This window comes from Marcopretia estuarina LEGE 06307, from assembly GCF_056633115.1.
The window spans coordinates 1-55375 of the sequence record NZ_JBSJOY010000003.1; the positions used below are offsets into that span (position 1 = coordinate 1).

General features: G+C 68.2%; 54 protein-coding genes and 2 tRNA genes (1 of these 56 cut by a window edge). 30 read left to right on the top strand and 26 right to left on the bottom strand.

Translation table 11 applies throughout. From position 1 onward, the window contains the following. Positions 1-108 (bottom strand): sigma-70 factor domain-containing protein (locus ACWJI3_RS07540; RefSeq protein ID WP_480203581.1); only part of this gene is annotated, 108 nt, incomplete at its 3' end. Positions 109-336: 228 nt separating this feature from the next. On the opposite strand from ACWJI3_RS07540, the gene ACWJI3_RS07545 reads away from it, so the two are divergent. Both ACWJI3_RS07545 and ACWJI3_RS07550 read left to right on the top strand, forming a co-directional pair. Beyond that, entirely contained in the window at positions 337-1074 is a 738-nt protein-coding gene (locus ACWJI3_RS07545; RefSeq protein WP_094510405.1) for a pseudouridine synthase, read from the top strand. Positions 1075-1090: 16 nt separating this feature from the next. Beyond that, positions 1091-2062, top strand: a complete 972-nt coding sequence (locus ACWJI3_RS07550; protein WP_480203380.1) for a helix-turn-helix domain-containing protein — start codon at positions 1091-1093, stop codon at positions 2060-2062. On the opposite strand, the gene malQ is transcribed toward ACWJI3_RS07550, so the two are convergent. After that, positions 1975-3573 carry a 4-alpha-glucanotransferase gene (malQ, locus tag ACWJI3_RS07555; RefSeq protein WP_480203381.1) on the bottom strand — a complete coding sequence of 533 codons (1599 nt, stop codon included), beginning with the start codon at positions 3571-3573 and terminating at the stop codon, positions 1975-1977. The genes ACWJI3_RS07550 and malQ overlap by 88 nt on opposite strands. Continuing rightward, positions 3570-4772: a Coenzyme F420 hydrogenase/dehydrogenase, beta subunit C-terminal domain gene (locus ACWJI3_RS07560; protein WP_094510403.1), complete on the bottom strand. Its 1203-nt coding sequence runs from the start codon at positions 4770-4772 to the stop codon at positions 3570-3572. Before ACWJI3_RS07560 ends, malQ begins: the two co-directional genes overlap by 4 nt. A 164-nt stretch (positions 4773-4936) precedes the next feature. Between ACWJI3_RS07560 and ACWJI3_RS07565 the strand changes: the two genes are divergently transcribed. Beyond that, complete coding sequence (locus ACWJI3_RS07565) at positions 4937-5902, top strand: LCP family protein (RefSeq protein ID WP_480203382.1); 966 nt, start codon at positions 4937-4939, stop codon at positions 5900-5902. A gap of 38 nt (positions 5903-5940) precedes the next feature. Here ACWJI3_RS07565 and ACWJI3_RS07570 read toward each other — a convergent pair whose 3' ends face one another. Beyond that, positions 5941-6477 carry a hypothetical protein gene (locus ACWJI3_RS07570; protein WP_480203383.1) on the bottom strand — a complete coding sequence of 179 codons (537 nt, stop codon included), beginning with the start codon at positions 6475-6477 and terminating at the stop codon, positions 5941-5943. 105 nt (positions 6478-6582) lie between these two features. On the opposite strand from ACWJI3_RS07570, the gene ACWJI3_RS07575 reads away from it, so the two are divergent. Then, positions 6583-7578, top strand: a complete 996-nt coding sequence (locus ACWJI3_RS07575; protein ID WP_094510475.1) for a ribose-phosphate pyrophosphokinase — start codon at positions 6583-6585, stop codon at positions 7576-7578. 50 nt (positions 7579-7628) lie between these two features. Beyond that, positions 7629-8843: a glycoside hydrolase family 10-like protein gene (locus ACWJI3_RS07580; RefSeq protein ID WP_480203582.1), complete on the top strand. Its 1215-nt coding sequence runs from the start codon at positions 7629-7631 to the stop codon at positions 8841-8843. A gap of 6 nt (positions 8844-8849) precedes the next feature. Here the strand turns inward: ACWJI3_RS07580 and pepN are convergent, their stop codons facing one another. The 3 genes from pepN to ACWJI3_RS07595 form a co-directional block, all read right to left on the bottom strand. Next, positions 8850-11534, bottom strand: coding sequence for an aminopeptidase N (gene pepN, locus ACWJI3_RS07585; protein ID WP_480203384.1), 2685 nt, complete (start codon positions 11532-11534; stop codon positions 8850-8852). 54 nt (positions 11535-11588) lie between these two features. Continuing rightward, positions 11589-12059 (bottom strand): hypothetical protein, encoded by a 471-nt coding sequence (locus ACWJI3_RS07590; protein ID WP_480203385.1) that lies wholly within the window; start codon positions 12057-12059, stop codon positions 11589-11591. 150 nt (positions 12060-12209) lie between these two features. After that, positions 12210-12641 (bottom strand): cAMP phosphodiesterase, encoded by a 432-nt coding sequence (locus ACWJI3_RS07595; protein WP_233132727.1) that lies wholly within the window; start codon positions 12639-12641, stop codon positions 12210-12212. Between the two features lie 239 nt (positions 12642-12880). On the opposite strand from ACWJI3_RS07595, the gene ACWJI3_RS07600 reads away from it, so the two are divergent. Continuing rightward, positions 12881-14074, top strand: coding sequence for a histidine kinase (locus tag ACWJI3_RS07600; protein ID WP_369802970.1), 1194 nt, complete (start codon positions 12881-12883; stop codon positions 14072-14074). A 74-nt stretch (positions 14075-14148) separates the two neighbouring features. Further along, positions 14149-14221: transfer RNA gene (locus ACWJI3_RS07605), tRNA-Glu, on the top strand. A gap of 385 nt (positions 14222-14606) precedes the next feature. Here ACWJI3_RS07605 and ACWJI3_RS07610 read toward each other — a convergent pair. Beyond that, a complete protein-coding gene (locus ACWJI3_RS07610) occupies positions 14607-15077 on the bottom strand; it encodes an SRPBCC family protein (protein ID WP_255099709.1) in 471 nt (156 codons plus the stop codon). 263 nt (positions 15078-15340) lie between these two features. Here ACWJI3_RS07610 and petH point away from each other — a divergent pair, with 263 nt between their 5' ends. The 6 genes from petH to ACWJI3_RS07640 all read left to right on the top strand — a co-directional run bounded on the left by petH (position 15341) and on the right by ACWJI3_RS07640 (position 22041). Then, the gene (petH, locus tag ACWJI3_RS07615; RefSeq protein ID WP_094510395.1) at positions 15341-16516 is read left to right on the top strand and encodes a ferredoxin--NADP reductase; all 1176 of its coding nucleotides are present in this window, start codon (positions 15341-15343) and stop codon (positions 16514-16516) included. Positions 16517-16652: 136 nt separating this feature from the next. Then, entirely contained in the window at positions 16653-18176 is a 1524-nt protein-coding gene (gene zwf, locus ACWJI3_RS07620; protein ID WP_094510394.1) for a glucose-6-phosphate dehydrogenase, read from the top strand. A 57-nt stretch (positions 18177-18233) separates the two neighbouring features. Next, a complete protein-coding gene (locus ACWJI3_RS07625; protein WP_094510393.1) occupies positions 18234-19523 on the top strand; it encodes a glucose-6-phosphate dehydrogenase assembly protein OpcA in 1290 nt (429 codons plus the stop codon). 36 nt (positions 19524-19559) lie between these two features. Next, positions 19560-21044 carry a cobyrinic acid a,c-diamide synthase CobB gene (locus tag ACWJI3_RS07630; RefSeq protein ID WP_480203386.1) on the top strand — a complete coding sequence of 495 codons (1485 nt, stop codon included), beginning with the start codon at positions 19560-19562 and terminating at the stop codon, positions 21042-21044. Positions 21045-21046: 2 nt separating this feature from the next. Further along, complete coding sequence (locus ACWJI3_RS07635; protein WP_233132726.1) at positions 21047-21295, top strand: acylphosphatase; 249 nt, start codon at positions 21047-21049, stop codon at positions 21293-21295. Positions 21296-21348: 53 nt separating this feature from the next. Continuing rightward, the gene (locus ACWJI3_RS07640) at positions 21349-22041 is read left to right on the top strand and encodes a GAP family protein (RefSeq protein ID WP_255099712.1); all 693 of its coding nucleotides are present in this window, start codon (positions 21349-21351) and stop codon (positions 22039-22041) included. Between the two features lie 10 nt (positions 22042-22051). On the opposite strand, the gene ACWJI3_RS07645 is transcribed toward ACWJI3_RS07640, so the two are convergent. From ACWJI3_RS07645 to folD, 4 genes are read right to left on the bottom strand one after another with little or no spacing between them, the layout of a single operon-like run. Further along, positions 22052-23533, bottom strand: coding sequence for an AAA family ATPase (locus ACWJI3_RS07645; protein ID WP_094510390.1), 1482 nt, complete (start codon positions 23531-23533; stop codon positions 22052-22054). Next, the gene (locus tag ACWJI3_RS07650; RefSeq protein ID WP_094510389.1) at positions 23530-24048 is read right to left on the bottom strand and encodes a divergent PAP2 family protein; all 519 of its coding nucleotides are present in this window, start codon (positions 24046-24048) and stop codon (positions 23530-23532) included. The genes ACWJI3_RS07645 and ACWJI3_RS07650 overlap by 4 nt, the downstream gene beginning before the upstream one ends. Beyond that, on the bottom strand, positions 24045-24947 hold the full coding sequence (gene crtE, locus ACWJI3_RS07655) for a geranylgeranyl diphosphate synthase CrtE (protein ID WP_480203387.1): 903 nt from the start codon (positions 24945-24947) through the stop codon (positions 24045-24047). The genes ACWJI3_RS07650 and crtE overlap by 4 nt, the downstream gene beginning before the upstream one ends. A gap of 52 nt (positions 24948-24999) precedes the next feature. Further along, entirely contained in the window at positions 25000-25941 is a 942-nt protein-coding gene (gene folD, locus ACWJI3_RS07660; protein WP_480203388.1) for a bifunctional methylenetetrahydrofolate dehydrogenase/methenyltetrahydrofolate cyclohydrolase FolD, read from the bottom strand. 62 nt (positions 25942-26003) lie between these two features. Between folD and ACWJI3_RS07665 the strand changes: the two genes are divergently transcribed. Continuing rightward, on the top strand, positions 26004-28112 hold the full coding sequence (locus ACWJI3_RS07665; RefSeq protein ID WP_480203389.1) for an HDIG domain-containing metalloprotein: 2109 nt from the start codon (positions 26004-26006) through the stop codon (positions 28110-28112). Here ACWJI3_RS07665 and ACWJI3_RS07670 read toward each other — a convergent pair. Beyond that, positions 28027-28368, bottom strand: a complete 342-nt coding sequence (locus ACWJI3_RS07670; protein ID WP_480203390.1) for a SemiSWEET family sugar transporter — start codon at positions 28366-28368, stop codon at positions 28027-28029. The genes ACWJI3_RS07665 and ACWJI3_RS07670 overlap by 86 nt on opposite strands. A gap of 82 nt (positions 28369-28450) precedes the next feature. Here ACWJI3_RS07670 and ACWJI3_RS07675 point away from each other — a divergent pair, with 82 nt between their 5' ends. Both ACWJI3_RS07675 and ACWJI3_RS07680 read left to right on the top strand, forming a co-directional pair. Continuing rightward, entirely contained in the window at positions 28451-29677 is a 1227-nt protein-coding gene (locus tag ACWJI3_RS07675; RefSeq protein WP_480203391.1) for a sirohydrochlorin chelatase, read from the top strand. A 358-nt stretch (positions 29678-30035) separates the two neighbouring features. Continuing rightward, on the top strand, positions 30036-30326 hold the full coding sequence (locus tag ACWJI3_RS07680) for a DUF2811 domain-containing protein (RefSeq protein ID WP_094510386.1): 291 nt from the start codon (positions 30036-30038) through the stop codon (positions 30324-30326). A 739-nt stretch (positions 30327-31065) separates the two neighbouring features. Here the strand turns inward: ACWJI3_RS07680 and ACWJI3_RS07685 are convergent. The 6 genes from ACWJI3_RS07685 to ACWJI3_RS07710 form a co-directional block, all read right to left on the bottom strand. Continuing rightward, complete coding sequence (locus ACWJI3_RS07685) at positions 31066-32748, bottom strand: GMC oxidoreductase (protein ID WP_480203392.1); 1683 nt, start codon at positions 32746-32748, stop codon at positions 31066-31068. Between the two features lie 141 nt (positions 32749-32889). Continuing rightward, a tRNA-Met gene (locus ACWJI3_RS07690) sits at positions 32890-32966 on the bottom strand. 65 nt (positions 32967-33031) lie between these two features. After that, on the bottom strand, positions 33032-34015 hold the full coding sequence (locus ACWJI3_RS07695) for an asparaginase (protein WP_259729256.1): 984 nt from the start codon (positions 34013-34015) through the stop codon (positions 33032-33034). Between the two features lie 41 nt (positions 34016-34056). Continuing rightward, positions 34057-34560: a CGLD27 family protein gene (locus tag ACWJI3_RS07700; protein WP_480203393.1), complete on the bottom strand. Its 504-nt coding sequence runs from the start codon at positions 34558-34560 to the stop codon at positions 34057-34059. 16 nt (positions 34561-34576) lie between these two features. After that, positions 34577-34945, bottom strand: a complete 369-nt coding sequence (rsfS, locus tag ACWJI3_RS07705) for a ribosome silencing factor (RefSeq protein ID WP_094510382.1) — start codon at positions 34943-34945, stop codon at positions 34577-34579. Further along, on the bottom strand, positions 34938-35573 hold the full coding sequence (locus ACWJI3_RS07710) for a DUF3318 domain-containing protein (RefSeq protein ID WP_094510381.1): 636 nt from the start codon (positions 35571-35573) through the stop codon (positions 34938-34940). The genes rsfS and ACWJI3_RS07710 overlap by 8 nt, the downstream gene beginning before the upstream one ends. A 112-nt stretch (positions 35574-35685) precedes the next feature. On the opposite strand from ACWJI3_RS07710, the gene carB reads away from it, so the two are divergent. Both carB and ACWJI3_RS07720 read left to right on the top strand, forming a co-directional pair. After that, positions 35686-38991 carry a carbamoyl-phosphate synthase large subunit gene (gene carB, locus ACWJI3_RS07715; protein ID WP_480203394.1) on the top strand — a complete coding sequence of 1102 codons (3306 nt, stop codon included), beginning with the start codon at positions 35686-35688 and terminating at the stop codon, positions 38989-38991. Between the two features lie 32 nt (positions 38992-39023). After that, positions 39024-39716 (top strand): DUF3386 domain-containing protein, encoded by a 693-nt coding sequence (locus tag ACWJI3_RS07720; RefSeq protein ID WP_094510379.1) that lies wholly within the window; start codon positions 39024-39026, stop codon positions 39714-39716. 104 nt (positions 39717-39820) lie between these two features. On the opposite strand, the gene ACWJI3_RS07725 is transcribed toward ACWJI3_RS07720, so the two are convergent. From ACWJI3_RS07725 to ACWJI3_RS07735, 3 genes are all read right to left on the bottom strand, one after another. Further along, positions 39821-40051 (bottom strand): DUF6447 family protein, encoded by a 231-nt coding sequence (locus tag ACWJI3_RS07725; protein WP_094510378.1) that lies wholly within the window; start codon positions 40049-40051, stop codon positions 39821-39823. Between the two features lie 26 nt (positions 40052-40077). Next, positions 40078-40377: a hypothetical protein gene (locus tag ACWJI3_RS07730; protein ID WP_094510377.1), complete on the bottom strand. Its 300-nt coding sequence runs from the start codon at positions 40375-40377 to the stop codon at positions 40078-40080. 129 nt (positions 40378-40506) lie between these two features. Beyond that, entirely contained in the window at positions 40507-42246 is a 1740-nt protein-coding gene (locus ACWJI3_RS07735) for an ABC transporter ATP-binding protein (RefSeq protein WP_480203395.1), read from the bottom strand. A 38-nt stretch (positions 42247-42284) separates the two neighbouring features. On the opposite strand from ACWJI3_RS07735, the gene ACWJI3_RS07740 reads away from it, so the two are divergent. Both ACWJI3_RS07740 and tpiA read left to right on the top strand, forming a co-directional pair. Beyond that, positions 42285-42470: an RNA-binding S4 domain-containing protein gene (locus tag ACWJI3_RS07740; protein ID WP_255099725.1), complete on the top strand. Its 186-nt coding sequence runs from the start codon at positions 42285-42287 to the stop codon at positions 42468-42470. Positions 42471-42499: 29 nt separating this feature from the next. Next, positions 42500-43240, top strand: coding sequence for a triose-phosphate isomerase (gene tpiA, locus ACWJI3_RS07745; protein ID WP_094510374.1), 741 nt, complete (start codon positions 42500-42502; stop codon positions 43238-43240). A 246-nt stretch (positions 43241-43486) separates the two neighbouring features. Here the strand turns inward: tpiA and ACWJI3_RS07750 are convergent, their stop codons facing one another. Beyond that, positions 43487-43762, bottom strand: a complete 276-nt coding sequence (locus tag ACWJI3_RS07750) for a DUF3136 domain-containing protein (protein WP_094510373.1) — start codon at positions 43760-43762, stop codon at positions 43487-43489. 556 nt (positions 43763-44318) lie between these two features. Between ACWJI3_RS07750 and ACWJI3_RS07755 the strand changes: the two genes are divergently transcribed. From ACWJI3_RS07755 to folP, 3 genes are read left to right on the top strand one after another with little or no spacing between them, the layout of a single operon-like run. After that, on the top strand, positions 44319-44516 hold the full coding sequence (locus tag ACWJI3_RS07755; RefSeq protein WP_480203396.1) for a hypothetical protein: 198 nt from the start codon (positions 44319-44321) through the stop codon (positions 44514-44516). Next, positions 44513-45151: a methyltransferase domain-containing protein gene (locus ACWJI3_RS07760; RefSeq protein ID WP_480203397.1), complete on the top strand. Its 639-nt coding sequence runs from the start codon at positions 44513-44515 to the stop codon at positions 45149-45151. The genes ACWJI3_RS07755 and ACWJI3_RS07760 overlap by 4 nt, the downstream gene beginning before the upstream one ends. 8 nt (positions 45152-45159) lie before the next feature. Next, a complete protein-coding gene (gene folP / locus ACWJI3_RS07765) occupies positions 45160-46026 on the top strand; it encodes a dihydropteroate synthase (protein ID WP_480203398.1) in 867 nt (288 codons plus the stop codon). Here the strand turns inward: folP and ACWJI3_RS07770 are convergent. Further along, positions 46010-46219, bottom strand: a complete 210-nt coding sequence (locus tag ACWJI3_RS07770) for a hypothetical protein (RefSeq protein ID WP_255099728.1) — start codon at positions 46217-46219, stop codon at positions 46010-46012. The genes folP and ACWJI3_RS07770 overlap by 17 nt on opposite strands. Before the next feature lie 25 nt (positions 46220-46244). Beyond that, complete coding sequence (locus tag ACWJI3_RS07775) at positions 46245-50267, bottom strand: magnesium chelatase subunit H (protein WP_480203399.1); 4023 nt, start codon at positions 50265-50267, stop codon at positions 46245-46247. Between the two features lie 147 nt (positions 50268-50414). Here ACWJI3_RS07775 and dapB point away from each other — a divergent pair, with 147 nt between their 5' ends. The 5 genes from dapB to ACWJI3_RS07800 all read left to right on the top strand — a co-directional run bounded on the left by dapB (position 50415) and on the right by ACWJI3_RS07800 (position 53921). Beyond that, complete coding sequence (dapB, locus tag ACWJI3_RS07780; RefSeq protein ID WP_369802969.1) at positions 50415-51293, top strand: 4-hydroxy-tetrahydrodipicolinate reductase; 879 nt, start codon at positions 50415-50417, stop codon at positions 51291-51293. 4 nt (positions 51294-51297) lie between these two features. Next, complete coding sequence (locus tag ACWJI3_RS07785; protein ID WP_094510368.1) at positions 51298-51942, top strand: hypothetical protein; 645 nt, start codon at positions 51298-51300, stop codon at positions 51940-51942. Positions 51943-52096: 154 nt separating this feature from the next. After that, positions 52097-52369, top strand: a complete 273-nt coding sequence (locus ACWJI3_RS07790; RefSeq protein ID WP_094510367.1) for a high light inducible protein — start codon at positions 52097-52099, stop codon at positions 52367-52369. Positions 52370-52450: 81 nt separating this feature from the next. After that, positions 52451-53674 (top strand): FAD-dependent monooxygenase, encoded by a 1224-nt coding sequence (locus ACWJI3_RS07795; RefSeq protein ID WP_480203400.1) that lies wholly within the window; start codon positions 52451-52453, stop codon positions 53672-53674. Positions 53675-53708: 34 nt separating this feature from the next. After that, complete coding sequence (locus ACWJI3_RS07800) at positions 53709-53921, top strand: DUF2949 domain-containing protein (RefSeq protein WP_094510365.1); 213 nt, start codon at positions 53709-53711, stop codon at positions 53919-53921. A 26-nt stretch (positions 53922-53947) separates the two neighbouring features. Here the strand turns inward: ACWJI3_RS07800 and ACWJI3_RS07805 are convergent, their stop codons facing one another. Beyond that, entirely contained in the window at positions 53948-54505 is a 558-nt protein-coding gene (locus ACWJI3_RS07805; protein ID WP_255099730.1) for an adenine phosphoribosyltransferase, read from the bottom strand. A gap of 48 nt (positions 54506-54553) precedes the next feature. Here ACWJI3_RS07805 and ACWJI3_RS07810 point away from each other — a divergent pair, with 48 nt between their 5' ends. Together ACWJI3_RS07810 and ACWJI3_RS07815 are read left to right on the top strand one after the other, a co-directional pair. Further along, a complete protein-coding gene (locus tag ACWJI3_RS07810) occupies positions 54554-55099 on the top strand; it encodes a DUF3038 domain-containing protein (RefSeq protein WP_094510363.1) in 546 nt (181 codons plus the stop codon). Further along, positions 55096-55375 carry the 5' end (the start) of a DUF4335 domain-containing protein gene (locus tag ACWJI3_RS07815; protein WP_094510362.1) on the top strand. It continues 356 nt past the right edge of the window, so 280 of the gene's 636 nt are visible here — the first part of the coding sequence; it begins with the start codon at positions 55096-55098; its stop codon lies beyond the right edge, outside the window. Before ACWJI3_RS07810 ends, ACWJI3_RS07815 begins: the two co-directional genes overlap by 4 nt.

Consider the following 55375-nt stretch of genomic DNA (forward strand, 5'->3'; position numbering starts at 1 on the left):
GCTCAGCAACGGCACGCGGCCGATGTCCCGCAGATACGAGCGCACCAGGTCGCCGCTCGCCATGGAGGCACTGGAAGCATCAACCGTGGCCAAGGGCGGGGAAGGCATGGTGGCGTTTCGCAGGGTTAGGAAACGTTTGTGTTTCGTAATTTACCACCATGGATCGGTCGCACACCATCCCCGCACCTGCTAGCTACGCACCAGCCCAACGCCTGCTGGCGGCGTGCCAGCCCGGCCTCAGTTGGCGGGGCGGCGAGCGGCCGCCGACGCGGGAGAGAATGCGGCTGTGCCCGCCCCGGCCGGCGCCTGCCGCCGGGCCCTCCGCTGCCGGATGCCATGCCAAGGGAGCGACTCCAAAAGCTGCTGGCCGCCGCCGGCGTCTGCTCCCGGCGGCGGGCCGAGGATCTGCTGCTGCAGGGGCGCGTGCGGGTGAACGGCAGGGTGGCCGGTCTGGGCGATCAGGCCGATGCCAGCACCGATCTGGTGGAGCTCGACGGTCAGCCACTGCGTCCTGCCGTAACCCGTCAGACGCTGTTGCTGCACAAACCTCCTGGTGTGGTGAGCAGTTGCCATGACCCGCAGGGCAGGCCCACGGTGCTGGATCTGCTGCCAGCGGCCCTCACCGAGGGCACCGGCCTGCACCCGGTGGGCCGGCTCGACATCGACAGCCGCGGCGCCCTGCTGCTCACCAACGACGGTGCCCTCACCCTGCGGCTGACCCATCCCCGCCATGGCCACGGCAAGACCTATCGAGTGCTGGTGCAGGGCCACCCGAGCGAGGCCGCGCTGGCCCAATGGCGCCGGGGCGTGGCGCTCGATGGTGAGGCCGCCCTGCCGGTGCAGCTGCGCCGGCTGCGCCAATCGGCCGCCAGCACGCTGCTGGAGGTGAAAATGCGGGAAGGACGAAACCGGCAGATCCGCCGCACCGCTGCCCTGCTGGGCCATCCGGTGCTGGATTTGCTGCGGGTGGCGATCGGGGATCTGCAGCTGGGCACCCTGGCGTCAGGCCAGTGGCGCCCCATCGACGCTCGACAATGGGACGAACCTGCTTCCGGTGCTGGACACCAGCACTGACCCTTCGCCGCCCCCGATGCCGCGCCCCCGGATCACCTCCCTGCTTCCCCAGGCCCTGCGGCGGCGCCTGCGTCTGGAGCCGTCGGCGGCGGCCTCGGCCCCACCGGCGCCCGAAGATCCCCTGCTGCAGCTCGGCCGGCTGCTGCGCCAGAAGCGGGAGGAGCAGGGGCTGAGCCTGCGCCAGCTCGCCACCGAAACCCGCATCAGCACGCCGGTGATCGAGGCGCTGGAGAGGGGCTGGCGTGACCGCCTGCCGGAGCCCGCTTACCTGCGCACGATGCTGGCGCTGCTTGAGCAGCATCTCGGCCTGGAACCCGGTGCGCTCAACGCCGCACTACCGCTGCAGGCCCACCCACTCGACGACCACAGCAAGCAACCCTCGCTGCTGCGGCGCTTCACGCCGGGCTCAATCGATGTATTCACCAGCTGGCAAGGCACGGTGCTCTATGGCCTGCTGACCGCCGGCCTGATCTACGCCGTGAATCTGCAGCAGCAGCAGCTGGCGGCGGCCAACCAGCTCACGCTGCGGCCCGTGCCGCCGCTCACGGAAGCGGAGCGGGTGAAACCGCCCGATAGCAATGCCCTGCTGCTGCAGGTCCACCCCGACCTGCGGCCCCTCCAGCAGGCGGCCCGTGGGGTGGCGCAGAAGCAATGGAGCCGGGAAGCGCGCCAGGCGGGGGGTGGTCCTGGCGTGCTGCGCCTGCGGCTGGATCAGCCCACAAGCCTCCAGTTGAGCAGCGAATCGGGAGAAGGCACCCGGCTGCAAGGGGCGCGGGGCTCCCTCGTGCTGCAGATGCAGCCACCGCTGCAGGTGCAGCTCACTCCCCCAGCGGCGGCGGGCAGCGGGGCCGTGAGTTGGAACGAGCAGCCGCTGGAGGCCGAAGCCGGGCGGCCGGGGGTTTACCGCGTGCCGCCGGCAGCAGCGCGGGGCTCAGCGGCAGCGCCAGCAGCGCTCCCCTCGGTTGCGCCGCCCGCCGATCTGCCGTAACGGGCCGCCAGGGCGGCCAGGGCAGCGATCGGCTCACTGAGCTGCTGCACAGGTTGCTCCAGCCGCCAGCTCCAGTTGGCCTCCCCCGCCGTGCCAGGGGTGTTGAAGCGGGCCTGATCGCCCAGGCTGAGCAGATCCTGCAGGGGCACCACCGCCAGCTCGGCGCGCGAGGCGAGCGCCAGCTCCAGCAGTTGCCAGCCTGGGGCCTCGATCATCTCGCCGATCCGTTCACCCACCTGACGGCGCTGATCCTCGGGCAGGGAGTCCCACCAGCCGATACAGGTGGCGTTGTCGTGGGTGCCGGTGTACACCACCCAGTGGCGGCCCACGTAGTTCTCGGGCAGGTAGGCGTTGCCGTCGTTGCCGTCGAAGGCAAACTGCAGGATCTTCATACCCGGCAGGCGAAAGCGGTCGCGCAGAGCCTCCACCGCAGGCGTGATCACGCCCAGGTCTTCGGCGATCAGGGGCAGTTGGCCGCCCAGCCGTTGACGCAACGCCCTCAGCAGCGCCACCCCTGGCGAAGCGCGCCATTCACCCAGCTGGGCCGTGAGTGCCTCACCGGGCACCGCCCAGTACGACTCCAGCGCGCGGAAGTGATCCAGACGCAGCAAATCGAGCCGTTCCAGCTGCCCCTGCAGCCGCCGGAGCCACCAGCGGAAGCCGGTGAAGCGATGCAGCGACCAGCGATAGACGGGTGTCCCCCACAGCTGGCCGGTGTCGGAGAAGTAATCGGGCGGCACGCCGCTCTGCTGGGTGAGGGAACCATCCCGGCGCAGCGAGAAGAGGCGGCGCCGAGCCCAGACATCGGCACTGTCGTGGGCCACATAGAAAGGAAGATCGCCGATCAGCTGCACGCCGCGATGGCGCGCATGGTCATGCAGCTGCTGCCACTGGCGCTCCAGGTGCCACTGCACCAGGGCCTCCTGCCGCAGGGCCACCGCCTGCTCCCGGTCGAAGCGGCGCAGGGCCCGCCACTGCCGTTGCGCCAGCGGGACAGGCCATTGCCACCAGGGCAGGCCTCCCTGCAGCTCCCGCAGCACCATGAAGCGGCAGTGCTCCACCAGCCAGGGAGCTGCCGCCTGGCACCAGCGCTGGAAGTCGGCCTGGCGTTCAGCCGACTGCTGGAGCCAGCGCCGCTCGAGCGCCTGGGCCAGGGCCGCCGAGCGGAGCGGGCAGGCCTCCAGGTCGAGGCGATCGGTGCGGCCGGGGGGCAGCGCGACAAGATCGGCGGCTTCCAGAAAGCCATCGGCCACCAGCGCGTCGCCGTCGAGAAACCAGGCGTTCAGCGCAAAGCCGCTGGGGGAGCTGTAGGGAGAGCCGGTGCCATCGGCGGGGGCCAGTGGCAACAACTGCCAGGCGTCGATGCCGTGGTCGGCCAGCAGGTCGATCCAGGCGTGAGCCGCGGCGCCGAAGCTGCCGCAGCCGGGCGTGCCCGGCAGGGCCGTGGGGTGGAGCAGCACACCACAGCGGCCCGCTGTCCCGGGACCTGGGGGAAGGTCGGCGTCGCTCACGTGCGCGGCAGGCGGTAACGCGCCACGATCGCCTTGGCGAAGGCCGGGATGTGGCGCTCGGCCATCTCAGGATGGTGGCGCCGCAGCCACAGGGCATTGCGGGTGAAGTGGGAATCGATCGAGAAACGGCCATACTCCAGCCCCTGAGGCCCGACGCGCTGCACGAGGAAGCCCACCACCTCAGCCAGCCAGCGGGGCAGGCGCACCGCCTTGTCGTAGGCGTCGATGCCCTGCTGCACCGCGGCGCGGCGATCCCCGCGGCTGCTCACCGGCGCCAGATCCAGTTCCGCCTCCACCAGATCGAGCAGCTCCTGGCCGCGGGCGTTGCGCACCGTGAGCCACTGACGGCCGAAGGTGGCGCCCATGTAGCCCACCACCAGGTCGGCGCCGCCGTTCACGTAGTCGAAGCAGCTGAGGCAGCTGGGGGCGAACACATCCTTGAGCCGGGGGGTGTCGAGACCGAAGAAGGGCACCGTCTCCTCGCGGCCGTCGCTGTGGCGGAAGTGGATGCGGAAGTCCTGCATGAACTCGTAGTGCACCACCGTGGCGGGCGAATCGCTGGCGCTTTCCAGAAAGGTCTGCAGCCCCTGGCGGCTCACGTTGTCCACGCACGGCAGACCGAGCACGTAGAGCTGATCCAGCGGCAGGGTGTCCTGCACGGCCCGCAGCGCCTGCACCTGGCAGCCCACACCGATCGCCAGCAGGCGGCGGATGCCGCTGCCGGGTAACTGCTCCAGCACCTCCAGGTTGGGGGAGAGGGTGGGCTTGTTCACCCGTGCCGCCAGCACCTGCTCGGGGGTGCGCGCCAGCACCGGCACCGGCGTGAAGCGGTCGTCGGGGCTCTGCTGCACGCACAGCACCGCATCGACCAGGCCCGTTTCCAGCGCCCGCACGCCGATGCGCGACACGATGCCGGTCCACTGCGCCCCATCGATCGGGGGCTGCAGGCGGGCCGTGACCATGCGCTGGCTGACGCCGAAGTAGAGCTCGTCCTCGTTGCTGAGGTCACGGCTGCGGCCGTGGGCGGCTTGCTCCATCGCCTCGAAGCGCTGCTGGAGGAAGGCGCAGGCCTGGCGTACGTAAGCCACCCAGCGGCTGTCGCACAGACCGCAGTCGCTGCAGAGGTCCTTGGCCGGTTTTGTGCTGCCCTTGGGCAGGGGCCGGGCCCGTTCGTGAGGGAGGGGAGGGGCGGCGGTCAAAGCGGCGTCCAGCCTGACGGGGCAAGGGAGCTTCAACCTATCGGCAGGCCCGGCTTCCGTGCCGGAGCTACGGCAAAGTTGAGCCTTCGCAAGCATGAGCGCCGATGGCAGGCGGGAGCAAGGCACGCCCACGGGGTGCGGCGCGATCGGCAGGGGGTTCGGACGTGTCACCTGCGGGTCCTGCCCAGGCGGAGCCTGGCGGCCGCCCCCGCGCCCGGTTGGGGTCGCGGCTGTGGAAGCTGAGCCTGGCCCTTCTGGCTGCCGTGGGCACGGTGGTGCTGTTCGAGCGTGTGTGGTCGCGGCCCGACCCCGGCCTGGTCAGCAGCGATCAAGCTGGCCTCAACAAGGATCTGGCCGATCCGCCGATCCGTCCCATCACGGTGCTGCTGATCGGCACCGACGCCGACCGGCTCGATGCCAGCACCAACGGCGCCGCACCCCCCGGCCCCGCCAACGCCGACACGCTGCTGCTGATCCGGGCCGATCCGGGCGGGGCGATGCGGGTGCTGAATGTGCCCACCGAACTGGCTGTGCAAGTGCCGGGTCAGAAGAAGGTGCAGAGCCTGGGGGCCCTTTACCGGCTCGGCGGCCCTGCCCTCACGGCAGGCGGGGTGGGGGAGCTGGTGGGCCTCGACCCTGGCCAGCCTGAGCGCTATGTGGTGATGCCGCGTCAGGTGCTGCGCAGTCTGGTGGACGGCCTGGGCGGGCTGGAGCTGAACCTGGATCAGGCCATCCGTTACCACGACAAAACCCAGAACTACCGGGTCGATCTTCAGGGCGGGCTGCAGGTGCTGAAGGGCCCGCAGGTGGAGCAGCTGGTGCGCTTCAAGGGCAAGGACGACGGCCTCAGCGGACGGCGCAGCCGCCAGCAGGAGGTGATCGCCGGCCTGCTGGAACAGCTGGGGCGCCCTGACGGCACGGCGAAACTGGCGCAGCAGGTGAGGCAGCTCCAGCCGTTGGTGGGCACCAACCTGACGGAAACCGAGATGCTGAGCCTGCTCAACGTGGCGATCCAGCAGGCCCACACCGTGCGCTACGACAAACTGCCGCTGGCACCCACCACCGAGCCTGGCCAGACGCTGCGGCAAGTGGCGCCGGGAGCAGAGCAGCCGCTGTGGCCGGCGGGGTAGCCCCACTCCGGCCATCGCGATGGATCAGCGCAGGCCGCTCAGAGGGTGGTGAGGCGCTGCCAGCGCAGCTTCAGGGCCTCCAGCAACACCTCCGCACCGGCAGCGCCGTGGTCGCCTGGCTGCAGCGCACCGAGCCAGGGCAGACCCTCGCAGGCGCGGGCCGACCCGTCCCAGCTGCCGCCCCACTGCACCAGGCCAAGCAGGGGCACGGTGGAGCGATCGAGCAGGGCGGTGTAGGCCGCCGCCAGCCCGCTGGTGGCGTCGTCAGCCGTCACCAGCAGCAGGGTGGGCTGCCGCCAGGCGCCGAGCACCTCCGCCCAGCGGGTGCCCGCCGGCAGCCAGCGGCCTGGGTCTTGCTCCAGGGCCACCAGAGCGCCGCCCCGGTGGCCCTGGAGGGCCGCCATCAGCTGATCGGGCTCAACCGATTGAGCGGCCAGCTGGCTGAGCTCGGTTGTGGCGGGCAGGGCCAGCAGCGACTGCAGGCGCGGGGCCGCCTGGGGCAGGGCCGCCAGCCCGCCCGGGCCGGCTCCGGCCAGCACCAGGGGAGAGGTGAGCAAGGACCGCTGTTCGGACAAGACCGGCAGGCAGTGGTTCATCATTCTTCATACCACCAGGTTTCGCCGGCATCCGACCGGAAGGCTTCTACCATCAGCTCCATGCCGACCTCGCTCACGCCCGCCGTGACCCGTTTCCTGACAGCCGATCGGGTCGAGCAGGACCAGCCCCCTCACGACACCCGGCGGTTGCGGCTGTTCAGCGGCACGTCGAACCAGGCCTTGGCCCGCGAGATCGGCGCCTATCTCGGTGTTCCCGATGGGCCGCGCGCGATCAAGCGCTTCGCCGATGGTGAGCTTTATATCCAGATTCAGGAATCGATCCGCGGCTGCGATGTCTTCCTGATCCAACCCACCTGCGCTCCGGTGAACGATCACCTGATGGAGCTGCTGATCATGGTGGATGCCTGCCGGCGTGCCTCGGCCCGGCAGATCACCGCCGTGGTGCCCTACTACGGCTACGCCCGCGCCGACCGCAAGACGGCGGGCCGCGAATCGATCACTGCCAAGCTGGTGGCCAATCTGCTGGTGAAATCCGGCGTCGATCGGGTGCTGGCGATGGACCTGCACTCCTCCCAGATTCAGGGGTACTTCGACATCCCCTGCGATCACATCTACGGCTCGCCCGTGTTGGTGGATTACCTGCGCACCCGCGACCTCGGCGAGGTGGTGGTGGTGTCCCCGGATGTGGGCGGCGTGGCCCGGGCCCGGGCCTTCGCCAAGCAGATGAGCGATGCGCCGCTCGCGATCATCGACAAGCGCCGCTCCGGCCACAACGTGGCTGAGAGCCTCACAGTGATCGGCGACGTGGCCGGCAAGACGGCCATCCTGATCGACGACATGATCGACACCGGCGGCACCATCTGCGCGGGCGCCCGACTGCTGCGCCAGCGGGGCGCCACCCGGGTGCTGGCCTGCGCCACCCATGCGGTGTTCTCCCCTCCCGCGATCGAGCGGCTCTCCGAGCCCGGCCTGTTCGAAGAGGTGCTGGTCACCAACAGCATCCCGATCAGCGACGACCGCCGCTTTCCGCAGCTGCAGGTGCTTTCGGTGGCCAACATGCTGGGCGAAGCCATCTGGCGCATCCACGAGGAAAGCTCTGTGAGCTCGATGTTCCGCTGAAACCACCCGAACGCCACCGCTCCGAGGCGCCCTTTCCCCTGCGGGTGCGGCTGAAGAAGGCCCTGCCGGTGCTGGTCACGGCCCTGCTCACCACAGGACTGCAAAGCGTCGGCCTGCTGCCCGCTGCCGCCTCCAGCCAGCGCGTGGGAGTGTGGCTCACCAACAGCCCCAGCCCCCTCTACTACGACCGCAACCGGATCGAGCAGGCCGTCAAGGAACTGGCAGCTGCCGGGTTCAACACCCTCTACCCGAATGTGTGGAGCCGGGGCACCACCTTCCACCGCAGCCGCTTTGCTCCCACCGAACCGGCCCTGCTGAAGGCTGCGCCGGGACTCGATCCGATCTGCCAGATCACCCGCTCCGCCCAGCGGCGCGGCATGCAGGTGATCCCCTGGTTCGAATACGGAATGATGGAGCCCGCCGACGCGGAGGTGGTGCGGCGTCATCCCGAGTGGGTGCTGCAGCGCAGCGATGGCTCCACCCTCTATGCCATGCACGGCGCCAACCTGAAAACCTCACCGCTCCGGGATCTGCGGGTGTGGCTCAACCCGGCCCACCCCGGCGTGCGCGCCCGCTTCATCGGCCTGATCCAGGAGATCGTGCAGCGCTGTGGTGTCGACGGCATCCAGCTCGACGACCACTTCGCCTGGCCGGTGGAACTGGGCTACGACCCCTACACCCGGGCCCTGTTCAGTAAGGAGAAGGGGCGTGAACCTCCCACGGATTTCAACAACCGCGAATGGATGAGCTGGCGGCGCCAGCAGCTCACCGGCCTGCTGCGGGAGCTGCGAAGGGAACTGCGCCGCAGCAACGACAAGGCGGTGATCAGCCTGTCCCCTGGACCGTTCCGCTTCGCCTACAACCACTGGCTCCAGGACTGGGAAATCTGGGCCCTGGGCAAACTGGTGGATGACCTGGTGGTTCAGAACTACGCCTTTTCGGTGCGCGGTTTCGCCCGTGATCTCGATCAGCCGGCGCTGGTGAAGGCCCGCCAGTGGGGCCTGCCCGTGGAAATCGGCATCCTGGCGGGCTTCGGTGGCCGCACTCCCGACATGGCCACGCTCAATCAGAAGGTGGAGCTGGCGGCCCAGCGTGGTCATGGCGTGATCTATTTCTATTGGGAAGGCCTGTGGGGCACCTACGCCGGGCCCGAGGGAGCTTCCCTCCGGCGCGACGCGTTCACCCGATTGCACCGCCAGGCCTTCGGTCGCGGGCAGAGCCCCGCCAAGGGACAGGCCTCCAGCGCCGGAGCGGCGCCCCGCTGATCGCCTTCAGGCCGCCACCCCTTCGCCGGCGCCGAGCGAACGGCACTGCTCCACCACTTCGCGGGTGTTGGCAGAGAGATCCGCCGCAGCCAGCTGCTCCACCGCCGCGCGCATGTGCCCGGCCCGCTCCGGCGCATAGCTCTGCCAGCGGCTGAACAGCTTCGCGAGCCGCGACGCCGTGATCGGGTTGCGCCGATCGAGCGCCACGATCTGCTCGGCCATGAACCGATAGCCCGTGCCATCGGCCGCGTGGAACACCGGCGTGTTGGCAGAAAAGCCCCCCAGCACCGCGCGGATCGCGTTGGGGGCTGCCGGGTCGAAGCGCGGATGGGCCAGCAGAGCTGACGCCCGCTCCAGCCCATCGGCGAAGGGGGCGCTGGCCTCCAGCGCGAACCAGGCATCGAGGATCACCGGCTTCTCCTGCCAGCGTTGGTAGAAGGCCTCCAGCGCGCGGCGACGTTGCTCGCAGGGGTGAACCTGCAGGGCCCGCAGCCCGGCCCTGGCGAGCGTCATCGACGGTCCCTGCACCGCAGCGGCAGCGGCCTCGCGCACGGCCTCATCCCCAGCCGCCGCTCGCCAGCTCCAGATCGTGGCGGTCAGGCGCCGCTCACCCTGCCCCTGAGGCCAGGGCTGCTCCCACTGCGGCCGGCAGGCGGCAAGCGCGTCCAGCAACGGCTCCTCCAGGGCAGCGCCGAAGACCCGCTCCAGGTCCAGGAGGGCCGCAAACAGCGCCGGAGGATCCGGCTCCGGGGCCAGATCCTCCAGTTCGGCCATGCCGGGAAGGGCCAGCAGGGCGCTGCGGCTGGCGGGCGGCAAGCTGCTGTCGGTGAGGATCGCGGCAAAGGCAGCGGTAAGCCCACATTCCAGTTCCGGGTCGCTGCGACCGGCGGCCCGGGCCAGCACGGCCTGCCGCAGCAAGGTCTGGCCTGCATCCCAGCGGGCGAAGGGGTCGCTGTCGCAGGCGAACAGGTGCAGCAGTTCGGCATTCGGCCGGGCAAGCTCGAGCCGCACGGGCGCCGAGAAGCCCCGCAGCACCGAGAGGGCCGGCGGCGTCGGTCCCGGGGGCAACCCCTCGTAGCGCAGCTGGGTCTCCGCGGCCTCCAGCACGACGGGCGATCCGCCGGTCTGGGGCAGGGCCTGGCCGTCCTCACCCACAAGGGCCAGGGCCAGGGGAATCACCAACGGCTGCTTGCGCGGCTGGCCCGGGGTGGCGGGGGTGTGCTGGCGCAGCACCAGGGCGAGTGCGCCACTGGCGCCGTCCCAATGGCGATCGATCGACACCACGGGGGTGCCGGCCTGGTGATACCAGCGGCTGAACTGCTCGAAACTGAAGCGCAGCGGCGAGGGATCGTCGCCCTGGCCATCAGCGGTGGCCGCAGAGGTTTCCGTTGCGGCGTCCTGCATGGCCTGCAGGAAATCGGCAGTGGTGGCGGCAGTGCCGTCGTGGCGCTGCACATAGAGCGCCATGCCGCGCATGAAGGTGGCAGGACCCAACAATGTGTGCAGCATACGGATCACTTCCGCACCTTTCTCATAGATGGTGGTGGTGTAAAAATTGTCGATCGCCTGATAGTGATCCGGCTGAATCGGGTGGGCAGTGGGTCCTGCATCTTCCCGGAATTGGGTATTGCGCAGCATCGCCACATCCTCGATGCGCTTGAGATCGGCACCGTGCAGATCGGCGGTGAAGCATTGGTCGCGAAACACCGTGAGTCCTTCCTTAAGGGAAAGCTGGAACCAGTCACGGCAGGTGATGCGATTCCCCGTCCAATTGTGGAAGTATTCGTGGGCAATCACGCTTTCGATGCGTTCGAGCTCACCATCAGTGGCGGTTTCGGCATCGGCGAGCACCAGCTTGGAGTTGAAGATGTTCAGGCTCTTGTTCTCCATGGCGCCCATGTTGAAATGGCGCACAGCCACGATGTTGTATTCATCGAGGTCGTATTCGAGCCCATACACCTGCTCATCCCAGGCCATCGACCGCTGCAGCGAGGCCATCGCATGAGCGGTGTAGGGGGAATCGCCCGGCTCCACATGCAGGCGCAGTTGCACCATCCGGCCACTGGCGGTGGTGAAGCTGCCGCGCACCTCCTCAAGCCGTCCGGCCACCAGCGCGAAAAGATAGGAGGGCTTGGGGAAGGGGTCGTCCCAGACCGCGAAGTGGCGGCCATCGGCCAGGGCACCGGCAGCCTGGCAATTGCCGTTGGAGAGCAGCACCGGGTAGCGCTCCTGCTCCGCTTCGATCCGCACCTGGAAGCGGCTGAGCACATCCGGTCGGTCGGGGTGGAAGGTGATGCGGCGGAAGCCTTCGGCCTCGCACTGGCTTGTCACCATGCCGCCGCTGGCATAGAGGCCTTCCAGGGTGGTGTTCGTGTAGGGGTCGATCCGCACCCGACTGGTGAGTACGAACGGCCGCTGCGGCGGCTGGAGCACCACCAGAAGCCCCTCCTCCTGGTGGGTGGCGGCAGGCGGAAGTGGTTCCCCGTCGATGGCCAGAGCCTCCAGCTCCAGCCCCACCCCCCGCAGCTCCAACGGTGAAGCGGCTTGAACAGCTGCAGACGCCCCCGCCGCGGGAAGGAACGAAAGGTTCGCTTCCACCAGGCCGTGGTCGGGGAAGAGGCGCACGGTCAGGTCCGTGCGCTCCAGCGCGTAGGGATAAGGCCGGTAATCGGCCAGGCGCACATCAGGCATCGACCCAGGGAAGAACAACCCTCTGATCCTGAAGGGTGCCAGGCAGCGCCGCGATCACCAAGGCAGCGGACTGCGTCCCTGGCCGGCATTGCAACCCACCTGGGAGCCCAGCAGCGCGCCAAGCGGCACTGCCCAGGTCCGGCCCTGGTCGCGGGAGGCGGCATAGCCGATGCCACCGCCGATCACGCCGCCCACGAGCCGGCCGATCGAGCAGCGCTGTTGCAGCGCTTGCGCTTCTTCAAAGGTCTGCGGTGCATTGAAGCCGTTCACCTGCCCCTGATAATCCTGATAAGGGGCGGGGAAGTTCCGCACCGGAATCACTCCCGACTGTGGGAGTGTCTGGGCCACGGGGACCTGGCGATAGACGGGAACCCGGCGGTACACCGGCTGCTGCTGATACACCGGCACCTGCTGGTAGGCCTGGCCAGGAAACCCAAGCGACTGAGCCTGGACCGCGAGCGGAGCCAAGGAACCAATGCTGAGCAGGCCGGCGGCCATCAGGGCAGAAGATGACGAGAAGGTCATGACGACGTTGGTGAAAAACACCCCGGAGGGATGCCTTCAGCAAAGCCAGAAGCCCTGAATGAACTGCAACTGACCAGGGGGTCAATCGCATCCGGATGCGACCGCCAGTTGTGAGGTTGGCCTCTATCAAAAAGCCAACGTCTCAGCCACCTACTTCGGAGGTGCCTTTGCAGGCGCAGCTGGTGCAGGTGCGAGCGGGCCAGCTGCCGGCCTTGCGCCAGATCCCTGCTGCTTGATGGCCGCCTCCACCCGCTTCACTACATCCGGCGGCACCTGTTTCGGACAGAGATCCACCGCACCGATCACGGCGGAGTTCACGGCACCGCGCCGCAAATCCTCAATGGTGAGGGTCTGGGTGCCCACCTGCTGGATCTTGCCGCCGTGCAGCCCCTGGAGCACTTGCGCGATGGTTTCACCGGCGATGGCCACGGCCTTGTCGAAGTCCACGCCGCCGCCACGGGCAATGCAAACGTTGACAGCCGCGATCCGGGTATACAGCTGCATCTGCGCTTCCGTGGCCGGTGCGGTTTGAGCGGCGGCGGGCAGAGACGCGAAGGGGAGCAGCAGGAGGGGGACCGCCACGAGGGACCGGCTCCAGCGGGGCAGAAGACGCAAAGGGGAGGACGCGTGAACCTCCATGGTGCTGCACCAGCCGATGAACTTCAATCGTGCACCAGCCGTGCCTCGCCCACTCTCCACGCCGTCCCGCGCAACCCGCCTGGTTCTCCGGCCGGCCCCCCGCGCCCGAAACCGCCTGCGCCCGCCCGCAGTCCACCAAACCGGCCCAGCGCCCTGCCATGGACTGCGGGTGAACTCATAATGTGGCGATTACGTATTGGACCAGCCAGACGGTGCCTGCTGCGGGGGGGCCTAACCCCACCACCCATCCCCCTGAGGCCTCACCGCCGCCGCGTCGCCCGCTGAAACTGCTGCTGGTGGCGGCGCCGTACCATCTCGCCACCGCCGACCTGCGCGGCGTCATGCACCTGCTCCAAAGCAGCGACAGCGGTTTCGATGTAAAACTTGAAGTGGCCCACCCGGCCGAGCGCCCGGAGCTTTTGGAGCTCCACCGCCTCGTGGCCACCCCGGCCTTGGTGAAACTTGAACCGAAGCCCCGCCAGGTGTTTGCCGGAAACACCGTGCTGCAGCAGCTCAAGGGCTGGCTACCCCGCTGGCAGCAGCGGGAAGTGGTGAGCGGCCTTGGCATGAGCCTGCGCCCCGCAGAAATGGATGGCAGCCGCACGCAGCGGGAACTGCAGCTGGAAGATCAATTGCTGGTGCTGCGCCAGGAGAATGAAACCCTGATCGAGCGGCTGGGGGTGCAGGAACGCCTGCTGCGCATGGTGGCCCATGAACTGCGTACGCCGCTCACCGCGGCCAAGCTGGCGCTGCAGAGCCTGCAGCTCGGCCACATCGACACCACGCGTTGCCGCGACGTGCTCGACCGGCGGCTGGACGACATCGAGCACCTCTCCAAGGACCTGCTGGAAGTGGGGACCACCCGCTGGGAGGCCCTCTTCAATCCCCAGCAGCTTGGGTTGGCCTCGGTGGCGGCGGAGGCGATCCTGGAGCTTGAAAAGCTATGGGTGGGCCGCGACATCCAGCTGATTACCGACATTCCCGCCGACCTCCCGGCCGTGTTTGCCGATCAGCGGCGCATGCGGCAGGTGCTGCTCAACCTGATCGAGAACGCCTTGAAATTCACCCCTGACGGGGGCCAGGTGCACCTCACGCTGCTCCACCGCACCAACCAGTGGCTGCAGGTGAGTGTCTGCGACACCGGCCCGGGCATTCCCAGAAACGAACAGCAGCGGGTGTTCCTGGAGCGGGTGCGCCTGCCCCAGACCTCGGGCACCACCTCAGGCTTCGGGGTGGGCCTGTCCGTGTGCAGGCGGATCGTGGAAGTGCATGGCGGTCGGATCTGGGTGGTTTCGGAGCCGGGAGAAGGGGCCTGCTTCCATTTCACCGTGCCGGTGTGGAACGGTCAGAACGCGGCGGTCGCTTCTCCTCCTTGACGAAGGGCCACTCCGACCCGTAGCGTCCAACACGTCGGATGGAGAGGCTTCGAACGCCCTTCACCCGTGGCCTCGCCCCCATCGTCTAGAGGCCTAGGACACCTCCCTTTCACGGAGGCGACAGGGGTTCGAATCCCCTTGGGGGTATATCTTAAATCAGAATACGATATTTATTTATTACATTCCAGAATAGACTCTATCTGTTTTTGTTTTCATACAGCCAAATCCAGTTCTTTTCGCTTTTCAAGCGTCGGATTTTATTCGATCAATCGTTCAGTTTGGGGCAACATCCTCAGGACAGTCCATCCAGCGCAGTTCAGGGCATCAGCCTTTGGGCTGGGGCCGTCCTGCTCAACGCCAGCCATCATTAACTACCGGAAGCCAAGCTTTGCAGGGAGCACACTCTCTCCGTGACGTCATCAAGACTCGATCCTCTGGGGGTCTGAGGCTCAACAAGTCGGCATTCCGTTCTCTGTGAGTTTCCGCCACAAGGCCAGCGGCTGTAAGCCCAGCCAGGCTCCGCCTGGTGGTCTCAGAGGCGGCCCGAGCGGCGCAGTGCTTCCTGTTGCACTGCCCGCAGGTTGGCAGCCAGGTCTTCGCGCAGGCGCTGCTCAATCAGCGCGATCGGCATACCCGGGCGGCCCTGCACGGTGAGGTCGTAAAGGAGCCGGGAGCCGATCGGATCCGGGCTCACCTGCCACGCCCCTTCAAAACGGCGGAAATCGCCCTGGATCATGGCGAAGCGGAGCATGCCGTGTTCCCGCACTTCCTGGAGCTCCAGTTCCACCCGCGCCGAGAAGCGCAGACCGCAGAACTGTTGGCAGCCCACCTGCTCCAGACCCACCCGGTCGTCGCGGCGCCACAGCAACCGCGAGGTGGAGAGGTTCGGGATGAAGCGGCTGAGGTTCTCGTAATCCGTGAGCACCGACCAGATCAGGTCGTCCTTGAGGTCGATGCGCAGCTGAACGGCCAGACGGCGAGCCCCCTGGGGCAGGCGCTCCATCTCCTGTTGGATGGTGTCGAGGGGGCAGGAGTGTTGCCCTGTGGCCGGGCTTGACGCAGTGATGAGCGAACCGGCGGAAGACACCACGTAGAAACACCCCAGTGCCGGGGAACGTAGGGGAGAGGACAACCTGTTGTCGCGTACCAAACTTAGCCCTGATGCCCGGATGTCGGCGTCAGGAACCACGCACCTGCTGGGGAGCCGGTTGTGGCTTCGGAGCGTTGCCTAAGATCTGACAGCCTTTTTCCGCAGTGAGTCGCTTCATGCGCACCTCGACCGCCGCGCTTCGCCAGTCCGATGCCCGCATGTTCACCCTGGTGGTGGAAGGGCTGCAGGGTCCCGGAGAGCGAGCGGCCGAACGTCGCTTCATGGTGCCGCTGTCCCGGATGCAGGCCACGCTGCGCCTGATCAACCAGCAGGGAGGACGACTGATCTCGGTCACCCAATCCGACCAGGCCCCCACCCCATCTCCTGACCCCGGCCCCTCCGACCCGGTCGCCCCCCCCGCCATCGCTCCTGTGACCACCACCGCCGCCAAAGAACCGGGCAAGCACGAGGCCGTGCCCGTGAACCTCTACAAGCCGAAGGACCCCTATGTGGGCACCGTGCTCGGCAACTATTCCCTGCTCGCCGAGGGGGCGATCGGCCGGGTGAACCACATCACTTTCGACCTCTCCGAGGGCAAGCTCCACTACGTGGAAGGCCAGAGCATCGGCATCATTCCCGATGGCACCGACACCAACGGCAAACCGCACAAGCTGCGTCTGTATTCGATTGCCAGCACCCGCCACGGCGACAACCTCGAAGACAAAACCGTGTCGCTCTGCGTCCGCCAGCTGCAATACGAGAAAGACGGCGAGACCATCAACGGTGTCTGCTCCACGTTCCTCTGTGACATCGAGCCCGGCGCCAAGGTGCGGATCACGGGGCCCGTGGGCAAGGAAATGCTCCTCCCGCCCGACGAAGACGCCAACGTGATCATGCTGGCCACCGGCACCGGCATCGCACCGATGCGAGCCTATCTGCGCCGCATGTTCGATCCCGGCGAGCGTGAGAAGAACCCCCACTACCAGTTCAAAGGCAAGGCCTGGCTGATCATGGGCGTGCCCACAACCGCAAACCTGCTCTACGAAGACGACTTCCAGAGCTACCTGAGCCACTTCCCCGACAACTTCCGCTACACCAAGGCCATCAGCCGCGAGCAGCAGAACCCCTCGGGCGGCCGTATGTACATCCAGGACCGGGTGGCCGAACACGGCGAAGAGATCTTCAACATGATCGAAGACCCCAAGACCCACGTCTACATGTGCGGTCTGCGGGGCATGGAGCCCGGCATCGACGAAGCCATGACCAAGGCCGCCGAAGCCAAAGGGCTGACCTGGTCGGAGCTGCGCCCCCAGCTCAAGAAAGCCGAGCGCTGGCACGTGGAAACCTACTGACCCGGCTGCTTCCTGCAGGCTTGGCCCGCCCTCTGGGCGGGCTTTTTTTTTGCCGAAACCCCCACATAGCCGCCTGGGCACTCCGTGGGTGGCCGGTTCCCGGCTTTCGTGGATGAATCAGGCCCGCCCTTCCCCCATGACCGCCGTCCTCACCAATCCGCTCAGGGTCGGGTTGCGCCAGGAGCGGGTGATCTCGCCCCAGTGTCTGGTGATCTTCGGCGCCAGCGGCGACCTCACCCACCGCAAGCTGATTCCGGCGCTGTTCGAGCTGTTTCGCCAGCGGCGCCTGCCCAGCGAGTTCGCCGTGCTGGGCTGCGCCCGCCGCCCCTGGAGCGATGAAGAGTTCCGCGCCCGCATGACCGAGGCCCTGGCGGAGGAGGTGGCCGACCACGCCAGCGCCTGGGAACAGTTCAGCAGCGGCCTCTTCTACGAGCCGGTGGACCTGCAGGTGCCTGAGCATCTGGTGCGCCTGGGCCAGCGGCTCGAGGCCATCGACCGGCTACGGGCCACCCGCTCCAACCGCACCTTCTACCTGTCGGTGTCGCCCACCTTCTATGGCAGCGGCTGCCGCGCCCTCGCCGATGCCGGCCTGCTGAGCGACCCGCAGCGCAGCCGGGTGGTGATCGAGAAGCCCTTCGGTCGTGACTACGGGAGCGCCGAGAAGCTCAACCGAATCGTGCAGGCCTGCGCCCAGGAAAACCAGGTCTTCCGGATCGACCACTACCTGGGCAAGGAAACGGTCCAGAACATCCTGGTGCTGCGCTTCGCCAACACCATCTTCGAGCCGATCTGGAACCGCAACTTCATCTCCAGCGTGCAGATCACCGCCGCTGAAACCGTGGGGGTGGAGGAGCGGGCCGGCTACTACGAAAGCTCCGGCGCCCTGCGGGACATGGTGCAGAACCACCTCACCCAGATGCTGGCGCTCACCACCATGGAAGCGCCGGGCCGCTTCGACCCGGAAGCGATCCGCAACGAGAAGGCCAAGGTGCTGCAGGCCGCTCGCCTCGCCGATGAGGCCGAGCCCTGGAACTGCTGCGTACGCGGCCAGTACGGACCCGGCGGCTCCCGCAGCCGGCCGATCAAGGGCTACCGGGAGGAGCCGGGGGTCAACCCGAACAGCACCACCGAAACCTATGTGGCGATGAAGCTGTTCATCGACAACTGGCGCTGGCAGGGGGTGCCCTTCTATCTGCGCACCGGCAAGCAACTGCCCAAGCGGCTCAGCGAGGTGGTGCTCACCTTCCGTGAGGCGCCGGTGCACCTCTTCGACGCCGCCGGCGGCAGCCCAACCGCCAACCAGCTGATCCTGCGCATCCAGCCCAACGAGGGAGCCGAATTCCGCTTCGAGGTGAAGGCTCCGGGATCGGGCATGCGCAGCCGGCCAGTCGACATGCAGTTCTCCTACGACGAATCGTTCGGGGAACCCTCCGATGAGGGCTACGTACGCCTGCTCGCCGACGCCATGCTGGGAGATCCCACCCTGTTTACCCGCGGCGATGAGGTGGAAGCGGCGTGGCGCCTCTACACCCCCCTGCTGGAGCTGATCGAGGACAGTCCCTGGCAGCTGCCGGTCCAGCCCTATGAGGCCCGCACCTGGGGCCCCGCCGCTGCCGACAGCCTGCTCGCCAGCGACGACCTGGTCTGGCGCCGCCCCTGAACGCCTCGGCCTCCACCATCCACATCCGTCCCGTCCCCCCTCCCTGCCCCTCTCTCCATGAGCCCCCAACTGACCCTTCAGGCCCCGGTGGAACTGCCGCCCCCCGAGCTCACCGGCTACCTGGAGAAGCTCTGGCAGCACGACCTGGGGCACAGCAGCGGGGCCAGCACCTTCACCCTGCTGGTGTGGCAACCGGCCTGGGTGGAACAGCACCTGGTGCGGCTGGGCCGGCTGGAAGGCCCGGTGACCGGGGTGGTGCGTCCGGAAGTGCTGGAGGCGGCCCGTGAAGCGGTCGACTTCTGTGGCCTTCCCCCCAGCACCTCGCCGCTGGCACCAGAACTGGCCTGGGCGCTGGGCGAGCACGCGGGGGTCGACCACGTCGGCGAAGACCTGCGCGGCCAACACGTGGAATCGGCGATCAGCGCCTACCAGCCGCGCCGGCTGATCACCCTGGCGCCCACGCTCAGCAATAGCGCCGGCCTGGAAACGCTTGTGGCGGCCTACTGCCCGCTCAGCGAGGAAGGCAACAACGGCGCCACCTGCGGAGATGTGGTGGTGCTGCGCGGCGACTTCGACGCCCTGCGGCAGGGCCTGAGCCTGCTGCAGCCCCTGGTGCCCGACGACCTGCCCTGCTGGGTGTGGTGGAACGGTTCGCTGGAGGAAGCGCCCGATCTGCTGGCGGCCCTCAGCAGCCCGGGGCGCCGGCTGGTGATCGACAGCGCCCTCGGCCCGCCGCGCCGCTGCCTTGATCTGCTGGAGGAGCGCGTCAACAGCAGCACCGCCGTCAACGACCTCAACTGGCTGCGGTTGCGCGGCTGGCGGGAGTCGCTGGCGATGGTGTTCGACCCGCCCGGTCGGCGCGAATCGCTCAGCCACGTGGTGCACCTCGACATCGATGTGGAGGGCAGCCATCCGGTGCAGGGGCTGCTGCTGGCCGCCTGGATCGCCGACCGACTCGGCTGGCACTTTGTGACCAGTTACAAAATGGACGGTGACTCCATCGGCGCCGACTTCGAGCGCAGCGACGGCAAGGAAGTGCGCCTCAAGCTGATGCCGGTGCCGGTGGGGATCCCCAGCAGCCACCCGGGCACGATCGTGGGGTTGCGGCTGATCTGCGAACCCGACGATCGCAAGCCGCTCTGCGTGATCCTCTGCTCGGAAACCGGCGGCTGCATGCGGCTGGAGGCCGGCGGCGTGGCGCGGATGGAGCTGGCGGAAGATGTGGTGCCGAAGGTGCCCGGGTCCGATGAGATGGAAATGGGGCGGCTGCTGGGTGGCGGCCACGACTCCACCACGCCGCTGCTCGCCGCCGCTGCTCCGCTGGCAGCCAAGCTGCTGCCGAACTGAGGCTGTCCTGAACCCAGCGGCGGGGGGCCGGCACTGATGGCCTGCCTGATTGCGGCCCCCTGCAGCGGCAGCGGCAAAACGCTGCTCAGCCTGGCGCTCACGGCCCTGCTGCGCCAGCGCGGCCGCAGCGTCCAGACCTTCAAGGTGGGGCCCGACTACCTCGATCCCCAGTTGCTGGCCCGGGTGAGCGGCCGGCCGTGCCGCAACCTCGACCGCCTGCTCTGCGGCCCCGAATGGGTGGAGCGCAGTTTCCACTGGTGGGGCCGTCAGGCCGACCACTGCCTGGTGGAGGGGGTCATGGGCCTGTTCGACGGCCGCGGGCCCGGCGACGAGGGCAGCTCCGCCCAGCTGGCCGTCGCGCTGCAGCTGCCGGTGGTGCTGGTGGTGGAAGCCAGCCGCCAGGCCGGATCGGTCGCGGCGCTGGTCAACGGTTTCCGGCACCATCGCCGCGACCTCACCATGGCCGGGGTGGTGCTCAACGGCGTAAGCACCGCCCGGCACCAGGCGCTGCTGAGCGAAGCGCTCGCCGCCATCGGCATGCCGGTGCTGGGCCTGCTGCCGCGCCACCCCAGCCTGAGCCTGCCGTCACGGCACCTGGGGCTGCTGCCCGCCCATGAGCTCCACGACCTCACGCGCACCTGCGGAGAATGGGCAGCGCTGGCCGAGCAGCACCTTGATCTCGTGCAGCTGCTGCCCCTGCTGGCACCCCCCGCCAGTTCACCAGAGACCGCCTCCGGCGGCGATCCGATCCAATGGGCGCTCGGGCTCGAACACGAAACCCCAGCACCCGAGCCCGTGCGTGTGGCCATTGCCGCCGATGCCGCCTTCCACTTCCGCTACCCGGAAGCCACCGAACTGCTCGAAGCGGTGGGGGTGGAGCCGCGGCTTTGGCAGCCCCTGGCCGATGCGCCGCTGCCGCCGGATTGTCAAGGGGTGATCCTGCCGGGCGGCTACCCGGAGCTGCACGCGCCGGAACTGGCTGCCGCCCGGCGCAGCCTGGCTGACCTGCGGCGTGCCGCAGCCGCCGGCCTGCCGATCTACGCCGAATGCGGTGGCCTGCTGCTGCTGGGGCAGGCGTTGGAGGATCCAGAGGGCCAGCCCTACCCGATGGCTGGCCTGCTGCCGTTCACGGCCCGACGCGGGGCTCTCCAGCTCGGCTACCGACAGGCCACCCCCAGCCACGACGGGCTGGTGGCACGCTGCGGAGAATCCGTCTGCGGCCACGAATTCCACCGCTGGGAGCTGCACCCCACTCCCACGGCAGCCTCTGTGTCGGGCGGCAACGGTGTGATGGACGGAATCAAGCCGCTGTGGCAGCTTGAGGGATGGGGTTGCCCACCGCGGAGTGAAGGATGGACGACGCGCACGCTTCACGCCAGCTGGCTTCACCTCCACTGGGCTGGGTGTTCGGCGATCTGCCGGCGCCTCCACGACGCAGCCCGGCGGACAGCTCCGTTCGCCGTGGCGGCGGCAGCCGCCGCAGCGCCGGCTCCCTGGCCTCCCGGGAGCGCTGGCAGCTGATCGTGCGCGGCCATGTGCAGGGTGTGGGCTACCGCCAGGCCTGCTGCCGCGCCGCTGCCGCGCTCGGCGTGGCGGGCTGGGTGCGCAACCGCAGCGATGGTTCGGTGGAGGTGCAGGCGGAAGGCCCGAACCAGCAGCTGCTGGATCTGCGGCTCTGGTGTGAGTCGGGGCCGCCCGGGGCACTGGTGAGTGAGGTGATCCCCAGCCTGATGCCGATCGCTGGCGACGACTGGTTCGAGATCCGCCGCTGAGCGCGGCGTGTGCGTCATCCTGGCCGGGACCGCCAACGCGCCCTGGCGCCCCGATGCACGACCCCTCGCTCTGGACCGAACTGATCGCCTACGGCAGCGGCATCAGCCTCAGCCCGATCCATGTGGGCCTGCTGCTGCTGTTGCTTCTCGGTGAGCACCCCCTGCGGCGGGGTGGCCTGTTCGTGCTGAGCTGGGTCGTGACGATCGCCGTGATGGTGACCGTGCTGCTCACCCTGGGCCACGGCCTGCTGCTCACCATGGAGCAGGGCAGCAGCCACCGCACGGGGCTTGATCTGATGGGGGCCGGAGCCCTGCTCACCCTGGGGGTGCGGGAGCTGCTGCCGACCAGCCGCGGTGCTGGTCCGGAGGAAGCTCCAGGCTGGACGCGCCAGCTCGACCGTTTCTGCCGCCTGCCCCTGCCGCTGCTGATCGGCGCCGGGGCGGCGCTGGAGGTGGTCAGCCCGGACGACCTGTTCCTGATGGCCAAGGGGGCATCGGCGCTGCTGGCGGCTCAACTGGGCCGCGGGCAGGAGCTGCTGATGGCCGCAGTCTTCACCCTGGCGTCCAGCCTGCTGCTGCTGGTGCCGTTCCTGGCGGTGGCCCTGGCCCGCGAGCGCATGCTGCCGCGGCTCGAGAGCGCCAAGAAGCTGCTGTTCGCCCGGGGGGATCTGGTGGTGGGCGGCCTCAGCCTGGCGCTGGCGGCCTACCTGGCCTGGCAGGGCATCGAAGGCCTGCGCATGGTCTGAGCCGCCGGGCTCAGGCCTCGGGGTCTGCCAGCCAGCGGCTCCAGCAGTCGCGATCGGCGCTGGAGCCCGCTCCCGCCACCATCCATACCGCCGTGCGGGCCCGGCTCACCGCCACGTACACCAGCTGCCGGCGCAGCTGCAGATCGGAGGGCCAGAACACATCGTCGGCGATGAACACCTCACCAAAGCTGCTGCCCTGGCTGCGGTGCACCGTGAGCACGGCCGCCGGCGCCAGGGAGGCGAAGGCATCCCGCACCAGGAAGTAGCGACGCCAGAGACCGCGGGCTTCCTTCTTGCCCAGCGCCCTGGCCTGCTGCCGCAGCTGCGCCAGCACCCCTTCCAGCTGCCGCCGGGCCGGGGAGCCCGCCGCCGGCAGCAACCGCAGCGACAGCTCCCCGTCGGGCTGCTGCACGGTCACCAGCTGGGTGTCGATCACCGGCGCGGTCAGCCCGTCGAACAGCTCCAGCACCTCCCGGCCTGCCAGGCCGAACTCCGCCAGATCGCAACGCTCGGGCTTCACGTCGCGCACCACCAGCTCCCGGTTCGACGCCAACACCATGTCCGGTTCCTCGCCCCCCTCCGCCCCCTCCCGGCAGGCGGGCGCCATCACCGCCATGCGCGTGATCAGCACTTCACCCGGCAACACCGGCAGCTGGTCGGCCATCTCGCCGTGGATGGCGCGCCGGGCGAGGGGCACCAGCTGCTCAAGGCTGCGGTTCGTGTAACAGAGGATGCGGGCCTGATCGGGGTTGTCCCCCTCGGCGGCGCGGCGCAGGGCCTGCTGAGCCGCCGCCAGCCAGGCGGAGCGCTCCAGCAGGGCCACCATGCCCTCCGGCTGCCGGATGGCCGGCAGCTGAGGCGGCAACCGGCAGGGCAGCCGCTGCTCCCGCAGGCCGGTGGCCAGGCGCAGCACCGGACCCTGGTGGCGCACCACCTGCTCGAGCCGGGCCAGCTCGGCCCGCTGCAGATCGAACACGGGGCTGAGCGGTTCCCCCACGGGCGGCAGCTGGGCGGGATCGCCCACGAACACCAGCCGGGTGCCGTAGGGATGGGCGCAGCGCAGGGCGATCTGCAGCAGGGTGCTGTCCACCATCGAGGCCTCATCGATCAGCACCAGGGCCAGCGGCTCCAAGGCCACCGCCGTCTGCTCGGTTTCCTCACAGATCTCGCGGCCGCCGTCACGGCGCAGCTTCAGGCGCAGCAGCCGGTGCAGGGTGGAGGGAAACCAGGTGGGCCGCAGGCCGCTGAGCTCGAGGTACTGGCGCAGCACGCCCACCGCTTTGTGGGTGGGAGCCACCACGGTCCAGCAGAGATCCCGACGCTCCACCTCCGCCAGAAAGGCCATCGAGAGGTACGTCTTGCCGGTTCCGGCGTAGCCGCTCAGCACGAAAGGCCGACCATCGGCAGGAGCGTCCAGCCAGGCCACGAAGGCCTTGACCGCCTGGCGCTGACCAGGCGTGAAGGCTTGGGCATCAGCGGAAGGAAGGCTCAAGCCAGCGGCAACCAGCCCCAGCTCTGGGCGATCTGCAGCGGCGAACCCGCCAGGGCCAGACCGGTGAGGGCGATGGCGGGGCCCATCAGGCTGCCGGCCAGCACCTCCAGGCGCGTGTGGCCCAGGTTTTCCTTCAGCGGCTTGGCTGGTGCGGCGTCCTGCCAGGTGGCAGGCGGCAGGGCATTGATCGCACCAGCCTGTAGCCCGGCGGCCCGGCGCACGCCGCTGGCGTCGTACATCACCACGAACGCCACGGTGGCGGCAAAGGCGAACAACGGATCATCGAAGCCCTGCTGCCAGCCGATGCCCGCCGCCGCGCCTGTGACCAGGGCGGCGTGACTGGACGGCATGCCGCCGGTTTCGAACAGCACCGCCGGGCGCCAGCGGCGGTGCTCCACCAGCTCGATGAGCAACTTCGAGCATTGCGCCAGACCGCAGGCGATCAGCGCCCAGGCCAGCACACCATTGCCAAGCAGTTGAAACAGGGGAGGGGTTCCGGAGGGGACAGCGATCATCGATCGCGGCTGGTGATGTAGTCAGCCAGGGCCACCAGCGGGCCGGCCTGGGCCAACCAGGGCTGAAGTGCCTCCTTGGACTCCCGCACCAGGGCATCGGCACGGCGACGCGACTCCTCCAGCCCCAGCAGCTTCGGGTAGGTGGTCTTGTCGGCGGCCAGATCCTTGCCGGCCGTCTTGCCCAGCACGGCACTGCTGGCGGTGAGGTCCAGGATGTCGTCGATGATCTGGAAGGCCAGACCGATGCCGCGGGAATAGGTCCGCAGGGCGTCCAGCAGATCGTCCTCGGCGCCGGCGATCAGGGCGCCGGTGAGCACACTGGCCTGCAGCAGGGCGCCGGTTTTGTGCAGGTGGATGTATTCGAGCGTGTCGAGATCCACCTGGCGGCCCTCGGATTCCAGATCCACCACCTGGCCGCCCACCAGCCCGGGGGCGCCGGCCGCCAGCGACAGCTCACCCAGCACCCGCAGCAGCCGTTCGGGGGCCACGCCGGGGCTGCGCAGCGCCACCATCTCGAAGGCACGGGTCAGCAGGGCGTCGCCGGCAAGGATGGCATTGGCTTCTCCGAACACCTTGTGGTTGGTGGGGCGTCCGCGGCGCAGGTCGTCGTTGTCCATGGCGGGCAGGTCGTCATGGATCAGCGACATGGTGTGGATCATCTCCAGTGCCACCGCGGTGGGAAGCGCCAGGGCACTGGTGCCTCCCGCCAGTTCGCAGCTCGCCAGGCAGAGGATCGGCCGCAGCCGTTTGCCCCCCGCCAGCAGCGAATAGCGCATCGCCTCCCGCAATGACTCGGGCCGCTCCGGGCCGAGGGCAGCATCGAGGGCCTGCTCCACGCGCTGGCGGGACCCCTCCAGGTAGGCCGCGAAATCGAAATCCGTGCTCACCGCCACGGCCATGGGTACCAGCGCACTGCGGCGGATTCTCTCAGGCCACGGCGCCGCTGAGCGCCTATGGCAACAGATCGGCGAGCGGATCGTCCGCCGGAGCTCCAGCCCCATCCACAGCGAGCGCTGGGGCGAAGGTCGCCCGCCAGCTGGCCACCGTGTTGACCAGCAGCATCGTCACGGTCATGGGCCCCACACCACCGGGCACCGGCGTGATCGCCGCCGCCAGCGGCTCCACCTCCTCGAAGCGCACATCGCCGCAGAGCCCGCCGCGGCCGCCGGGCCCCTCAGCCGCTGACGGCGTCAGCCGGTGGATGCCCACATCCACCACCACCGCTCCGGGTTTCACGTGCTCGGCACCGATCAGCCGCGGCCGACCGGCCGCCACCACCAGCACATCCGCCTCGCGGCACAGCGCCGCCAGATCGCGGCTGCGCGAGTGAGCCACGGTGACCGTGGCATTGGCGGCCTGCAGCATCAGCGCCATCGGCTGGCCCACCAGGATGCTGCGCCCCACCACCACGGCGCGGGCCCCCTCCAACGGCACCTGGGCGCGCGCCAGCAGGGCCATCACGCCGGCGGGGGTACAGCTGCGCGGACCGGGTTCCCCCTTGAGCAGGCGACCCAGGTTGCACGGGTGCAGGCCGTCGGCATCCTTGGCCGGGTCGATCGCATTGAGGAGCGGCCCCTCCGCCAGCCCCGGCGGCAGGGGCAACTGCAGCAGGATGCCGTCCACAGCGGGATCGGAATTCAGACGTTGAATTTCTGTGAGCACCGTGGCGGCGCTGCTGTCGGCAGGCAGGTGGGCGCCGTGGCTGGCGATGCCCACCCGGGCCGAGGCCTTCTCCTTGTTGGCCACATAGACGCCGCTGGCCGGATCATCACCGACACGCAGCACGGCCAGCCCCGGCGGCCTACCGGCCCGCTCCAGGCCCGCCGTCACCACCTGCTGCAGGCGCTGCTCCACGTCCTTCGCCAGTTGCCGCCCATCGAGGAGCTTCGCCATGCCCACCACAAACGGTTCAAGGCCCAGCATGCCGCCAGACCACGATTGACGTCCTCGCTAGCTTGACCACTTCGGAGGTGGAGCGTGTGCTGCTGCGTCGGCGCATCCAGAGGCTCTGGCAGCGATGGCTCCGGCAGGAATCGCCATGCCAGGCGCTCTGTCCATGGCGCCGACGCGACTGGCTGGCCGTGGCTCTGGTGTGCGTGCTGGTGGCGGGGGTGTCGAGCTGGCCCTGGCTGGTGGAACCGAGCCTGAGGCCGGGAATCCCGGCCCCGCAGAGCACCCGGGCACCGGAAGCCGCCACAGTCGTGGACAGCGACGCCCTGGAGCAGCGGCGTTTTCAGCTGGGCAGCCGCACCCACGTGCAGGTGGTGGATCCCCAGGCCGATCGGGAGCTGCAGCAGCGCCTGGAGCGGCAACTGCGGGAGCTGGAGTTGGTGGCGGCCTCCCCCCAGAACCGGGTGGGGCCGCTCAATCTGAACCCGGTGGAGCAGGCGTGGCTGATCAGCCTCACGCCGCAGCAACTGGCGCAATGGCAGCAGGCGCTGCGGCTGGCCCAGCGGCGCATGCTCAGCCAGGGCATCGTGAGCAGCATCGCCAAGAGCCAGCTACAGGCGGCCGCCGCCCTGCAGCTGGCGCCGCTGGCGGAGCCGGGCCTGGGCCTGGGCAGCCGGCTGCTGGCGGTGAACCTGCAGGGCCGCACCAACCTGCGCACCGATGCCGGCCTCACCCAGGGCTTGATCGAAGAGCTGCTCACCCAGCAGGGCATTCCGCGCATCACCGTGGAGAAAGGGGAACTGATCACCCGCCAGGGGGAACCGATCAGCCCGCAGGCCTACGACGTGCTCGATTACTTCGGCATGGTGAACCGGAGGCCCCTGCTACGGGCCTGGCTGGGCCATGCCTTCGAAGCCTTCGCCGGCAGTGCGGTGATGGTGCTGCTGCTGCGGCGCTGGCGCGCGAGCCTGGAGCCCCGCCATGCGCTGCTGGCCCTGGGGACCCTGCTGGTGGTGCAGGGCTGCAAATTGTGGCTCGGCAACACCGCCAGCCCACTGGCGCTGCTGGTGCCCCCCACCCTGCTGCTGGCCCAGGCTCTGGGCACTGGCGCTGGCCTGGCCTGGCTGGCGGTGGCCAGCCTGCTGTGGCCCCAACCCCTCGATGGCTTCAACGAGCAGCGCCTGCTGGTGGCCGCCCTGGTGGCGGTGGTGGCGGCGGTGCTGGCAGGCCGGCAGCGCAGCCGCGCCCAGCTGGTGCAGCTGGCGCTTGTGCTGCCGGTTGGGGCCCTGGCCCTGCAATGGCTGGTGCTGCAGGTGTCGTATCGGTTGCCCAACAGCGCACGGGTGACGCCCAGCGGCGCAGAGCTGGTGGGAGAGGCGCTGCTGATGGGTGGCCTGCTGATGGGCGGCCTGCTGCTGGGACCGCTCGTCGAGAGTTTCTTCGGGCTGCTCACGCGCGCGCGGCTGCTGGAGCTGGCCGACCTGGAGCGCCCCCTGTTGCGGCGGCTGTCGATGGAAGCGCCGGGCACCTTCGAGCACACCTTGATGATCTGCGGGCTGGCCGAGGAGGGCGCCCGGGCGATCCAGGCGGACGTCGACATGATCCGCACCGGCGCCCTGTATCACGACGTCGGCAAGTTGCACGCGCCGCAATGGTTCATCGAAAACCAATCGGAGGGCGCCAACCCTCACGAAACCCTCAACGACCCCTTCGCCAGCGCCGCGATCCTGCAGGCTCACGTGGACGAGGGGCTCAAGCTGGCCCGCAAATACCGCCTGCCGCGGCCGCTGGCCGATTTCATCCCCGAGCACCAGGGGACTCTGAGAATGGGCTACTTCTTCCATCAAGCCCGGGAGCAGGATCCCGATGTGCCTGAGCAGCGCTTCCGCTACCGCGGGCCCACGCCCCAGAGCCGCGAAACGGGAATCCTGATGCTGGCCGATGGTTGCGAGGCCGCGCTGCGCTCGCTGCCGCCCGGCACCTCGGAGCAGGAGGCCTGCGCCATGGTGCGCCGGATCATCGAAGCGCGCCTCAGCGATGGCCAGCTCAAGGACAGCGGCCTGAGTCGGGGCGAACTGGAACTGGTGATCAGGGCGTTCGTGCGGGTGTGGAAGCGGATGCGTCATCGGCGGATCCCTTACCCGATCCCCGCCCGGAAGACCTACAGCGCCTGAGCCCCTGCAGCTTGCGCTCGAGCACCACCGAGGCCGGCAGCAGGGTGATGGCGTTGGCGGCGATCAGGGGCCCGTCGCGGGTGATCAGGCCATAGAGCAGCCAGCAGCAGATGCCTGCGGTGAACAGCGTGTACATGCGCAGGGAGATGCCACTGGTATCGCCACTGCGCAGGGTTTTGATCGCCTGGGGGAAAAAGCTCAAGGTGGTGAGCGCCGCCGCGCCATACCCCAGCAAGGTGGTGGAGGTGGCAGTCATCGGGCCGGGCGCGTTGACCTCAGCATGGCGGAGGCGCCGCAGGGTGGGAGGAGCGATAGGGTCCCCCGAGACAGGTCTTGTGATGGCTCCTCTTCCAGCGCAACTTCTGGCGGGAGCCTCTGCCAACGGCAAGCTCGGCGTGATGGTGTGCGGCCATGGCAGCCGCAACCGTCTGGCCGTCGAGGAATTCGCCCAGCTTGCGATCGGGCTGCAACAACGCCTGCCCCATCTGCCGGTGGCCTACGGCTACCTGGAATTCGCCCGGCCAATCCTGCGCGACGGCCTCGACCAGCTGCGCCAGCAGGGCGTGGAGCATGTGCTGGCCGTGCCGGGAATGCTGTTCGCCGCTGGCCACGCCAAGAACGACATTCCCTCGGTTCTGAACACCTACGCGGCCGAATCCGGTCTGCGCATTGATTACGGCCGCGAGCTGGGTGTCGACCGCAAGATGATCGAGGCGGCGGGTGCCCGCATCCGTGGCGCGCTGCAGCAGGCGGATGCCGCCGCTGCCGCCGCCGGTGAGCCAGCGGTGCCGCTGCACGACACCCTCTTGGTGGTGGTGGGACGCGGCTCTTCCGATCCCGATGCCAACTCCAACGTCAGCAAGGTGACCCGCATGCTGGTGGAGGGGTTCGGGTTCGGCTGGGGCGAAACGCTCTACTCCGGTGTCACGTTTCCGCTGGTGGAACCGGGGCTGCGCCATGTGGTGAAGCTGGGCTTTCGCCGCATCGTGGTGTTCCCCTACTTTCTTTTTTCCGGCGTACTGGTGAGCCGCATCCGGCTGCACAGTGAGCGTGTGGCGGCAGATCATCCCGCCGTGGACTTCGTGCAGGCTCCTTATCTCGGTGACCATCCACTGGTGATCGACACCTTCCATGAACGTGTGGAAGAAGTGGTGCGCGGGGACACCCAGATGAACTGTTCGCTCTGTAAGTACCGGGCGCAGGTGCTGGGCTTCGAAGCGGAGGTGGGTGATCCGCAGCGGAGTCACCACCACCATGTCGAGGGGTTGATCGAATCCTGCACATTGTGCGAACGCGAATGCACCGGCGCCTGCCAGCCCGATGGGGTGCCGATTCCCCTAGGCAGCGGGCCGGCCCATAGCCACGTGCACGGCCCGGAGCAGACGGAGCATGGCCCCGTCCACGACCACGCGCATCACCAGGGTCAGCCCCACGACCACGGCCACACCCGTTACCCCCACGCTGACCACCCGCTCGGGCCTCGCAGCCTGACGGCAACACCCCCCGCCAAGGGAGACCCAGCCGTCTCGCCGACCCCCGGGACTCAAGAGATCCACGGGGCATAAGCCCTACTGATGTGTCACCGATTTCCCCAGGCACCCATGGTTTTCCCCAGAACGGGAGGGGTTTTTCCACAGGCGAGGTCGGAGAATGGCCTTTCAAGCCCTTGAATCTGGGGATTACGCGGGTTTCCAGGCAGCCTTCTTGACAAACGTTCTCAGTGGCATCACCCGCCAGACCGATTGCCGATGGCCAGCGACGAAGAGGCACCGCAGCTGACTTTCTCAAGGCGAGCCGGCATGGGTTTCATCCAGGCCCCCCGCTTTGACGGGCCTGCCGTCGCTGTGGCTATCTGGGCAGGACCAGGGAGCCACGGCATTGAGCGACGCGCTGAACAGGACCACAGGCCAAGGACGCAACGGCATGCGCAGCAGCGAGGCCGCCAGTGGCTCAGGACGGAGTGAGGCCTATCCAGGCGAAGCCGGGGTGGCTGCAGAAAGCCGCGTGAGTCTTGAGGCGGAGATCCCTGAGCTGCTGTTCGACGGCATGCGCGACTTCATCCGCAGCCATCCCCACTGGGACCAGTACCAGCTGGTCAGTTCAGCCCTGGCCAGCTTCCTGTTCCAGAACGGCTGCACCGACGGCTGCGTCACCCAGCACTACCTCAACGGTCTGTTCATGCGCAACCAGCCGCCCGAAGGCCGCCTCGTCTGACGGCAGCTTGCCCGGAGTCCAGCGGGCCTGACGCGAGATCAGCCGTCATCGCCCGAGACCAGCAGCCATGGCCGATGGGCGCCAGTGAAGCCGGAGAAAGGCACGCGTGAATGGAGACAGGCCGCCCATGCTGAAGAACGGCCTGTAAAGCTCGCGCTCCTGATCCACCCAAGGTCCTCGCCCATTGCTCTGAACAACGCCAGCGAGCACGCAAGCTGCAAGCACGTGGGCGCCAAGCAACGCACCATCAAGTCCTGCACGATGGCTGGCTGCCGATTCACAGGCCGCTGATCACAGGACCCCACCTTGATGGTTTCACTGGATCTCACCTTGCTGTTCCAGCCGTTGTCGTTCCCAAGCCGCTGTCTCGCGCGTTGCTGTCTCGAATCCTGCTGACTCGAAACCTGCTGACTCGAAGGTTGCTGCGTCACACGTTGCTGACTCGCAGTGGCTGCTCAAGCTGCTGATTGGCAGGTTGCAGCTTTACGCGTCGCGGCTTCACTCGCTAAGGGTTTGTCGGCCGCCGAACAGCAAACAACCGGGTGAAGGAGAGGTCCTGCGCAGCGGAACACCACCGAATCACAGGCCCGCTGCCTGTGGCGCCAGCAATAAAAAAGCGGAAACCCTAAGGCCCCCGCTTTGGAATCTCCCTTGCCCGACCCGGTTAAAGGTCGCCTGCAAATTGTGCAGGAGGGTCCAGATCGCTTTTGTGGTCGTTGACACCGCCCGCGTGGTCCGGTCAGGACGCGCTCACAGCCTCATCGATCGCGCCGGTGCGCAACCTGTGGGCGGCATGGGCGCAGGCCCGCCAGGTGATTGCCATCTCCGTGAGGGTGGGGCTCTGCCAGCCGGCACTGGGCCAGCAGGCCCCATCGGTGACCAGCAGATTGGGGGCCTGCCAGCAGCGGTTCAAGGGGTCCACCACCCCGTGGTCAGGGCCGGCCGCCATGCGGGCTCCGCCCAGTTCATGGATGAAGTAGCCCGGCGGCGCCGCCTCCGTTGACAACGCCACCCCCAGACGCAGCAGCGGCTCGGCCAGCGGAAACAGGAACAGATCCTCCAGCGGCCGGATGCAGCCACCGGCGGCAGCCACCACCGCCGCCATGCGCGCCTGCATGTGGGCCACCATCCGCGTTTCGTTCTCGCCCCAATGCACGTCGATGTGGGGGGCCGGCAGGCCCCAGGCATCGGTGGCAGTGGCTGAAAGGGTGAGCCGGTTGTGGGCCTGGGGCAGCACTTCCCCCTGGCCGATCAGGAAGCCCACCGCCTCCCGCTGGCGCCGCTTGAGCAGAGCCGGCGGATCGAAGCGCTGCACGCCGGCCCAGATGCCGTAGCCGCGGCGGAAGGGCAGAGGCTGGTCATCGGCGCCGAGGTTCACGGTGTTGGGGATGAAGGCACTGCCCGCCCCCGACAGTTCGCTGGGGCCGGTCGGGGCCGGCTGATCGGGCAACGCGAAGAACCGGCAGCTGGAGATGTGATCCATCAGGTGGCACCCGAGACTGCCGGAGGGGTCCGCCAGCCCATGCGGCTGATGCGCCTCTCCGGAATGGAGCAGGATCCGCACCGTTTCCAGCGTGGAGGCGCAGAGCACCACCAGCTGGGCCTGCACCCGCTGCCGCGCACCGCTGGCCCGCTCCACGTACACCACCGCTTCGGCGCGGCGGCGGGTGCGATCAACCTCCACATGGCTCACCACCGCCCCCGGACGCAGCGTCACCCGGCCCGTGGCCAGAGCCTGGGCCAGCGCCCCTCCCTGGGAGCAGGAGCGGGGCCAGGGGCCGCTGCCGGGGCGGTGCAACGCGAAGCCACGGGAGTGGATCAGCGGCAGATTCAGCTCCCGGGCGATCGCCTGCTGAAGGTGGCGCTCCGCTGGCGTGAACGGCAGCGGCGGCTGAAACTCCCCATCCGGCAGCTGGGGCAGGCCATCGCAGTGGCCGTGCACGCCGTGGAAGCGCTCGAGTCGGGCGTAGTAAGGGGCCAGGTCGGCGTGGGAAAGCGGCCAGGACGGACCGTGGCCATCCCGCTCGCCCGCCTTGAACTCGTGGTCGGAGAGGCGCAGGGTGATGCCGCCCCAGGTGAGACTCTTGCCGCCCACCTGACGCCCCCGGCTCCAGAGGAAGGGGCGGTCGGGAGGCGTGCTGTAAGGGTTCTCTCGCTCATCCACATACAGCTCCGGGTTGGCCTTCCAGTAGCCCGGATGCTGCACCTGCCGCCACTGCCGGCCGCTGCTGATGTTGGCCACACGCCTGAGGCTGTTCAGGGGCTCGCTGCCGAAAGCCTGGCGGGCGCTGAGCGCGGGGCCAGCGTCCAGCACCAGCACCCGCAGGCCAGCGCTCGCCAGCACCATGGCGGCAACTCCGCCGGTGGCGCCGGACCCCACCACCACCGCATCAAACAGGGGTCCGGGATCAGCGAGAGGCATCGGCTGGCCAGCAACGGGCGTGGCGTGGCGACCTTAGGCGGCGACAGCCGGGCGTCGAACCAGCGACGCAGGGCCCGGCCTCTGCCCAGACAGCTGCCCATAAAAAAACCGGCTGCAGATCCGCAACCGGGGGATGAAAAGTGGTGGCGGGGAGGAGATTTGAACTCCTGACCTTCGGGTTATGAGCCCGACGAGCTACCAGACTGCTCTACCCCGCGTCGCCTCAGACACACTACAAGCCGGGGGTGCCTTCCGGCAATGGGCGGGGCCCTGGGCGCCGGCTTCAGCGCGCCATGGCGTCAAAGCGCAGCTCGCCGCTCACCTCCAGCCGCAGGCCAAGGCCTGGCGCGAGGAACTGATCCTCGAGCTCTTCGAGGGTGAGCGCCGTGAGCCAGTCGAGCTGCCGCAGCAGGTGCAGCGTCACCGCGTGCTTGGCACGGCTGGCGCCGTCCTCCACCTTGATCGCCACTCCCAGCCCCTCGCCCATGCGGGCCAGGCACTGGATCCCTTCGGCGCCCCCCTTGCTCAGCACCAGGCCATGACCCCGCCGCATCAGCTCAGTGTCGAAGCGTCCCTCGCCAGCCACAAGCTCAGGGTGGGCCAGCATGGCCCGACTCAGCCGCTCAAGATCGGGCTGCTCAGAACCGCCCAAGTGGGCAAACAGCAGAGCCATCTGGGCCAGCTGGATCTGCACGGTGGGGGCCCCGCAGTCGTCGCGCGCCGTGAGCAGCTCCGCTCCGGGCAGGCCCAGCAGTTCCCCCACCCCCTTGAACACCTGCTGCTGCAGCGGATGGTCGGGCTGGAGGTAGGTGTCCAGCGCCCAGTTCATGCGGCGGCAGGTGGCAAGAAACGCGGCGTGCTTGCCCGAACAGTTGTGCTGCAGCGGGCTGGCGTCGGGCCGTGGTGGCGGGCACTGCAGCCGTTCGGCTTCCAGGTCGGCGCTCCAGAGGATCTTGAACGCTTCGCGGGCATGGGCCGGCGTGCCGGCGTGGGACGCACAGGCGATCGCCAGGCTGCGGCTGTCGGCACCGGCCAGGTCGGCGGCACCGCTGCTCACATAGGCCTGGGCCTGGAAGGGCTTCAGCGCCGATCGCATGAAACTGAGCTGCTGGGGATCACCGGCGCGCATCAACACCCGCCCGCGCTTGTCGCAGACAACGGCGTGAACGCGGTGCACCGACTCGGTGATACCGGCACGCAGCAGCCGCACCTCCAGGGGGGGCACGCCTGGCCGCTGGGAGGAGCCGAAACTGGAAGACAAGGACATCGCAGAGGGATCGGCGCCCCGGAAACGACCGGGGCCAAGGTTCAAAGAGCCTGGCAGAGCCAGGCTCCTACTAGCAGCAGTGCAGCGGCCAGGAGCAGGCCCTGGCGGAGACGCTCCAGCACCGGACGCACTTCATGGCGGGCCACCAGCAGGTCCTGCTGGCGCCAGGAGAGGGGCTTCTCCCACACCTGGCCGTCGTACCAGCCGGATTCCTCGTATTCCACCCGCTCGGAGGTGAGGCGCCGGCTCACATAGCTCCAGCCCAGCCACTGGCGGATCAGCAGCAGCAGTGAGGGCAGCACTGCCGCCACCGCCGCCGCCAGCACCAACCGCAACGGCGCGTGGCGCAGGGGCCAGCTGCCGTAGGCGATCAGCAGACACAGCGGCAGTGCAAGCAGCCAGCTGATCGCCAGGGGCTTGAGCAACTGACCGGAGCTCTGCACCGGCCAGGCGAAGAACCAGGAGGCGAGCAGCTGGCGGTATTCCTCCAGGGGCTGCTGTTCGACGGGCACCGGACAGGTCGAGAGGGGGGAGACCTGAGCCATGGAAGACGCCGGACGGTCAGAGGGAAACAGACTCCTCGGAGCCTAGGAACGGCACCTGCTCGCCGTGTCCCCAGAAGGCTTCCAGGTCGTAGTAGCGCCGTTCGCTGGGGGTGAGCACATGCACGATCAGCTCGCCGTAATCGAGCAGCACCCAGCGCCCTTCGTTCTGGCCCTCCTTGCGCAGCGGCAGCCGGCCCGCATCAGTGAGCAGGCGGTCTTCGACCGAACGGGCGATGGCCCGCACCTGCACATCGGAGAGGCCCGAGCAGATCACGAACCAATCGGCCAGGGAGGACACCTCATCGACCCGGATCAGACGGATGTCCACGGCCTTGCGGTCGTCGCAGGCCTCGGCGGCAAGCCTGGTGAGGCGATCACTATCCATAGACGTTCTCGCTGGTGACGGACTGGCGGCTGCCTTGTTGCTGGGCCATCTCGGCACGGGCGGTGGCCGCACTCTTGCGCAGGGCCTCCAGGCGGTCTTCGTAGAAGGCGCGTTTCTTCTTCTTGCGGGTCTGCTCGACCAGTTCCTTCAAGGCGCCACCCAAACTCTTGTAGGCATTGGGCAGGGTGTAGCCGAAGCGGGTGGCCAGGGCAATGGCCCGCTCATCGGCGGCGATCGCATCCTGCAAACGTTTCTCTGAGTTGTTCTTGAGGTAGAGCCGGTAGCCGGCGAAGCCCGACAACCCCAGCGCCATCATCAGCAGCAGGCCGTCCTGCACCCATAGCTCGCCGATGGCGCCGCCAAGGCCGATGGCCAAGGCCGCCATCTCCCAGCCGTCGCGGGGCACCGCATCGTTCTGGATGCGGCCCACCTCATGCCAGAAGAGCAGGTTGCGGTGGTCGAGGGCCAGCTGATCCCAGGCTTCGAGATCCACCTGGATCTCCACCTCATCACGGCCGATCTCCTCGATCGTGACCAGGGGCGGGTCGGCGGAGGCGGCGGCTTCCACGAACACCCAGCTCTGCATCTCCGGAGGAAGCAGCCCCTTGAGGCGCTGGAGTTCGCTCATCGAACCGGCAATGGATAGGAAACCGCCACGTTAGCGAGGACACACGCCCCGGAGGCCAGCCAGCGGGCAGTGGGCGTGAGAGGCTGAGGCCGTTTGGCTTCGAACACCGCCCATGCCCCGCCGCACGGATCTGCGCCGCATCCTGCTGCTGGGCTCCGGACCGATCGTGATCGGCCAGGCCTGCGAATTCGATTACTCAGGCACCCAGGCCTGCAAGGCCCTACGGGCCGAGGGTTTCGAGGTGGTGCTGATCAATTCGAATCCGGCCTCGATCATGACCGATCCGGAAATGGCGGATCGCACCTATATCGAGCCGCTCACCCCTGAAGTGGTGGCGCGGGTGATCGCCATCGAGCGCCCGGATGCCCTGCTGCCCACCATGGGCGGTCAGACCGCCCTCAACCTGGCGGTGGCCCTGGCGGAAGACGGCACGCTCGAGCGCTACGGCGTCGAGCTGATCGGCGCCAACCTGGCCTCGATCAAGAAAGCGGAAGACCGCCTCCTGTTCAAACAGGCGATGGAACGGATCGGCGTGGCGGTGTGTCCATCCGGCATCGCCAGTTCGCTCGCCGAGGCCGAACGGGTGGGAGAGGAGGTGGGCGGGTATCCGCGCATCATCCGGCCCGCCTTCACCCTCGGCGGCTCCGGCGGCGGCATCGCCTACAACCCCGAGGAGTTCCGGGCCTTCTGCAAGAGCGGTCTGGAGGCCAGTCCCGTCTCCCAGATCCTGATCGAGCAGTCGCTGATCGGCTGGAAGGAGTTCGAGCTGGAGGTCATGCGCGACCTGGCCGACAACGTGGTGATCATCTGCAGCATCGAGAACCTCGATCCGATGGGGGTGCACACGGGCGACTCGATCACCGTGGCCCCTGCCCAAACCCTCACCGACCGCGAGTACCAGCGCCTGCGCGACCAGTCGATCGCGATCATCCGCGAGATCGGCGTGGAAACCGGCGGCAGCAACATCCAGTTCGCGATCAACCCCGCCAACGGCGATGTGGTGGTGATTGAGATGAACCCGCGCGTGAGCCGCAGCTCGGCCCTCGCCTCCAAGGCCACCGGCTTTCCGATCGCCAAGATCGCCGCCCGGCTGGCGGTGGGCTACACCCTCGACGAAATCCTCAACGACATCACCGGAGCGACGCCGGCCTGCTTCGAGCCCACGATCGACTACGTGGTCACCAAGATTCCCCGCTTCGCCTTCGAGAAGTTCCGCGGCAGCCCGGCGGTGCTCACCACCTCGATGAAATCGGTGGGCGAGGCCATGGCGATCGGCCGCTGCTTCGAGGAATCGTTCCAGAAGGCCCTGCGCTCGCTGGAAACCGGCCACGCCGGCTGGGGCGGCGACCGACCCGATGCCGAGGTGGAGCCCAGCGACCTGGAACGCCAGCTGCGTACCCCCGCGCCTGAGCGGATCTTTGCGGTGCGTGCCGCCATGGTGGCCGGCCGCAGCGACACCGACATCCACGCGCTCAGTGCGATCGACCCCTGGTTCCTGGCCAAGCTGCGCGGCATCTTCAACGCCGAGCAGGCCCTGCTGCAGGGGCGTGCGCTCAACGACCTGACCAGCGACACATTGCTGGCGCTCAAACAGCTGGGCTTCTCCGATCGCCAGATCGCCTGGGCCACCGGCAGCGACGAACTCAGCGTGCGCCGCCATCGCCAGGCCCTGGGGATCAATGCCGTGTTCAAGACCGTGGACACCTGCGCGGCGGAATTCGCCTCCACCACGCCGTACCACTACGCCACCTACGAGCGGCCGCTGGAGCAGTTGAACGCGGACGGCAGCCTGGCGCCACTGCCGCCGCAGGACGAGGTGCAACCCGAAAGTCGCCGCAAGGTGATGATCCTGGGCGGTGGGCCGAACCGCATCGGGCAGGGCATCGAGTTCGACTACTGCTGCTGCCACGCCTCCTTCGCCCTGCAGGAGGAAGGCCTGGCCACGGTGATGGTCAACAGCAACCCGGAAACGGTCTCCACCGACTACGACACCTCCGACCGCCTCTACTTCGAGCCGCTCACGCTCGAAGACGTGCTGAACGTGATCGAGGCCGAGAAGCCCGCCGGGGTGATCGTGCAATTCGGCGGCCAGACGCCCCTGAAGCTGGCGCTGCCGCTGCTGCGCTGGCTGTCCACGCCGGAGGGCATGGCCACCGGCACCCGCCTCTGGGGCACGTCACCAGAATCGATCGACAGCGCCGAAGACCGCGAGCAGTTCGAGGCGATCCTGCGGCGGCTCGACATCCGCCAGCCGCGCAACGGCCTGGCCCGCAGCGAGACGGAGGCCCGTGCCGTCGCCGCCCGGGTGGGCTATCCCGTGGTGGTGCGGCCCAGCTACGTGCTCGGCGGCCGGGCGATGGAGGTGGTGTTCGACGAAGAAGAACTCAACCGCTACATGGTGGAGGCGGTGCAGGTGGAGCCCGACCATCCAGTGCTGATCGACCAGTACCTGGAAGACGCGATCGAGGTGGATGTTGATGCCCTGGCCGATCGCGAGGGCCGGGTGGTGATCGGCGGGCTGATGGAGCACATCGAGCCAGCCGGCATCCACTCCGGTGATTCGGCCTGCTGCCTGCCGGCGGTGTCGCTCTCGCCCGCCGCGCTGGCCACGATCCGCCAGTGGACCGAAGCGCTGGCCCTGGCTCTTGATGTGTGCGGCCTGATCAACCTGCAGTTCGCCGTGCAGCGGGAGCAGGTGTTCATCATCGAAGCCAACCCGCGTGCCTCCCGCACGGTGCCGTTCGTGGCCAAGGCCACCGGCGTGCCCCTGGCCAAGATCGCCAGCCGCCTGATGGCGGGGCGCACGCTGGCGGAGCTGGGCCTCACCGCCGAACCTCAGCCGCCGCTGCAGAACGTCAAGGAGGCGGTGCTGCCCTTCAAGCGCTTCCCCGGTGCGGACACCCTGCTGGGACCGGAGATGCGCTCCACGGGAGAGGTCATGGGCAGCGGCGCCGATTTCGGCATGGCCTACGCCAAGGCGGAACTGGCCGCCGGCGAAGCATTGCCCACCGCAGGCATGGTGTTCCTCTCCACCCACGACCGCGACAAGGCGGCGCTGGTGCCGGTGGCCCGCAACCTGGCCGCGCTGGGCTTCCGGCTGATCGCCACCACCGGCACAGCCTCGCTGCTGCGCGCCCACGGCCTCGAGGTGGAGGCCATCCTCAAGGTGCATGAAGGCCGCCCGAACGTGGAGGACGCCATCCGCTCGGACCGCATCCAGCTGATCATCAACACCCCGATCGGCCGGCAGGCCGCCCACGACGACAAGTACCTGCGCCGCGCCGCCCTCGACTACGCGGTGCCCACGGTCACCACCCTGGCGGGAGCGCGCGCGGCGGTGGAGGCGATCACCACCCTGCAGAGCCAGGAGCTCACCGTGGCCGCCCTGCAGGACATCCACACCCCGGCCGGCCGCTGATCGCTACGGTGAAGGGCCCCTGCCCGAAACCATTGACCACCACCGCTCCCCCCAGCTCCGTCGTGGCTCCCGGCACCGACATCACCGACCTGTTCCGCGCCGCCTACGAGAACCGCTACACCTGGGAACCCGGCTTCGCCGGTTACCAGGGCCGCTGCGTGTGGGAGCAGGGCGACCGTCGGGTGGAAGGCCGCTTCGTGGTGGGCGCTGACCTCAAGGCCAGCGTGGAGGGGATCGACGACGCCGAAATCAACAAGGCCGTGGCCTCCCAGCTCTGGGAGGTGTGCATCCACCGGGTGCGCCGCACCTTCGAGCAAACCCACAGCGCCAACACCTTCACCGCCGGCGACACCGATGCGGTGGGCCTGGAGGTGATCGTGGGCGGCAAGGGCAGCGGCGACCGCTACCGCATCAAGGACAACGTGGTGACGATGGTGCACCGCCACATCCACGGCACGGTGGTGACGATCTTCACGCTGGAAACCACCGACACGGGCGCCGGCTACCTGAGCCGCCGCTACAGCAGCGCCTACAGCGACCCTGCCACCGGCGTCGCCCGTGGTGGCACCAGCCACTTCACCGACACCTTCGTGCCCCTGGCCGGCATCGGCCCCTGGGTGCTGAGCGAGCGCGTGATCGCCAGCGACGCAGGGAGCGGCGCCTCAGCAGCAGAGGGTGAGGCGGGCGAGCAACGCTTCCGCTTTGAAGACCTGCAGCCGGTCTGATACAAGCCGTTCTGATCGCAGCCGCAAACCCCGGCCCTTCTGCAGCCACGGGCCGGGGGGCGACGCTCGGGGTTAGGGACTCCAGGTACTGGAGCCCACTGCGCTCAAAAGGGCTCCGGCAGGGGCGGGACGGTTTTGAGGCGCTCGTTGAGCTGATGGGCCATCGACTGGCGCCCCACCGCCAGCACCTTCAGGGTGTCTTCGTGCAGGCGGAGCTGGTTGTCGGCCACCTGCATGCCGCGCACCAGTTCCTTGAGGTCGTCGGGCAGCGTGTTCAGGTCGTAGCGCTTGCCCTCGAAGGTGAGCACGGGTGGGTTGGAAGCGGCGTCTGTCAAAGCCAGCACAAAGGGGATCGCTCATTTTAGGCCGGCTGGCGCCGCCGTTTGAAGAAGAACATCAGCAGGGGCCCCACCTGCGAGGCTTCCACCATCTCCCACCCTTCCGCGCCCAGCAAATTGAGGAAGAACTGCAGCTGCCCAGCCGGATGGCGCGGCGGCGGCGGGGCGCCGTAGAACTCCGGAAACTCGCTGGCGATGAATTCGGGGCTCAAGGCACCTCGCAGCCGCTCACTGGCGGCTTCCGCGCTGGGGGGTTCGGGAGGGGTGCCACTCTCCAGGTTGATGTGGATGACCCGGTATTCCCACAGAGGCAGATCGGTCATGGCCGGCGGTGCGAAGGGGGAGCGAGCGGCGTGGGGAGAAGAGCCGGGTGGGAGCCAGACCAGCAGAAAGCGGGAAGGGAGGCCAGCCAAGCGGCAGGCCGGGCTTGAGCCCGGCGATCCGGGACCTGCTCAGTCCGCCACGCGGATCAGCTGACGCTGGCACAGCTCGCGGTATCGCCCGCCCCGGGCCATCAACTGATCATGGCTGCCCGACTCGACGATGCTGCCGGACTCGAGCACCAGGATCTGATCGGCCTCCTGCACTGTTGCCAGGCGGTGGGCGATCACCAGCACGGTGCGGCCGGCCATCGCCTGGCGCAGGCCCTGCTGCACCGCCTCCTCTGCCTCCGCATCCAGGGCACTGGTGGCTTCATCGAGAAGCAACACCGCCGGATCGCCAAGCACCGCCCGGGCGATGGCCAGGCGCTGCAGCTGACCACCGGAGAAATTGCTGCCCCGCTCCTCGATACGGGCGTCGTAGCCGCCCGGCAGAGCTTCGATGAAACCGGCCGCGTTGGCCAGTACGGCAGCCTGATGCACCTGTGCATCGGAGGCGACACGTCCGAAGCGGATCGCCTCGGCCACCGTGCCGGAGAACACGCTGCTCTGCTGGGGCACCAGGGCCACGGCACGGCGCAGGTCGCCGGAGCGCAGCCGGGCCAGATCCTGGCCGTCCAGCAGCACCCTGCCCCGCTGGGCGGTGTTGAAGCGCAGCAGTAATGAAAAGAGCGTGCTCTTGCCCGCGCCGGACGGTCCCACCAGCGCCACCAGCTGCCCGGGCTCAGCACAAAGCTCAAGGCCCTGGAGCACAGGGCGCTCGGGGTCGTAGCCGAACCAGACGCCCTCCAGACGCACCTCCCCACGCACGGGGCCCAGGGGCAGGGCGCCTGCATCGTCGGGAGGTTCAATCGGCTCCTGCTCGATCGCCCGCAGCCGCTTGAGCGAGGCCTGGCCCTGCTGGAGTTCGTTGTAGTTGGTCGTGAGGTGGGAGATCGGATCGATCAGCATGAGCAGGGCTGCCACATAGCTGCTGAAACCCTGGCTGGTGAGGCCGCCCGCCTGAATCCGCGAAGCGCCGATCAGCAGCACCGAAAGGATCCCGGCCGCTTCGATGAAGCCCACCACCGGATGCTGGAGCGCCAGCAGTCGCATGGTGCGGTAGCGGGCGCGGCGGTGCAGGTCGATCTCCTGCTCAAAGCGCTGCTGCAGCCAGGTCTCGGCGGCGAAGGCGCGCACCAGCGGCAGGCCTCCGATCGCTTCTCCCAGCAGGCCGGCCAGTTCGCTCACCTGCTTCTGGCTGCGTTCGGCCGCCCCCATCACCTTGGCTCCGAAGGCGCTCACCAGCACGGCCACCAGCGGCGCCAGCAACAAGGTGGCGAGCGACAACTTCCAATCGAGGAAGACCATGTAGCCGAACACCACGATCAGCTGCAGCAGGCTGGGGGTGGTGTCCTGAATCGTCTTGTAGATCACCTCCGCCACCCGGTCGGCGTCTTCGGTGAGGCGGTAGGTGAGATCGCCGGCGGAGAGCTTCTCCAGGGAGGCGAATTCCAGGCGCTGCAGGCGCGCGAACAGCTGGCTGCGCAGCGCCTGGCCTACCTGCAGGGCCGGGGAGGCCAGCAGGGTGTCCTGGCCGAACTGGGCCAGCTTCTGCACCAGAAACACCAGCAGGGCCAGGCCGATCGCCCGCAGCACCGCCGGGAAATCACCGGCGCCGATAGAGGGGATCAGCTGACCGGCCAGCCAGGCGAGCAGGGGCCAGCAGGCCACGAAGATCACCATGCAGACCCCGCCGGCGATCAGATTGCGGCGATGGGGCCCGAGCAGCGGCAGCAGCCCGCGAAAACCGGCCGGTGGGGGTGCGAGCATCGGCGAACCTTATCAGCGCCCTTTCGGCGCCTCCCTGGGTGCGGCTTGACCAGTTCCTCAAATGGCAGGGCGTGATGGCCACAGGTGGCGAGGCCAAGCTGCGGGTGCAGAACGGTGAGGTGCGCGTGAACGGCGCTATCGAGCTGCGCCGCGGCCGCCAGCTGGTGGCGGGCGACCGGGTGGAGTGGCAGGGCATTGAGTTGGAGGTACCCCCCTCGGCCTAGGTTGTTGGGCACCTCAGCGAGAGAAGGCGGTGCGCAAGGCGGTGATTGCAGGCAACTGGAAAATGCACATGACCTGCGCAGAGGCGCGGGCCTACGCCGGAAGCTTCGTGCCGTTGATGGCCGATCTTCCTGAGGATCGGGTGGTGGTGCTGGCGCCGCCCTTCACCGCCATCGCCGCGCTGAGCGAAGCCCTGGCAGGGAGCGACATCAAGCTCTCCAGCCAGAACGTCCATTGGGACAACGGCGGCGCCTACACAGGCTCCATCTCGGCAGACATGCTCAAGGAGCACGGGGTTTCGTACGCGATCGTGGGCCACAGCGAGCCCCGCAAGTACCACTCCGAGAGCGATGAGCAGATCAATCGCCGCGCCCTCAGCGCCCAGGCGGCCGACCTGATTCCGATCGTGTGTGTGGGTGAAACCGACAGCCAGCGCAGCGCTCGCGAAACCGAGCGGGTGATCCGCCGCCAGGTGGAGCAGAGCCTGGAGGATCTTGATCCCAGCCGAATGGTCGTGGCCTATGAGCCGATCTGGGCAATCGGCACCGGCAAGACCTGCGACGCCGCTGAGGCCAACCGTATTTGTGGCCTGATCCGCAGCTGGGTGGGTTATCCGGATGTGGTGATTCAGTACGGCGGCTCGGTGAAAGCCGACAACATCGACCAACTGATGGCTCAGAGCGACATTGACGGTGTGCTGGTGGGGGGCGCTTCGCTCGACCCGATCAGCTTTGCCCGCATCGCCCAGTACCGCGTGCCGGTCACCATCTGAGCCCTGGCCTGGAGCATCGGATCGGGCCGATCCGGATGGTTGCGCCGCTCTCGGCCAGATCGAGTTGCGGCGACAGTTGCCGGCGGAACAGCCATAGAAGTGCAAGCCATCGCGGCCCAGGCCTCGGATGTTCAAGCCATGACTCAGCAAGCCGCGGCTGGTTATGGGAATCCGCTCGCCATCCTGCAGGCTTGAATTCCGGGAGCGGCAACGCGCAATCTGGCGCTGATCAGCTGGACATCAGAATCAGGTGCTGGGAGCGGGGGAGCCGCTGGTGCCCAACGAGCCGTTGTTTGGCAGGTCGCCGTATTCACGTTTCAGCAGCACGTAGAGGTAATCGGGCGACTTATAGCGGGAGGGGTAGCAGTGAAAGATGGTTTCGAGGCGATCCCAGCAGACGGTTCGTTGGATCTTGACGAGGGATTTTCCCTCTCTTACCAGGATGCGGAGGGCCTTGCAATAGAGATGATAATTCGCTTCGAGTTCGCCAACGGTGAGATTGGCCGCGCGCGCTTCGGTCATGTGGTGAACTCCTGGGGATTCACGCCAACTGGCGTGGATGAGAAAAAAGACTTACCGCCTGCCATCCGTAGCGTTGTGGCTGGATGGCCTCTCCACTAACCGCTCTCAACCACGTGGCCATCCCTCATGAAAAACTCAGGCGGGGAACACTCCTTGCGGAGGCCATACCACAAGGGCCGTAGGGGCATTGTCCTCAGCGGCATTGTGCTCCGCAGGCCACTGTGTTCATTCAACCCTGCCATGGGCCCGGGGCATGTTTGTGGCGGACATGGAGGGAAAGAAACGCCAACATCAATGCAATGGCTGAAGCGAACGTTCTGCTCCCTGCACGACCCTACGGCGACCCACGCACCACTGCGGTCGCCAGGGAGGCCCGACATCAAGCTTCATGCTCTACATCACGACATATGAAGCAGGCCAGCAGAAATACTCATGCAAACCCACAACCCACAGACATGGAGCTCACGACTCCGGCAGCAACCGCGCAGGCTCGCTACACAGAATTCACATGGAAACAGCGGCCTTTCCTACAACCAGTGGCATGAATGACAACGCGATGAGCACTCTTTCCTTCCCCTTGCATCCGGATGAATGGCGGCGCATCCGTGAGGCTCTCCGCTACCAGGCCCGCGACCTGCACCATCGCTCCTACGCGGTGGATGCCGTGCGTCGGGAGTTGCTGTGGGAGGAGATGGATCGCTGCCTGCAGCTCGCCGATCGGATCGAGGTCTTGCTGGCGAAGCCGGAACCATGAGCCCGCCTGAGCCGCCGCAGTGTGCCCTTGCCTGGGACCATCGCTACCGGGAGGGAACCGATGCCTGGGAGCTGGGTCAGCCGGCGCCACCGCTGCAGGCGTTTCTTCAGCACCACGCGCTGGCTCCAGAAGCTCCGGGGAGGGTGCTGGTGCCGGGCTGTGGGCGCGGCCACGAGGCGGGCCTGCTCGCTGCCTCCGGCTTTGCCGCGGTTGGCCTCGATTTCAGCGCAGCGGCGCTGGCAGAGGCCGAGCGGCTGCACGGCAGCAGCCCCGCGCTGCAATGGCTGCAGGCCGACCTGTTCGATCCTCCGGCGCTTGCCGCTGCAGGGCTCACGGCCGGCAGCCTTGAAGGGGTGCTGGAGCACACCTGCTTCTGCGCCATTGATCCTTCACAGCGGAGCACCTACCTCACCACGGTGCGGGAGTTGCTGGCTCCCGGCGGCTGGCTGCTGGGTCTGTTCTGGTGTCACCCGCGCCCGGGCGGGCCGCCCTACGGCGCCGAGGCCGGCGCCCTGGCTCGGCAGGTTGAGCAGGCAGGCTTCACCAAGGCCTGCTGGGAAGCGGCTGTGGGCTCCGCCAGTGGCCGCAACGGGCAACCACGCGATCATGAGTGGCTGGGCTTGTGGCGGCGGTGAACACGGCAATGGCAACGTCCTCGGCTCCGGCCCTGGCCTGGGGAACGCGCACCTATGTGATGGGGGTGCTCAACCTCACCCCCGATTCCTTCAGCGACGGGGGGCGCTATCCCACGCCGGAGGCGGCGCTGCGCCAGGCCCGGCGCATGGTGGTGGCGGGCGCCGATCTGCTCGACCTGGGCGGTCAGAGCACACGCCCCGGCGCCGCCGAGATCAGCGCCAGCGAAGAAATGGCCCGGGTGCTGCCGGTGCTCGCGCTGATCCGTGCCGCCTTTCCGGACGGCAGAGGGCCGTTGCTGTCGGTCGACACCTTTCGCGCTGCGGTGGCCGAGGCGGCCCTGGCCTCCGGTGCCCACTGGATCAACGACGTCAGCGGTGGGCGGCGCGAGCCGGAGCTGTTACAGGTGGTGGCGGCAGCCGGCTGCCCCTACGTGCTGATGCACAGCCGCGGCGACAGCCGCACCATGGACCAGCTCGCCACCTACAAGGCTGTGACGGCAGAGGTGGGCGAGGAGCTGCTGCGGGCCACGGAGCGGGCCGTGGCCGCCGGAGTGAACACCGCGCAGGTGATCTGGGATCCGGGCCTGGGCTTCGCCAAGACCACCGAACACAACCTCACCCTGGTGCGTGAGTTGAGCCAGTTGCGTGCCGCAGGCTTCCCCCTGCTGGTGGGCCCTTCACGCAAACGCTTCATCGGCGCTGTCCTGGAGGAGCCACGGCCGCGGGCACGCCTGTGGGGAACAGCGGCGGTGAGCGCCTTGGCCATCAGCCAGGGAGCCGATGTGCTGCGTGTGCATGATGTGGGCCCGATCGCCCAGACGGCCCGCATGGTGGACGCCGTCATGAGGTCGCAGGGGTTCAGTCTTGAGGGGTGAGGAAGCGGCCGGAGAGGCGCACAGCCAACACCACCGCCGCGATCCCGTACGAGGTGAACGTGATCGCCTGAGCAACCGTGCCGGCGTCATACGCGCCGCGCTCCAGCAGCACGAAATCGGCCAGGGAAGACGCCGTGCCCCAGAGCAGCACCCAGACGCTCACGTAAGCCACACCTTTGAGGGCTGGAGACATAAAAGAGGACCGTGATGGGTTGACCTTAAGCGGTGGTGACCCCTTCAATGCGATCTTCGATTTCCTGGTAGATCTCCTGCAGTTGGGCGATGTTTTCATCGCTGGTCTCCCAGTAGCCGCGGCCGTTGACTTCCAGCAGCGTGCCCACGATGCGGCGGAAGCTGTGGGGGTTGAGCTCCATCAGCCGCTTGCGCATCTCCTCATCGTTGATGAAGGTGTCATTGGCCTCCTCGTAGACGAAGTTGTCGACAGCGCCGCTGGTGGCACTCCAGCCCAGGGTGAAGTTGAGCCGCTTCGCCACCTCACGCACACCCTCGTAGCCGGAGTTGAGCATGCCCTCATACCACTTGGGGTTGAGCAGCTTGGTGCGTGAATCGAGGCGGATGGTTTCGCTCAGGGAGCGCACCTGGGCGTTGGCGGTGGTGGTATCGGCGATGTAGCTGGTGGGGGCCTTGCCGTCGTCGCGCAGGCCAGCGATCAGCTTGGTGGGGTCGGAGTCGAAGTAGTGGCTCACGTCGGTGAGCGAGATCTCCGCCGAATCCAGGTTCTGGAAGGTTACGTCGGCGGTTTTCATCGCCGACTCGAACACCTCCCGGTTCTGGTTCATCTCCCCGGGGTTGTCGGCATTGAAAGCGAAGGTTTTGCGCGAGAGGTACATCTCCTGCAGCTCGCCCTCCTCCTCCCAGGTGCTGTTCTCCACCGCCAGGTTCACGTTGGAGCTGTAGCTGCCGCTGGCATTGGAAAACACCCGGGTGGCCGCCTCGCGCAGGCTGATGCCCTGGGCCGCAGCCTGCTCCTGGCTGTGCTTGCGCACAAAGTTCATCTCTAGGGGCTCATCGGCCTCGGCGGCCATCTTCACGCCCTGATCGATCAGCCCCATCTGATTGATGAAGAGATCGCGAAACACCCCGGAGCAGTTCACCACCACATCGATGCGGGGGCGCCCCAGCTCCTCCAGCGAGATCAGCTCCAGCTTGTTCACGCGGCCGAGGGAATCGGGCACGGGGCGCACACCGATGAACCAGAGGATCTGCGCCAGCGATTCGCCGTAGGTCTTGATGTTGTCGGTGCCCCAGAGCACGCAGGCGATCGTCTCCGGCCAGGTTCCCTGTTCGGCTCGCTGGCGTTCGATCAGCCGGTCGACCACCACCTTGGCTGCCGCGATCGCGGCGCGGGTGGGAATCGCCTGGGGATCAAGGGCGTGGATGTTCTTGCCACTGGGCAGCACGCCGGGATTGCGGATCGGATCACCGCCGGGGCCTGGGATCACATATTCGCCATCAAGAGCCCGCAGCAGGCTCTCCATTTCCATGTCGGCGCAGATCTGCTCGAGGCAGAAGCGCAGATAGCCGAACAGGTTGTCGAGCTCGGCGGCATCCACCCCGGGAAAACCCGCCGCCCGGCAGGCGCTCAGCCAGGGGCTGGGCAGCCGCACTCCGAAACGCTCCAGCAGATCGAAGAACCAGCCGAAGTTGCCGCGCAGGTTGACGCGGCCATCGCTGCCGGTGACGGAACGCACCATCGAGGCCACCGCCTTGCGGCACGCCTCGGTGATCGTCTGGTTGAGCTCCACATCCGCCAGCACACCGGCGTCATTGCCTTTGTAGACATCGCTGATCGTGCGGCCGAGGCTTTCGGCCAGCAGGGCCGGCAGGCTGCGGTAGCCCTCCTCTTCCCGCTCAAGGGCGGCGATGTTCACCAGGGTGGCGATCGCCTCCTCGGCGGTGGGGGGCTTGCCGATCGTGTGCAGGCCACAGGGCAGCAGCCGGCTCTCGATCTCCATCAACTGGCGGTACACCGCCCCCACCACGGCGTCACGGCCATCGAGATCGAGCGCGCTGGCTTCCCCCTCCGGCAGGGTCACGTCCTTGTCGAGGTTGCACTGACGCGCCGTTTCCACGATCGCGTTGACGATCTGCACACCCCTGGAGCTCTCACGCAGCTGCTGGTAGGAACCCACCAGCTCGCCCAGCTCCTTGAGCCCCTTGTAGAGGCCGGCGTTTTCAGCTGGAGGGGTGAGGTAGCTGATCGTGGCGGCGTAGCCGCGCCGCTTGGCGATCGTGGCCTCCGAAGGGTTGTTGGCCGCGTAGTAGTAGAGGTTGGGCAGGGCACCGATCAACGAATCGGGGTAGCAGGTTTCGCTCATGCCCATCTGCTTGCCGGGCATGAACTCCAGCGAGCCGTGGGTGCCGAAGTGCAGCACCGCATCGGCGCCCCACACCTTCTCCAGGTAGGTGTAGTAGGCGGCAAAACCGTGATGGGGGCTGGCGCTGCGGGAATAGAGCAGCCGCATCGGATCGCCCTCGTAGCCGAAGGTGGGCTGCACCCCCACGAACACGTTGCCGAAGTGGCGGCCGTAGATCAGCAGGTTGGTGCCATCGGAGTTGAGGTTGCCGGGCGGCTTGCCCCAGTTCTCCTCGAGCCGCTCGGAATAGGGAGTGAGGCGCTCGTACTCCTCCACGCTCATGCGGTGGGCGATCGCCAGCTCCGGAGCACCCTGCAGCGCTTCGGGGTCATTGATCACCGCTTCCATCAGCGCCTTGGCATCCCGCGGCAGGTTCTGCACGTCGTAGCCCTTGCGCTTCATCTCCTCCAGCACGCGGTGAATCGAGCCGAACACGTCGAGGTAGGCGGCGGTGCCCACATTTCCCTTGTCGGGCGGGAAGCTGAACACCGTGATCGCCAGCTTCTTGTCGATGCGCGGCTTGGTGCGCAGCGAAGCCCAGCGGATCACCCGTTCGGCGATCGCCTCCACCCGGTCCTGCAGGGTGTGGGCCTTGCCAGTGGCGTCGTCGCGGCCGCTGAGCACGATCGGCTCGATCGCGCCATCCAGTTCAGGGATGGCGATCTGCAGGGCCACCTGGACCGGGTGCAGGCCCAGGTCACTTTCTTCCCACTCCTGGGTGGTCTGGAACACCAGGGGCAGGGCCACCATGTAGGGCCGGTTGAGCTTGGAGAGCGCCTCAATGGCGCGGGGATGATCCTGGCGGGCGGGGCCGCCGATCAGGGCGAAGCCGGTGAGGCTCACCACCCCATCCACGATCGGCTGCTCGGGATTGAGCGGGTCGTAGAAGAAGGCCTTCACCGGTTTGGAGAAGTCGAGACCACCGCAGAACACCGGGATCACGGTGGCGCCGCGGTATTCGAGCTCCTGAATCACCGCCACGTAGTGGGCGTCGTCGCCGGTGACGATATGGCTGCGCTGCAGCACCAGGCCGATCACCGGGCCACTGCGGGCCTTGTTGCTCAGATCCTGCCGGCTGGCCTGCCAGTTGAGGTATTCCTTGAGGTCTTCGAACATCCCCGGCGCCATCGGGTGCCAGATGCCGAGGTCGGGGAACACCACCGGTTCGGCCACCTCGAGCAGCGGCCGGTCGCTCTCACCGCGGGGAAAGGCGTACTTGTCGGCCAGCATCAACAGGAAGTTGCGCAGGTTGTCCGGCGTGCCGCCCAGCCAGTACTGAAAACTCAGCATGAAGGAGCGGGCATCCTGCGCCTTCTCCACCGGCAGGTACTTGAGCACCGTCGGCAGGGTGTTGAGCAGCTTCAACATCGCGTCCTGGAAGCCGGCCCCATTGGCCTCCTTCCGCTTCTTCATGAAGCTGGCGATGGCGCTCTTGCTCTGGCCCAGCTGCGCCATCGAGAAGGTGCCCAGCTTGTTGAGGCGCATCACCTCGGGCATCGAGGGGAACACCACCACGGCTTTGAGCCGGTCGCGGTGGGGGGCCACGGCCTCCACCACCTTCTGGGCCAGGTCCTCGATGAAGATCAGCGAGGCGATGAACACGTCGGCTGCCGCCACATCGGCGCAGAAGGCGGCGTAGTTCTCCGGATCACGCAGCTCCTCGATCAGGTAGCCGCACAGCTCCACCGCCAGGGCCGGGTTGTGTTCGTTGAGGCTGGTGGCGGCCGTGGTGAGGGCGTTCTGGTACTGGGGTTCGAGCACCACATACACCGCCTTCATCACCGGGCGGCCGTCCGAGCCCGCAGGGGCGGCGCATCCGGCCGGGCTGACCCGACGGCTGGCGGAGCGGACCTGCGTGAACATGGGCGTGCAGATTGAGCAATGTGAAGGAGCCTACGGAAAGCGGCGGCGGCAGGTGGGGTTTCCGGCCAAGGCGTAACAGGCCCGTACCCAGCCGGCCTGCCCCGCGACGGCCATAGGCTCGCCCCAGCGAAGAGCCTGTCTGCGCCCATGACCGCCACCCCACCACCGGCGCCTGCGATGCCGCCCGCCACTTCGGCGGAGCCGATCCCCGTGGTGGTGGCCGGCGCCCTCGGCCGCATGGGCGCGGAGGTGATCAGGGCCGTGCTGGCCGCCCCCGATTGCGCCTTGGTGGGAGCCATCGACACCACCCCCGGGGCCGAGGGCGACGACGTGGGCGAGCGGCTGGGCCTGGGGCCGCTGGAGCTGGCGGTCACGGCCGATCTGGAAGGTTGCCTCTGCCAGGCCAGCCAGGCGGCCCGCCACCAGAGCGCCGGCGCCGTGCTGGTGGACTTCACCCATCCGAAGGTGGTGTACGAGCACACCCGCGCCGCCATCGCCTACGGGGTGCACCCGGTGATCGGCACCACGGGCCTCTCCCCCACGCAGCTGGAGGATCTGGCCAGTTTTGCCGCCAAGGCGGGCGTCGGCGGAGCCGTGATCCCCAACTTCTCGGTGGGCATGGTGCTGCTGCAGCAGGCCGCCGCGGCCGCCGCCCGCTTCTACGACTTCGCCGAACTCACCGAACTGCACCACAACCGCAAGGCCGATGCCCCCAGCGGCACCTGCATCAAGACCGCCGAGCTGATCGAGGAGCTGGGGAAATCCTTCAATGCCGCCCAGGTGGAGGAGACCGAAACCCTGGCGGGCTGCCGCGGCGGCCGGCGCGAGAGCGGCCTGCGGCTCCATTCGGTGCGCCTGCCCGGTCTGGTGGCCCACCAGGAGGTGATGTTCGGCGCGGCGGGCGAAACCTATACCCTTCGCCACGACACGATCGACCGCTCCGCCTACATGCCCGGCGTGCTGCTCACCGTGCGCCGGGTGCGGCAGCTGCAGGGGCTCGTCTACGGCCTCGAACGTCTGCTCTGAGGCCATGCTGGTTCCCGTCAAGCCCGCTGAGCTCCAGAAACTGATCCCGGCGGTGGCCAGCGGTCCGCAGTTCAACGCCTGCAGCGGCAACCCCCGCAAGATCCTGCAGCGGGTGCTGATCGCCGTGATCGGTGGGGTGATCTCGCTGCTGATCGCCCAGAGCCAGTTCTCCTACCGCTTCGGGCCGGTGTGGCTGGTGGCGGGCTTCGTGTTCCTGCTCTATGTGCTCTGGGGCCCGATCCTGGAGGCGGGGCGCAAGAACAGCGTGCTGCGCCGCTACCCGGCAGGGGCGATCTTCGAAGGGGTGGTGGCCGATCTGTTCACCCGCGAGCTGGTGGAGGAACGGAAGGAGCAGGCCGATGCCCGCGGACGGCTGGAGCTGGTGGAGAACCGTCGTACCTGGCTGTGCCTGGAGCTGGAAGACGACGACGGTTACCTGGGCCAGATCCGCTTCCCGATGGAAAAGAAGCACAAGGTGATCCGCCGGGGCATGGTGATCCGTTGCCTGGCCCTGAGCGAGCGGCCCGATTTCGTGCGCATCGGCGCCCTCACCGACGCCTGGTTGCCGCAGCTGAAGCTCTGGGTCGGCGAGTACCCCTATCTGCTGCGCCCAGCCTTCGAGGAGCTCTGCCTGCGGCGCCTGCGCTGAAGCCCGCCGCCAGCCAGCGCCGTGGCCGCGCAGACACCGGGTCGCCTCCACCGGGGTGCTTGGACTGGGGAGGGCATGCGCCTGAGCATTCGCGACATCCGTTTACGTTGCGCAATATTCTGTTACATTGATCCCATCACCACCGAGGAGCCCCATGGCCCAGGCCACCACCACCGCCCCCGTCTCCGCCACTGAGCGCGCCACCATTCGCGGCGCCACCGTCACCACCGAAGACGGCGGCCGCCTCAATGCCTTCGCCACCGAGCCCCGCATGGAAGTGGTGAGCGCCGAGAGCGGCTGGGGCTTCCATGAGCGCGCCGAGAAGCTCAACGGCCGTATGGCCATGCTCGGCTTCATCGCCCTGCTCGCCACTGAATTCGCCCTCGGCGGTGAGGCCTTCACCCGCGGCCTGCTCGGCATCGGCTGATCGCCGGCCCGCACGGGCCGGTGGGGATCACCGGCCACGCCCCCTCAACCAGCCGCAGCAGAATCCTGCTGCGGCTTTTTCATGGGCGATTCCCTGGACCGGCATTCCGACCATCTGACCAGCGAGCTGCAGGCCCGGGTCCGCGGCGCCGGTCCCACCGGCGCCCTGACCGCCCTGGCCCTGGCCGAGGCCGGCTGGCAGGTGGAGCTGGAGGATCCGCTCACCGCCAGCCAGCTGCTGGCCCGCAACCGCGCCTACGCGCTCACCCATTCCAGCCGCCGACTGCTGGAGCGCCTGCAGCTGTGGGAGGAGCTCGCTCCGGAGCTGGCGCCGTTCCGAGCCCTGGAACTCCACGACCTCGAGCTGGGCCTACAGGTGCCCTTCACCGCCCGCGATCTCGGCCGCCGGGCAGCGTCACCCTCCACCGCCCCGGCGTCCACATGTTCAGCCTCCAGCGGCGACGCCGTGGGCTGGGTGGTGCGCCACACGCCCCTGATGGAGCTGCTGCTGAGGCGGCTGGAGGGTGATGGGCGCGTGCAGCTGGCGCTCGGCAGCCCCGGCAGCCAGACACCGGTGGATCTGCTGGTGGCGGCCGAGGGCGCCGCCTCCTCCACCCGTCAGGGCCTGGGTCTGGCCCACTGGCGCCTTCCTTACAGCCAGTCGTGTCTGAGCGTGCAGGTGCGCCTGCGCGGCTCCGCCAGCGATCAGGCCTGGGAGCTGTTCCGCGCCGAGGGCCCCTTCGCCGTGCTGCCCCTGGGCGGCGATCGCTTTCAGCTGGTGTGGAGCGGCCCGGCCCAGCGCATGCGGCGGCTGGAGAGCCTCGACCCCGTGGCCTTTCTCGACCGGCTGGCCGGCGCCCTGCCCGATGGCCTGCAGGCCGACGCTCTCCTGGACGCGCCGCGGGCATTCCCCGCCGCCCTGGAGCTGAGCGGGGGCTTTCACCGGGGCAACACCGTGCTGGTGGGCGAGACCATGCACCGCTGCCACCCGGTGGGGGGGCAGGGCCTCAACCTCTGCTGGCGAGATGTGGCCGTGCTGCACAAACTGGCGGCCCGCACCGCCCGGGGCAGGCTGCGCCTCAGCCGGCTGCCGGCGGCCTACGGCCGTCGCCGTTGGCCCGATGTGCTGCTCACCCTGCTGGCCACCGACGCCCTGGTGCGGCTGTTCTCGAACCGGCAGTGGCCACAGCGCAGCGTGCGCCAGATCGGCCTGGGCCTGCTGGGCCGGCTGCCGCTGCTGCGGCGCCTCAGTCTCCGGACCATGACCCTCGGTCCTTGCCAGCTACTGGCGCGCTGGTCAGAGTGATGGCGAACTCCAGCCGGTGCTTCCCTTCCGGGCCATGGTGAAGAGCACCTCCCCCCAACCGGTGCCGTCGTCCGCGCTGGTGCGTTACCTGCGCCGGGAGCTGGGTCTGAGCGAAAACGCCCTGGCCCTGGGTGTCAAGCAGGCCCAGCTGGAGCAGGCGCCGCTGCCGGTGATTCTCTGGCGGTTCGGGCTGATCAGCCTGGAGCAGCTCGATCAGGTGCTCGGCTGGCAGGACAGCCAGGATTAAGGACGGTTCAGACCTGCCGCCGTCCCTCAGCTGTAAATGATCAGCGACTCCACCGGATGTCCACCGGGCAGCCGCCGGCGGCCCTCCAGGCCGGCCAGCTCGGCCACGAACCCGAAGCCGCAGAGCGCCCCACCGGCCTCCTCCACCAACTGAGCGCAGGCGGCGGCGGTGCCACCGGTGGCGAGCAGGTCATCGACGATCAGCACACGAGCGCCATCGGCGAGGGCATCGTGCTGGATCTCCAGGCGATCGGTGCCGTACTCCAGCGCATAATCCACGCCACGCACCTGCCCGGGCAATTTGCCGGGTTTGCGCACCGGCACGAAGCCCAGCTCCACCACGGTGGCCAGGGCAGTGCCCACGATGAAGCCGCGGGATTCGATCCCCACGATCAGTTCGGGCTGCAACCGCTCGCACACCTCACTCAGCTGGCGCATCACCTCCTGCCAGCCGAGCGGATCACGCATCAACGGGGTGAGATCCCGGAACAGGATGCCGGGCTTGGGGAAGTCAGGAATGTCTCGCACCAGCTGGCGCAGATCGGGCGGCTGTGCCCTTTCGAGCGAAGGAGATAGGGCGGCCATGGCGGGGGCGGATGACGGATCGGCTCAGGCGCTGGCATCATCGCAGCCATGGCCGATGCAACCCTGACTGAATCCCGATCCCCCAGCCGGCTCAACCGGCGCGGACTGGAACGGCTGGATCTGATGCTGTTGAGCGTGGAAGCCCTCGATCTCAACGGGGGGGAAGCGATGGTGTTCATGGCCCGCCAGCTGGGCTTCGGCGACCTTTTCCCCAACCGGGTGGAGCTGTGGAAACGGCGTTGCTACAACCCACTGCGCCTGGCCTGCCGCCGGGGCGAACTGAGCGAAACCGAAACCGACGCGCTGATCTCGGTGCTGTGCGCCCTCGCCGAGCGCATCTATCCCATGCTCCGCCAGCTGCTGTCATCGTCTGAGCCGGATGTGGTGAGCGTCCAGCGCTGGGAATTGTTCCGCCAGCGCCTCGAGGAGCTGGTGCGGGAACGGCTGAACCCCCGCCGCGGGGGGGTTCAGAAGCTCCTTGACCCCGCGGAGGGTGCCCGTCGCCGTCTTCAGCTCGTGCAGAGTCTGGCCCTCGGCGCCGGCGCGGGGGGATTTGACCGTCTCAAGGCCAGCCTTATGGATGCCGCGGCATGAAACAGAGTTATCGCTACGAGCAGACAAGCTGCCGCCTGCGCCTTGATGGCCTTCCGGATCTGTCCGCCTCCCAGGACGGCGATGCGATCGGCATCCTGACGGGCTGGGAACTCGACCTGATCGGGCGGCCGTCGCTGGAGGGAAAACGCAACCACCTTGAGGCCCTGCTGAGCGTGGTGTTGCCCTATGCCCGCCACCTGGTGAGCGGGGTGCCGCGCCGCTTCGGTGGTGAAGGTTCACCGGTGCAGATCGAGCCCCTCGGCTCTGGCGAACAGA

Bases quoted from the DNA above. Each gene is read 5' to 3' on its own strand.
- ACWJI3_RS07750 (WP_094510373.1), bottom strand. From the start codon at position 43,762: ATGACCGAAGCGCGCGCGGCCAATCTCACCGTTGGCGAACTCGAAGCG.
- ACWJI3_RS07675 (WP_480203391.1), top strand. From the start codon at position 28,451: ATGGCTCCTCTTCCAGCGCAACTTCTGGCGGGAGCCTCTGCCAACGGC.
- ACWJI3_RS07785 (WP_094510368.1), top strand. From the start codon at position 51,298: ATGCTGGTTCCCGTCAAGCCCGCTGAGCTCCAGAAACTGATCCCGGCG.
- ACWJI3_RS07700 (WP_480203393.1), bottom strand. From the start codon at position 34,560: ATGGCTCAGGTCTCCCCCCTCTCGACCTGTCCGGTGCCCGTCGAACAG.
- ACWJI3_RS07550 (WP_480203380.1), top strand. From the start codon at position 1,091: ATGCCGCGCCCCCGGATCACCTCCCTGCTTCCCCAGGCCCTGCGGCGG.
- ACWJI3_RS07795 (WP_480203400.1), top strand. From the start codon at position 52,451: ATGGGCGATTCCCTGGACCGGCATTCCGACCATCTGACCAGCGAGCTG.
- ACWJI3_RS07625 (WP_094510393.1), top strand. From the start codon at position 18,234: ATGAGCCCCCAACTGACCCTTCAGGCCCCGGTGGAACTGCCGCCCCCC.
- ACWJI3_RS07775 (WP_480203399.1), bottom strand. From the start codon at position 50,267: ATGTTCACGCAGGTCCGCTCCGCCAGCCGTCGGGTCAGCCCGGCCGGA.
- ACWJI3_RS07760 (WP_480203397.1), top strand. From the start codon at position 44,513: ATGAGCCCGCCTGAGCCGCCGCAGTGTGCCCTTGCCTGGGACCATCGC.
- petH (WP_094510395.1), top strand. From the start codon at position 15,341: ATGCGCACCTCGACCGCCGCGCTTCGCCAGTCCGATGCCCGCATGTTC.
- rsfS (WP_094510382.1), bottom strand. From the start codon at position 34,945: ATGGATAGTGATCGCCTCACCAGGCTTGCCGCCGAGGCCTGCGACGAC.
- ACWJI3_RS07640 (WP_255099712.1), top strand. From the start codon at position 21,349: ATGCACGACCCCTCGCTCTGGACCGAACTGATCGCCTACGGCAGCGGC.
- ACWJI3_RS07805 (WP_255099730.1), bottom strand. From the start codon at position 54,505: ATGGCCGCCCTATCTCCTTCGCTCGAAAGGGCACAGCCGCCCGATCTG.
- ACWJI3_RS07710 (WP_094510381.1), bottom strand. From the start codon at position 35,573: ATGAGCGAACTCCAGCGCCTCAAGGGGCTGCTTCCTCCGGAGATGCAG.
- ACWJI3_RS07790 (WP_094510367.1), top strand. From the start codon at position 52,097: ATGGCCCAGGCCACCACCACCGCCCCCGTCTCCGCCACTGAGCGCGCC.
- ACWJI3_RS07695 (WP_259729256.1), bottom strand. From the start codon at position 34,015: ATGTCCTTGTCTTCCAGTTTCGGCTCCTCCCAGCGGCCAGGCGTGCCC.
- zwf (WP_094510394.1), top strand. From the start codon at position 16,653: ATGACCGCCGTCCTCACCAATCCGCTCAGGGTCGGGTTGCGCCAGGAG.
- ACWJI3_RS07730 (WP_094510377.1), bottom strand. From the start codon at position 40,377: ATGACCGATCTGCCTCTGTGGGAATACCGGGTCATCCACATCAACCTG.
- ACWJI3_RS07810 (WP_094510363.1), top strand. From the start codon at position 54,554: ATGGCCGATGCAACCCTGACTGAATCCCGATCCCCCAGCCGGCTCAAC.
- folP (WP_480203398.1), top strand. From the start codon at position 45,160: ATGGCAACGTCCTCGGCTCCGGCCCTGGCCTGGGGAACGCGCACCTAT.
- ACWJI3_RS07590 (WP_480203385.1), bottom strand. From the start codon at position 12,059: ATGACCTTCTCGTCATCTTCTGCCCTGATGGCCGCCGGCCTGCTCAGC.
- carB (WP_480203394.1), top strand. From the start codon at position 35,686: ATGCCCCGCCGCACGGATCTGCGCCGCATCCTGCTGCTGGGCTCCGGA.
- ACWJI3_RS07755 (WP_480203396.1), top strand. From the start codon at position 44,319: ATGAGCACTCTTTCCTTCCCCTTGCATCCGGATGAATGGCGGCGCATC.
- ACWJI3_RS07610 (WP_255099709.1), bottom strand. From the start codon at position 15,077: ATGGAGCGCCTGCCCCAGGGGGCTCGCCGTCTGGCCGTTCAGCTGCGC.
- ACWJI3_RS07770 (WP_255099728.1), bottom strand. From the start codon at position 46,219: ATGTCTCCAGCCCTCAAAGGTGTGGCTTACGTGAGCGTCTGGGTGCTG.
- crtE (WP_480203387.1), bottom strand. From the start codon at position 24,947: ATGGCCGTGGCGGTGAGCACGGATTTCGATTTCGCGGCCTACCTGGAG.
- ACWJI3_RS07680 (WP_094510386.1), top strand. From the start codon at position 30,036: ATGCGCAGCAGCGAGGCCGCCAGTGGCTCAGGACGGAGTGAGGCCTAT.
- ACWJI3_RS07800 (WP_094510365.1), top strand. From the start codon at position 53,709: ATGGTGAAGAGCACCTCCCCCCAACCGGTGCCGTCGTCCGCGCTGGTG.
- ACWJI3_RS07650 (WP_094510389.1), bottom strand. From the start codon at position 24,048: ATGATCGCTGTCCCCTCCGGAACCCCTCCCCTGTTTCAACTGCTTGGC.
- ACWJI3_RS07630 (WP_480203386.1), top strand. From the start codon at position 19,560: ATGGCCTGCCTGATTGCGGCCCCCTGCAGCGGCAGCGGCAAAACGCTG.
- ACWJI3_RS07545 (WP_094510405.1), top strand. From the start codon at position 337: ATGCCAAGGGAGCGACTCCAAAAGCTGCTGGCCGCCGCCGGCGTCTGC.
- folD (WP_480203388.1), bottom strand. From the start codon at position 25,941: ATGGCGAAGCTCCTCGATGGGCGGCAACTGGCGAAGGACGTGGAGCAG.
- ACWJI3_RS07685 (WP_480203392.1), bottom strand. From the start codon at position 32,748: ATGCCTCTCGCTGATCCCGGACCCCTGTTTGATGCGGTGGTGGTGGGG.
- pepN (WP_480203384.1), bottom strand. From the start codon at position 11,534: ATGCCTGATGTGCGCCTGGCCGATTACCGGCCTTATCCCTACGCGCTG.
- ACWJI3_RS07735 (WP_480203395.1), bottom strand. From the start codon at position 42,246: ATGCTCGCACCCCCACCGGCCGGTTTTCGCGGGCTGCTGCCGCTGCTC.
- dapB (WP_369802969.1), top strand. From the start codon at position 50,415: ATGACCGCCACCCCACCACCGGCGCCTGCGATGCCGCCCGCCACTTCG.
- ACWJI3_RS07670 (WP_480203390.1), bottom strand. From the start codon at position 28,368: ATGACTGCCACCTCCACCACCTTGCTGGGGTATGGCGCGGCGGCGCTC.